At 72.7% G+C, this 57118-nt stretch carries 48 protein-coding genes, 1 tRNA gene and 1 pseudogene (1 of these 50 running past the window's edge); 36 read left to right on the forward strand and 14 right to left on the reverse strand.

The features are described from left to right. From ABZ716_RS20090 to ABZ716_RS20110, 5 genes are all read left to right on the forward strand, one after another. Positions 1–746, forward strand: partial view of a LysR family transcriptional regulator gene (locus ABZ716_RS20090; protein WP_358960533.1) — the 3' portion only. It extends 223 nt beyond the left edge of the window; the window shows 746 of its 969 coding nt (coding positions 224–969); its start codon lies off the left edge, out of view; its stop codon occupies positions 744–746. 97 nt (positions 747–843) lie between these two features. Further along, positions 844–2265: a nitrate/nitrite transporter gene (locus ABZ716_RS20095; protein ID WP_358960535.1), complete on the forward strand. Its 1422-nt coding sequence runs from the start codon at positions 844–846 to the stop codon at positions 2263–2265. Between the two features lie 226 nt (positions 2266–2491). Beyond that, positions 2492–3637 carry a uroporphyrinogen-III synthase gene (locus ABZ716_RS20100; protein WP_358960538.1) on the forward strand — a complete coding sequence of 382 codons (1146 nt, stop codon included), beginning with the start codon at positions 2492–2494 and terminating at the stop codon, positions 3635–3637. A 9-nt stretch (positions 3638–3646) separates the two neighbouring features. Beyond that, complete coding sequence (locus ABZ716_RS20105; protein WP_358960541.1) at positions 3647–4198, forward strand: GNAT family protein; 552 nt, start codon at positions 3647–3649, stop codon at positions 4196–4198. A gap of 82 nt (positions 4199–4280) precedes the next feature. Then, complete coding sequence (locus ABZ716_RS20110) at positions 4281–4844, forward strand: CGNR zinc finger domain-containing protein (protein WP_358960616.1); 564 nt, start codon at positions 4281–4283, stop codon at positions 4842–4844. A gap of 667 nt (positions 4845–5511) precedes the next feature. Here the strand turns inward: ABZ716_RS20110 and ABZ716_RS20115 are convergent. Together ABZ716_RS20115 and ABZ716_RS20120 are read right to left on the reverse strand one after the other, a co-directional pair. Next, positions 5512–6189: a class I SAM-dependent methyltransferase gene (locus tag ABZ716_RS20115; protein ID WP_358960544.1), complete on the reverse strand. Its 678-nt coding sequence runs from the start codon at positions 6187–6189 to the stop codon at positions 5512–5514. Between the two features lie 70 nt (positions 6190–6259). Continuing rightward, positions 6260–6724 (reverse strand): hypothetical protein, encoded by a 465-nt coding sequence (locus ABZ716_RS20120; protein ID WP_358960547.1) that lies wholly within the window; start codon positions 6722–6724, stop codon positions 6260–6262. Between the two features lie 102 nt (positions 6725–6826). On the opposite strand from ABZ716_RS20120, the gene ABZ716_RS20125 reads away from it, so the two are divergent. The 4 genes from ABZ716_RS20125 to ABZ716_RS20140 all read left to right on the forward strand — a co-directional run bounded on the left by ABZ716_RS20125 (position 6827) and on the right by ABZ716_RS20140 (position 12795). Next, the gene (locus ABZ716_RS20125) at positions 6827–7594 is read left to right on the forward strand and encodes a helix-turn-helix transcriptional regulator (protein ID WP_358960549.1); all 768 of its coding nucleotides are present in this window, start codon (positions 6827–6829) and stop codon (positions 7592–7594) included. A 409-nt stretch (positions 7595–8003) separates the two neighbouring features. Further along, on the forward strand, positions 8004–10310 hold the full coding sequence (locus ABZ716_RS20130; protein ID WP_358810165.1) for a UvrD-helicase domain-containing protein: 2307 nt from the start codon (positions 8004–8006) through the stop codon (positions 10308–10310). A gap of 458 nt (positions 10311–10768) precedes the next feature. Next, the gene (locus ABZ716_RS20135; RefSeq protein WP_358810164.1) at positions 10769–12205 is read left to right on the forward strand and encodes an NAD-dependent malic enzyme; all 1437 of its coding nucleotides are present in this window, start codon (positions 10769–10771) and stop codon (positions 12203–12205) included. 308 nt (positions 12206–12513) lie between these two features. Continuing rightward, on the forward strand, positions 12514–12795 hold the full coding sequence (locus tag ABZ716_RS20140) for an HU family DNA-binding protein (protein ID WP_007264399.1): 282 nt from the start codon (positions 12514–12516) through the stop codon (positions 12793–12795). A gap of 180 nt (positions 12796–12975) precedes the next feature. Here ABZ716_RS20140 and murA read toward each other — a convergent pair whose 3' ends face one another. Next, a complete protein-coding gene (murA, locus tag ABZ716_RS20145; RefSeq protein WP_351887120.1) occupies positions 12976–14313 on the reverse strand; it encodes a UDP-N-acetylglucosamine 1-carboxyvinyltransferase in 1338 nt (445 codons plus the stop codon). Between the two features lie 263 nt (positions 14314–14576). On the opposite strand from murA, the gene ABZ716_RS20150 reads away from it, so the two are divergent. The 12 genes from ABZ716_RS20150 (at position 14577) to ABZ716_RS20205 (ending at position 30337) form a co-directional block, all read left to right on the forward strand. Further along, positions 14577–15137 (forward strand): YqgE/AlgH family protein, encoded by a 561-nt coding sequence (locus ABZ716_RS20150; RefSeq protein WP_351887123.1) that lies wholly within the window; start codon positions 14577–14579, stop codon positions 15135–15137. A gap of 29 nt (positions 15138–15166) precedes the next feature. Further along, positions 15167–15451 carry a DUF3039 domain-containing protein gene (locus ABZ716_RS20155; RefSeq protein WP_150207851.1) on the forward strand — a complete coding sequence of 95 codons (285 nt, stop codon included), beginning with the start codon at positions 15167–15169 and terminating at the stop codon, positions 15449–15451. A 181-nt stretch (positions 15452–15632) separates the two neighbouring features. Then, entirely contained in the window at positions 15633–17273 is a 1641-nt protein-coding gene (locus tag ABZ716_RS20160) for a beta-N-acetylhexosaminidase (RefSeq protein ID WP_358960552.1), read from the forward strand. 482 nt (positions 17274–17755) lie between these two features. Next, a complete protein-coding gene (locus ABZ716_RS20165; protein WP_358960618.1) occupies positions 17756–18595 on the forward strand; it encodes an FAD binding domain-containing protein in 840 nt (279 codons plus the stop codon). Next, positions 18592–21267: a (2Fe-2S)-binding protein gene (locus ABZ716_RS20170; protein WP_358960555.1), complete on the forward strand. Its 2676-nt coding sequence runs from the start codon at positions 18592–18594 to the stop codon at positions 21265–21267. Before ABZ716_RS20165 ends, ABZ716_RS20170 begins: the two co-directional genes overlap by 4 nt. A gap of 56 nt (positions 21268–21323) precedes the next feature. Beyond that, positions 21324–23633 (forward strand): xanthine dehydrogenase family protein molybdopterin-binding subunit, encoded by a 2310-nt coding sequence (locus tag ABZ716_RS20175; protein ID WP_358810232.1) that lies wholly within the window; start codon positions 21324–21326, stop codon positions 23631–23633. Between the two features lie 85 nt (positions 23634–23718). Next, positions 23719–24258, forward strand: a complete 540-nt coding sequence (locus tag ABZ716_RS20180) for a DUF2563 family protein (RefSeq protein ID WP_358810161.1) — start codon at positions 23719–23721, stop codon at positions 24256–24258. Beyond that, complete coding sequence (locus ABZ716_RS20185) at positions 24258–25679, forward strand: hypothetical protein (protein ID WP_358960557.1); 1422 nt, start codon at positions 24258–24260, stop codon at positions 25677–25679. The genes ABZ716_RS20180 and ABZ716_RS20185 overlap by 1 nt, the downstream gene beginning before the upstream one ends. A 20-nt stretch (positions 25680–25699) precedes the next feature. Then, positions 25700–26860, forward strand: a complete 1161-nt coding sequence (gene mycP, locus ABZ716_RS20190; protein WP_358960560.1) for a type VII secretion-associated serine protease mycosin — start codon at positions 25700–25702, stop codon at positions 26858–26860. 30 nt (positions 26861–26890) lie between these two features. Beyond that, positions 26891–27304 carry a hypothetical protein gene (locus tag ABZ716_RS20195; RefSeq protein ID WP_358960563.1) on the forward strand — a complete coding sequence of 138 codons (414 nt, stop codon included), beginning with the start codon at positions 26891–26893 and terminating at the stop codon, positions 27302–27304. A 16-nt stretch (positions 27305–27320) separates the two neighbouring features. Next, on the forward strand, positions 27321–29672 hold the full coding sequence (locus ABZ716_RS20200; protein WP_358960566.1) for a hypothetical protein: 2352 nt from the start codon (positions 27321–27323) through the stop codon (positions 29670–29672). 95 nt (positions 29673–29767) lie between these two features. Beyond that, on the forward strand, positions 29768–30337 hold the full coding sequence (locus tag ABZ716_RS20205) for a hypothetical protein (protein ID WP_358960569.1): 570 nt from the start codon (positions 29768–29770) through the stop codon (positions 30335–30337). A gap of 48 nt (positions 30338–30385) precedes the next feature. Here the strand turns inward: ABZ716_RS20205 and ABZ716_RS20210 are convergent. Beyond that, positions 30386–30457 (reverse strand) — tRNA-Cys (locus ABZ716_RS20210). Between the two features lie 183 nt (positions 30458–30640). On the opposite strand from ABZ716_RS20210, the gene ABZ716_RS20215 reads away from it, so the two are divergent. The 4 genes and pseudogenes from ABZ716_RS20215 (at position 30641) to ABZ716_RS20230 (ending at position 35098) form a co-directional block, all read left to right on the forward strand. Beyond that, positions 30641–32107, forward strand: coding sequence for an MFS transporter (locus ABZ716_RS20215; RefSeq protein ID WP_358960571.1), 1467 nt, complete (start codon positions 30641–30643; stop codon positions 32105–32107). Positions 32108–32138: 31 nt separating this feature from the next. Continuing rightward, positions 32139–32321 carry a hypothetical protein gene (locus ABZ716_RS20220; RefSeq protein WP_358960573.1) on the forward strand — a complete coding sequence of 61 codons (183 nt, stop codon included), beginning with the start codon at positions 32139–32141 and terminating at the stop codon, positions 32319–32321. A gap of 475 nt (positions 32322–32796) precedes the next feature. Beyond that, a pseudogene (locus ABZ716_RS20225) lies at positions 32797–33186 on the forward strand (type II toxin-antitoxin system death-on-curing family toxin). A gap of 124 nt (positions 33187–33310) precedes the next feature. Beyond that, complete coding sequence (locus tag ABZ716_RS20230) at positions 33311–35098, forward strand: DEAD/DEAH box helicase (protein WP_351892433.1); 1788 nt, start codon at positions 33311–33313, stop codon at positions 35096–35098. 72 nt (positions 35099–35170) lie between these two features. On the opposite strand, the gene ABZ716_RS20235 is transcribed toward ABZ716_RS20230, so the two are convergent. Further along, positions 35171–36193, reverse strand: coding sequence for a hypothetical protein (locus ABZ716_RS20235; RefSeq protein ID WP_358810153.1), 1023 nt, complete (start codon positions 36191–36193; stop codon positions 35171–35173). A 378-nt stretch (positions 36194–36571) separates the two neighbouring features. Between ABZ716_RS20235 and ABZ716_RS20240 the strand changes: the two genes are divergently transcribed. Beyond that, on the forward strand, positions 36572–37213 hold the full coding sequence (locus tag ABZ716_RS20240) for a helix-turn-helix domain-containing protein (RefSeq protein ID WP_007264382.1): 642 nt from the start codon (positions 36572–36574) through the stop codon (positions 37211–37213). A 42-nt stretch (positions 37214–37255) separates the two neighbouring features. After that, a complete protein-coding gene (locus tag ABZ716_RS20245; protein ID WP_358960575.1) occupies positions 37256–38053 on the forward strand; it encodes a S16 family serine protease in 798 nt (265 codons plus the stop codon). On the opposite strand, the gene ABZ716_RS20250 is transcribed toward ABZ716_RS20245, so the two are convergent. The 4 genes from ABZ716_RS20250 to ABZ716_RS20265 form a co-directional block, all read right to left on the reverse strand. Beyond that, positions 37983–39284, reverse strand: coding sequence for an MFS transporter (locus ABZ716_RS20250; RefSeq protein WP_358960577.1), 1302 nt, complete (start codon positions 39282–39284; stop codon positions 37983–37985). The two genes, ABZ716_RS20245 and ABZ716_RS20250, sit on opposite strands and share 71 nt — an antisense overlap. Continuing rightward, a complete protein-coding gene (locus tag ABZ716_RS20255; protein WP_358960580.1) occupies positions 39281–39499 on the reverse strand; it encodes a hypothetical protein in 219 nt (72 codons plus the stop codon). The genes ABZ716_RS20250 and ABZ716_RS20255 overlap by 4 nt, the downstream gene beginning before the upstream one ends. Positions 39500–39562: 63 nt before the next feature. Beyond that, a complete protein-coding gene (locus tag ABZ716_RS20260; protein WP_351892422.1) occupies positions 39563–40180 on the reverse strand; it encodes a winged helix-turn-helix domain-containing protein in 618 nt (205 codons plus the stop codon). 96 nt (positions 40181–40276) lie between these two features. Next, the gene (locus ABZ716_RS20265) at positions 40277–40747 is read right to left on the reverse strand and encodes an Lrp/AsnC family transcriptional regulator (protein ID WP_358810150.1); all 471 of its coding nucleotides are present in this window, start codon (positions 40745–40747) and stop codon (positions 40277–40279) included. Positions 40748–40876: 129 nt separating this feature from the next. On the opposite strand from ABZ716_RS20265, the gene hppD reads away from it, so the two are divergent. Then, positions 40877–42022 (forward strand): 4-hydroxyphenylpyruvate dioxygenase, encoded by a 1146-nt coding sequence (hppD, locus tag ABZ716_RS20270; RefSeq protein WP_358810149.1) that lies wholly within the window; start codon positions 40877–40879, stop codon positions 42020–42022. Between the two features lie 91 nt (positions 42023–42113). On the opposite strand, the gene ABZ716_RS20275 is transcribed toward hppD, so the two are convergent. Then, entirely contained in the window at positions 42114–43658 is a 1545-nt protein-coding gene (locus ABZ716_RS20275; protein WP_358810148.1) for a tetratricopeptide repeat protein, read from the reverse strand. A 96-nt stretch (positions 43659–43754) separates the two neighbouring features. Here ABZ716_RS20275 and ABZ716_RS20280 point away from each other — a divergent pair, with 96 nt between their 5' ends. After that, positions 43755–45146, forward strand: coding sequence for an FAD-linked oxidase C-terminal domain-containing protein (locus tag ABZ716_RS20280; protein ID WP_358810147.1), 1392 nt, complete (start codon positions 43755–43757; stop codon positions 45144–45146). A 29-nt stretch (positions 45147–45175) separates the two neighbouring features. Here ABZ716_RS20280 and ABZ716_RS20285 read toward each other — a convergent pair whose 3' ends face one another. Further along, positions 45176–45658 (reverse strand): SsgA family sporulation/cell division regulator, encoded by a 483-nt coding sequence (locus ABZ716_RS20285; RefSeq protein ID WP_358810146.1) that lies wholly within the window; start codon positions 45656–45658, stop codon positions 45176–45178. 302 nt (positions 45659–45960) lie between these two features. Between ABZ716_RS20285 and ABZ716_RS20290 the strand changes: the two genes are divergently transcribed. Then, positions 45961–47712, forward strand: a complete 1752-nt coding sequence (locus ABZ716_RS20290; protein ID WP_358960582.1) for an RDD family protein — start codon at positions 45961–45963, stop codon at positions 47710–47712. Positions 47713–47791: 79 nt separating this feature from the next. Further along, positions 47792–48502 carry an RDD family protein gene (locus ABZ716_RS20295; RefSeq protein ID WP_358810144.1) on the forward strand — a complete coding sequence of 237 codons (711 nt, stop codon included), beginning with the start codon at positions 47792–47794 and terminating at the stop codon, positions 48500–48502. A 73-nt stretch (positions 48503–48575) separates the two neighbouring features. Here the strand turns inward: ABZ716_RS20295 and ABZ716_RS20300 are convergent, their stop codons facing one another. Then, the gene (locus tag ABZ716_RS20300; protein WP_358810143.1) at positions 48576–48875 is read right to left on the reverse strand and encodes a hypothetical protein; all 300 of its coding nucleotides are present in this window, start codon (positions 48873–48875) and stop codon (positions 48576–48578) included. 498 nt (positions 48876–49373) lie between these two features. Here ABZ716_RS20300 and ABZ716_RS20305 point away from each other — a divergent pair, with 498 nt between their 5' ends. Then, positions 49374–51728: an immune inhibitor A domain-containing protein gene (locus ABZ716_RS20305; RefSeq protein ID WP_358810231.1), complete on the forward strand. Its 2355-nt coding sequence runs from the start codon at positions 49374–49376 to the stop codon at positions 51726–51728. Between the two features lie 124 nt (positions 51729–51852). Next, positions 51853–52164: a hypothetical protein gene (locus ABZ716_RS20310; protein WP_358810142.1), complete on the forward strand. Its 312-nt coding sequence runs from the start codon at positions 51853–51855 to the stop codon at positions 52162–52164. Positions 52165–52168: 4 nt separating this feature from the next. Here the strand turns inward: ABZ716_RS20310 and ABZ716_RS20315 are convergent, their stop codons facing one another. Further along, positions 52169–52774: an isochorismatase family protein gene (locus tag ABZ716_RS20315; RefSeq protein WP_351885055.1), complete on the reverse strand. Its 606-nt coding sequence runs from the start codon at positions 52772–52774 to the stop codon at positions 52169–52171. A gap of 192 nt (positions 52775–52966) precedes the next feature. Next, a complete protein-coding gene (locus ABZ716_RS20320; protein ID WP_358960585.1) occupies positions 52967–54295 on the reverse strand; it encodes a nicotinate phosphoribosyltransferase in 1329 nt (442 codons plus the stop codon). Between the two features lie 119 nt (positions 54296–54414). Here ABZ716_RS20320 and clpS point away from each other — a divergent pair, with 119 nt between their 5' ends. The 3 genes from clpS to ABZ716_RS20335 all read left to right on the forward strand — a co-directional run bounded on the left by clpS (position 54415) and on the right by ABZ716_RS20335 (position 57106). Then, positions 54415–54720, forward strand: a complete 306-nt coding sequence (clpS, locus tag ABZ716_RS20325) for an ATP-dependent Clp protease adapter ClpS (protein ID WP_351885061.1) — start codon at positions 54415–54417, stop codon at positions 54718–54720. Then, positions 54720–55319: a DUF2017 domain-containing protein gene (locus ABZ716_RS20330; protein ID WP_358960587.1), complete on the forward strand. Its 600-nt coding sequence runs from the start codon at positions 54720–54722 to the stop codon at positions 55317–55319. Before clpS ends, ABZ716_RS20330 begins: the two co-directional genes overlap by 1 nt. 335 nt (positions 55320–55654) lie before the next feature. Continuing rightward, on the forward strand, positions 55655–57106 hold the full coding sequence (locus ABZ716_RS20335; protein WP_351885067.1) for an amino acid permease: 1452 nt from the start codon (positions 55655–55657) through the stop codon (positions 57104–57106). The last annotated feature ends 12 nt before the right edge of the window (positions 57107–57118 follow it).

Genomic DNA, 57118 nt, shown 5'->3' on the forward strand with positions numbered 1-57118 from the left:
AGGTGCTCCGCGCCCACGGGGAACTCGCCGCCGCCTTCGCCGGACCGCCCCCCGCCCTCCTCGTCGACCTCAACACCGACGGCCCCACCACCGGCCGCCGCGTCCTGGAACGGGCCCGCGAACTCGCCCCCCGCCACGAGATGATGGCCCGCTTCGAGAGCGGGCTCACCCACGCCGCCGCCGAGATCGCCGCCGGACGGCTCGACGTCTCCTTCGGCTACGCCGCCGGCCTCGACCCCGCCCTGCGGGCCCACCTCGCGCACCGGCCCGTCCGCTACGAACCCCTCGCCGTCCTCCTGCCCGCCGAACACCCCCTGGCCGCGCTGGAATCCGTCCCCCTCGCCGCGCTCGCCGGGGAGACCGTCTACGCGGGCGCCGGGAACCCGCGCACCCTGGAGTGGACCGGGCTGGCCCGTGAGCTGTTCGCCGGTCGGGGCATCGCGCTGGCGCCGCCCGCGCCGGTGGCGATCGGCAAGGAGGAGTTCGGGCGGGTGATGGCCAAGACCCGCAACCCGGTCCTGGTCACCTCCGTCTTCCTCGACATGCCCGGCTGCGTCAAACGGCCCCTCGTGGACCCCGTACCGCTCTCCCCGCTGTCCATGGTCTGGCGCGCGGGCCTGCGCCACCCCGGCCTCGACGCCCTCGACCGCGCCGTCACCGAACTCCAGGACGCCCACCGCTGGCTGGAGCTACCCCCGGACAGCTGGCTCCCGGCAGCGCTCACATCCGGCGCGCACGGCGGGTGAGAGCAAGGTTTCCCTCCGGTCATCCGGCGGGGACCGGGGCCGAAACGCGCCGTTCCTAGCGTCGTCACCACGGACGCGACAGCTGTGGAGGCGAGTGATGACCGGTACGAGGACGACGACCGCACCGAGGAGCGCACCGCAGGAAGACGGCGGCCGCGGCAGGCGCCGCGGGGGCCGCTGGATCGAGCACTGGGACCCCGAGGACGAGACCTTCTGGCGGCGGACCGGCGAGCGCACCGCCCGCCGCAACCTCCTCTACTCCGTCTTCTCCGAGCACATCGGCTTCTCCATCTGGTCCCTGTGGTCCGTGATGGTGCTCTTCATGGGCCCCGCCTACGGGATCGACCCGGCCGGCAAGTTCTTCCTGATCGCCGCCGCCACCGCCGTCGGCGCCCTCGTCCGCATCCCGTACACCTTCGCCGTCGCCCGCTTCGGCGGCCGCAACTGGACCGTCGTCAGCGCCCTCCTCCTGCTCGCACCGGCCACGGCCGCCCTGATCGTCATGGAACCCGGCACCCCGTACGGGACCTTCCTGGCCGTCGCCGCGCTGACCGGGGTGGGCGGCGGCAACTTCGCCTCCTCCATGACCAACATCAACGCCTTCTTCCCGCTGCGGAAGAAGGGCTGGGCCCTCGGCCTCAACGCCGGCGGCGGCAACATCGGCGTCCCCGTCGTCCAGCTCGCCGCGCTGCTCGTCATCGCCACCGCCGGCGCCGGGCACCCCCGGCTGCTGCTCGCCGCCTACCTCCCGCTGATCGTGGCCGCCGCCGCGCTGGCCCTCCTCCGCATGGACAACCTGGCCCCCGTGCGGGGCGACGCGGGCGCGGTACGGGAAGCCGTGCGCCAGCCGCACACCTGGATCATGGCCCTGCTGTACGTCGGCTGCTTCGGCTCCTTCATCGGCTACAGCTTCGCCTTCGGCCTCGTCCTGCAGACCCAGTTCGGCCGCACCCCGCTCCAGGCGGCCTCCCTCACCTTCGTCGGACCGCTGCTGGGCTCGCTCGTGCGGCCCGTCGGCGGGGCGCTCGCCGACCGGTACGGCGGGGCGCGCGTCACCCTGGGGGCCTTCGTGGCGATGGCCGGGGCGACCGGGCTGGTCGTGCTGGCCTCCGTACGGGAGTCCCTGCCGGTGTTCCTGGCCGGGTTCACCGCGCTGTTCGCGCTCAGCGGGCTCGGCAACGGCTCCACGTACAAGATGATCCCCGGCATCTTCCAGGCCCAGGCCCTCGCCCGGGGGCTGGAGGGCGAGGCGGCCGCGGCCCACGGGCGGCGCCTGTCGGGGGCTGCCATGGGCCTGATCGGCGCGGTGGGCGCCCTCGGCGGCCTCGGCATCAACCTGGCCTTCCGCGCGGCGTTCTCCGCCTCGGGGACGGGCACCGCCGCCTTCGTCGCCTTCCTCGGCTTCTACGCCGTGTGCTGCGCCGTCACCTGGGCCGTATACCTCCGCCGTCCCGTGGGCGCGGCTGCGGGACCGCAGGCGGCGGGGAGCGGGGCCAAGGCGCAGCTCACCTCGGTGTGAGGGAGGGGGCGGGGGCCGGCGGGGCCGGGCGGGGGCCGGTCAGCCGGTTAACGGCACGGAAATACGGCGGAACCGAGCCTGACACGCCGGGTTGACAGGCTCGGACACCCCCCTGCCGAAGCCGGCACCGGCAGGCTGCGGGTACCGGTACGGGTACGGGCGCCGGCAGGGGCGCCGGCAGCAGGAACAGACGCACTGGCAAGGCAGGTAGGTCATCACGATGCCGATGGACGACGCTACGCACGGCCCCCTCGCGGGATTCACCGTCGGAGTCACCGCCGCGCGGCGCGCGGACGAGCTGATCGCCCTCCTGCGCCGGCGCGGCGCGGCGGTCGTCCACGCCCCCGCGCTGCGCATCGTGCCGCTCGCCGACGACGGCGAGCTGCTGGCCGCCACCTGGGAACTCCTGGACAACCCGCCGGACGCCGTCGTCGCCACCACCGCCATCGGCTTCCGCGGCTGGATCGAGGCCGCCGACGGCTGGGGCATCGGCGAACGGCTCCTGGAGCGGCTGCGCGCCACCGAACTGCTGGCCCGCGGCCCCAAGGTCAAGGGCGCCGTACGGGCCGCCGGGCTGGTGGAGGCGTGGTCCCCACGGTCCGAGTCCCTCGCCGAGGTCCTGGACCGGCTGCTGGCCGGCCCCGTCGCCGGGCGGCGCATCGCGCTCCAGCTGCACGGGGAGCCGCTGCCCGGGTTCGTCGAGGCGCTGCGCGACGGCGGGGCCGAGGTGGTGCCCGTACCGGTGTACCGGTGGATGCCGCCGGAGGACCTCGCACCGCTGGACCGGCTGCTGGACGCGGTGGCCGTCGGCGCGGTGGACGCCGTCACCTTCACCTCCGCCCCCGCCGCCGCCTCCCTGCTGTCCCGGGCCGCCGAACGGGGGCTGCGGGAGGCGGTGCTGGAGGCGCTGCGCGGGCCGGTGCTCGCGGCGTGCGTGGGGCCGGTGACCGCGCTGCCGCTCCAGGGCGAGGCGGTGGCGACCGTACAGCCGGAGCGGTTCCGGCTGGGGCCGCTGGTGCAGTTGCTGTGCCAGGAACTCCCCGGCCGGGCGCGGGTGCTGCCCGTCGCTGGGCACCGGCTGGAGATCCGGGGGCACGCGGTGGTGGTCGACGACCGGCTGCGCCCGGTGCCGCCGGCCGGGATGGCCCTGCTGGAGGCGCTGGCCCGGCGGCCCGGCTGGGTGGTGTCGCGGGCCGACCTGCTGGGCGCGCTGCCGGGGGCCGGGCGCGACGAGCACGCCGTCGAGACCGCGATGGCCCGGCTGCGGGCCGCCCTGGGGGTGTCGAACCTGATCCAGACGGTGGTCAAGCGCGGCTACCGGCTCTCGCTGGATCCCGGTGACCGTGAGGGCTGGAGCGGGGCCGTCGATTAACGTTCCCGCATGGTGATCAACGGGGTGGAGATGAGGGGCCTGGCCGTCGAGGACGCCGCCGGGCTGGCCGACGTACTGACGCGTAACCGGGCGTTCATGGCGCCCTACGAGCCCAGCCGGCCCGAGGCGTTCTACACCGAGGCCGGGCAGCGGGCCCGCGTCGAGGACATGCTCGGCGAACGGGACGCGGGGCGGCTGGTCCCGTACGTGTTCGAGGAGACGGCGACGGGAGCGGTGATCGGCGGGATGAACCTCGGCAGTATCGCCCGCGGGCCGCTGTGCAGCGGCGGCGTGGGCTACTGGGTCGACCGGGCCTGGCACGGCCGGGGCCTGGCCACCGCCGGTCTGGAAGAGCTCTGCCGCACGGCCCGCGAGGAGCTCGGGCTGCACCGGATCGAGGCCCAGACCCTCGTCGACAACACCGCCTCCATGCGGGTCCTCGCCAAGGCGGGCTTCACCGAGATCGGCCTCGCCCCCCGCTACCTCCACATCGACGGCGCCTGGCGCGACCACCGCCTCTTCCAGCGCGTGCTGCACGACGACCCGCCGCCGCCCGCGTAGCGTGCGCGGGGGCTTCCGCTTCGTGGTCGGCGACGGCACTCTGGGGAGGCGTCCCACGGCGACGACCGAGGCGGTGACGGGCATGTGGTTCGACTCCGGGCGGGTCTGTCTGGACCTGCTGGCCACCCGCACCCCCCAGGGGGCGGAGGACATCCGCGACGGCGACGGGCTGCGCCTGTGGCTGGTCGGAGCCGGCCTGGTCCCCGACCGCACCCCGCTCGGCCGGCTCGGGCCCGACTGGGCGGAAGCCTTCCGCCGCCTGCGCCGCGACGTCGACAGCCTCGTCCGCGCCGAACTGTCCGGCACCGGCCCCCAGGAGGACGCCCTGTCCCGGGTCAACGCCGCCGCCGCCGGGCCGCCGCCGGGGGTGTGCGCGGTCCGCGACCGGGAGGGGCACCTGGTGCGGGAGCTGTGCGGCGGCGTCGAGTGCGCGGGCCTGCTGGCCACGGTGGCCCGGGACGCGGTGGAGCTCCTCACCGACCCCGGCGACCTGGCCCTCCTGCGCACCTGCGGCGGCGACGGCTGCGCCCGCCTCTACCTGGACACCTCCCGAGGCCACCGCCGCCGCTGGTGCAGCAGCGAAGCCTGCGGCAACCGAGCCCGCGTGGCCCGCCACCGCAGACGGGCGCGGGGGGCGGTGGGGTAGGGGGGCGCGCCTGTCGTCCGGGCCCGCCATCTCCCCCGCGAGGGGCCGGTGGCGGGCCGGTGGCTGCCCACCCGCCTCCCGGGGTGCGGGGCGGTGGGTGGGGGCGGTAGCTCGCGGGGCGGCAGTGAACAGCCGCCCGGGACCCGGTAGGTCGGGATGGTACTCGGCGGTCTCAGGGATGGTTTGGGGCTTTCCCGTCCGTCTCATCGTCCTTCCGCGTCGGGCCGCCCTGTCAAGGGCGCTCCTTCGTCGCGTCGCTGCGCGATGGCCTCCGGCCACCCTTGACAGACCGTCCCGCCACGGAAAAACGAAGACTCCCGGGAAACCCCCAAAAGAACGGGCCGGTTCTTCCTTGGACACGCGGCGGCCTCAGTGATGAGCCGAGGGACCGGGGCCGCCTCGCCGGGCATCGGGCCGACCCCAGCCGCTGACCGGGGCCGCCCTCCGCACCAGATCGCTACGCGCTCCTCCCGTCTCAGCGTCCGCCTCCCCCCGCCTTGGGCTGATACCTGCACCAAAAGCCAACCAGAGCAGCGTTCGGGGCCGGGAGGCGCGCCAGATCGCTACCCGCTCCTCATTTCTCAGCGTCCGGCGGCCGTCTGGGGCTGATACCTGCACGAAATGCCAATCAGGACACTCTCCAGTCCAGGATCGGCCTCGCGATCATTTAACTTCCTTGCACGCCTCGGACGAACAAGGTGCCTGTACGCCGGGATCCTGACGGTGGGGCAAGTACGGACGCCGAAACGTCCACGTAGCCGTGCTCCTTGAGGATCAGCGCCCATACATCCGGTTCGAAATCCCACCGTTTGACGACGGCAGGGTCCTCTTCGGCGCCGCGTGGGATGTATGACGCCTGGCAGCCGTAGCACCCTTCGACGGGGGGTCGCTGGGAGAAGGCGAACACTCCACCCGGCTTGAGGGCGGCTCGGACGATGGGCAGGAGTAGGCCGGGGTCGGTGAACCAGACGGCCCCGAACACGCTGTAGACCGAATCGAAGACGGTGAACGTGGCTCCGAGGTAGGTGAGGGCGTCGGCCTGGTGGAGTTCCATCCCCTCAACGGTCGGCCAGCGCTCCTGTGCCTTGGCGAGTTGCCCGGCGGAGAGATCGACTCCTACGGCCTTCATGCCGAGAGTCGCGAGGTGGGCGATGTTGCCGCCGGACCCGCACCCGAGGTCGAGCACAGTCTCTCCGGGATGGAGGCCCAGGACGTCGGCGCCAGGGCCGTGGTCGGGGTACTGGGTCCAGTTGAACCAGGTGCTCTCGCCCTTGGCGTTGCTCTGTCGCCGCTGTGGCTTGCTCTGCGAGTAGGTGTCCCATGCGGCGCTGCGAGAGTCAGTCATCTGGTGAGTCCGTTCTCGTTCATGGCGACAGCCGCCCAGCACGATACCGGGCGGCTGCTGCCGAGTAGAGCTACTTGACAGGGCTGTCGGAGCACCCGGCGTAGGACTGGGTGCAGTCGCCGGAGCAGTTGGCCGCGTGGTGGGTGGGCCAGAACTCGGGGTCGGGATCGAAGCCGGCTTCTCGGAGCATTTCGGCCGTGCGTCGCATCGCGTTCCGGCCCTCGGCCGGGTTGTGAGCGGTGTTGCGGTCCGGGACGTGGTGGATGAATCGGCCGCCGAGCGCGTCACAGAAGTCGGCGTAGGGCCTGGTGTGGAGCACGAACGCGTGCCAGAAGAGATCCACGCGAAGGCTCGGGGTTGTCTTCTCGCGGGTGCTGGCGGCGACGGCGAGGAAGGCTGCCATCTGGTTCACGCCTCGTTCGGCCTGGGCGTCGGTCATCTCCGGCCAGGAGTCCTCGCGGACCATGGTGATGATGTCGGCCTTCAGTTCCGGCGAGATGAGGTCGTACACCTTCGTCGTGTCGGTGATCGTCACACTTCAGGTGTCGCCTGGGCGTCACTCGCTGGGGTGTCAATGACGCCCGCAAAGGCGTCAAACCGGTGTCATTGCACGGTGGTTGCGTCTAGCTTTGACGTCATGACGACGACCGCTGTGGTGCCGAACGATGTGCTGCGGGCCGTGCGCATCGGGCTGCGCTTAAGCCAAGACGACTTCGCCAAAGCGCTCCGCCGGGCAGGCGTGGAACTGGGGGAGCCGAACGAGGCTTCCAAGCGGCTGGTGCAGCGCTGGGAGGCCGGCACGAGCAAGACTCCGCGAGGTGTGTACGCCAGGGCCCTGGAACGGGTGACCGGCCGTCCGGTCGAGGCACTGGGGTTCGCCCTGCCGGTGCCGATCGCAAGAGTTCACGCAGACGGGAAGGGAGGACATGACATGGAGACCGGTGCAACCGGTGTCGCCTCTGCCGCTGTAGGTGCGCAGCCGGGTGAGGAGACGTTCTCGGGGGTGTGGCTCAGCCGCTACGAGTTCTTCTCTTCGAGCCGGGGCGACTCGTACGAGGGCAAGCACTACGTGGTGATCGTCCAGCACGGGAACCGGCTGACCGTCCAGAGCTTGCCCGGTGCGAGCAGCAACCCGGACAGCCCGCTCACGCTGGACCTGACCGTGGCCCGCAACGTGGTCACCGGCACGTGGGTCGAGCAGACCGCCGCAGACGGCTACTACAACGGGGCCCGCTATCACGGCGCCATCCAGCTCCTGGTCGAACCGACCGGACGGCGCATGGCTGGGAAGTGGGTCGGCTTCGGCAAGGACTTCGACGTGAACACCGGTCCGTGGGAACTGCGGCTGGTGGACCGATCCACGAGCAAGGCGGCACTGGAGAGGTACAGCCAACCGCCGGAGTGAAGCCGAAGCTGATCTGTTCGTCGTTTGGTGCAGGTAGCAACTCGAGACGGGCTGCAGACGCCGAGAGAAGAGGAGCGCGTAGCGATCTGGCGCGCCTACCGGCCCCGGTCAGCGGATGGGGTCCGCCCGGATGCCCGGCGAGGCGGCCCCGGCCCCTCGGCTCATCCCTGAGACTGCTGAGCGAGGCCCCGGTCTCCCCCGTACCGGGCCGCTAGTGAGTGCCGCGCGGTGCCGGCGGCCTCCGCCCCGCCCCCGGCCCCTGCGCCCCCGCGGGGGTCGGGGCCCCGGTCGGCCGTGTCCTCGTACGAAACGACATGGGGCCCGTCAACCTGCCTGGACCGGGCGTGCGGAGTGGGGCTCGCGTCGCGTACGGTTGACGGTCGCCCATGCACGTCAGAAGGGGGCCTTGGTGGCCGCGCAGAATGCCGCTGTCGGCAGCACGGCGGATTCCGTCCGCGATCGGGAGATCGCGGTCGAGCAGACGCATCTCGATCGGGTGTACCGGCGCCTTGAGGAGAAGATCCACGAGGCCGAGTTCCTCATGAACGACGCCGCCCAGCGCGGCCAGGTCGGTACGCCCGGCGCGCTCGCCGAGCGCGACGCGCAGGTCTTCCGCGCCGGGATCCACCTCAACCGCCTCAACAACGAGTTCGAGGACTTCCTCTTCGGACGGATCGACCTCGTGCTGGGGAAGGACGGGGAGAAGGGCGCCGACGGGGCGTACACCTCCGTCGAGCCCGCCGACGACGCGATCCGGCCCGACCTCACCGCCGAGATCGCCGAGACGCTGCACATCGGCCGCATCGGCGTCCTCGACAGCGACTACGCGCCGCTCGTCATCGACTGGCGCGCCCCCGCGGCCGCGCCGTTCTACCGTTCGACCCCCAAGGACCCCGGCCGGGTCATCCGCCGCCGGGTGATCCGGTCCAAGGGGCGCAAGGTGCTCGGCGTCGAGGACGACCTGATGCGTCCCGAGATCACCGCCACCCTGGACGGCCGGGAGCTGCCCGCCATCGGTGACGGGGCGCTGATGGCCTCGCTCGGCAGGGCCCGTACGCACTCCATGCGGGACATCGTCTCCTCCATCCAGGCCGAGCAGGACATGGTCATCCGGGCCCCCGCCGCCTCCGTCGCGGAGGTCGCGGGCGGGCCGGGCACCGGCAAGACCGCCGTCGCCCTGCACCGGGCCGCGTACCTCCTCTACCAGGACCGCCGCCGCTACTCGGGCGGCATCCTGATCGTCTCCCCGACGCCGCTGCTGGTCGCCTACACCGAAGGGGTGCTGCCCTCGCTCGGCGAGGAGGGGCAGGTCGCCATCCGGGCGCTCGGCTCGCTCGTCGACGGGGCCGAGGCGACGACGTACGACGACCCGGCCGTGGCCCGGATCAAGGGCTCCTCCCGGATGCTCAAGGTGCTCCGCAAGGCGGTGCGCGGCGCGCTGGAGACGGGAGACGCCCCGGAGCGGCTGCGCGTGGTGGCCTTCGGCCGGCGCGTCGAGCTGGAGGCGCCCGAGCTGGAGCGGATCCGGCAGAACGTGCTCGGCGGCACCGCCCCCGTCAACCTGCTGCGCCCGCGCGCCCGCAAGCTGCTGCTGGACGCCCTGTACGCGAAGACCGGCGCGAACGGCCGGCACAGCGACCCGGAGCTGGCGGCCGAGCTGCGCAGCGCCTTCGACGAGGACGTCTCCACCGAGGACGACTTCCTCGGCTTCCTGAACGCCTGGTGGCCGGAGCTCACCCCCCGCCGGGTGCTGGCCGCCATGGCCGACGAGCGGCGTCTGGGCCGCTGGGCGCGCCGGGAGCTGAACCCGCGCGAGACCCGTCAGCTGGCGCGTTCGCTGCGCCGGGTCGGCGCGGACGGCTCCGGGCCGCTCTCGGTGCACGACGTGGCGCTGCTGGACGAGCTCCAGCAGCTGCTCGGCGCGCCGGCGCGGCCGAAGCGCAAGCGGGAGTGGGACCCGCTGGACCAGCTCAGCGGTCTGGAGGAGCTGATGCCGACCAGGGAGGAGACCAGCTGGGAGCGGGCCGAGCGGATCGCGGCGGAGCGGACCGAGTACGCGCACGTGATCGTGGACGAGGCCCAGGACCTGACGCCGATGCAGTGGCGGATGGTGGGCCGGCGGGGCCGTACGGGGACCTGGACGGTGGTCGGCGACCCGGCGCAGTCCTCCTGGACGGTGCCGGAGGAGGCGGCCGCCGCGCGGGACGAGGCGCTGGGCTCCCGGCCGCGCAGGCGGTTCACCCTGACGGTGAACTACCGCAACCCGGCCGAGGTGGCCGAGGTGGCCTCCCGGGTGCTGGAGCGGGCGATGCCCGGGATGGAGCCGCCGCGGGCGGTGCGCTCGACGGGCCTGCGGCCCCGCTTCACCACCGCCGGGGACGACCTCGGGGCGGCGGTGCGGGAGGAGACCCGGCGGCTGCTGGGCCAGGTGGACGGCACGGTCGGCGTGGTCGTGGCGATGGACCGGCGCGCGGAGGCGGCGGGCTGGCTCGCGGACCTGGGCGAGCGGGCGGTGGCGCTGGGCAGCCTGGAGGCGAAGGGGCTGGAGTACGACGCCACGGTGGTGGTCTCCCCGGCGGAGATCGCGGAGGAGTCCCCGGCGGGCCTGCGGGTGCTGTACGTGGCGCTGACGCGCGCGACGCAGCAGCTGACGGTGGTCTCGGCGGCGGCCGACCGCCCGGATGCCGACGGGGTGCCGGAGCTGCTGAGCCCCTGACCCCGGCCCGCTCGCGGTCCCCCACCGCCGATCGGCCCGCCGCCAGGAGCGTGACGGCGGTGTCCGGATCGTGGGAGGGGGACCGCTTTCGGCGATCCTTTGTTAGCCTGGTTGCGACACCGGCTCGATCCAAGCCCCCGGGCCCAACCTTCGTCGCTCAGAGCGACCACTTGCCGCGAGGCGAGCATGGCGGGTCGGTGTCTTCAGCCGGAACACCAGGTCCGCGCCCTCCGCTCAGCGGGGGGCGCGGACCTGTTTTGTGTGTATCCACCATTCCAACACCCCGAGTTCTCTCGTATGGTGGAAGAGTTCTTCCGAAATTTGTAGCTGGTTACCTTGTACCGGCTGGTAGGTGGGACGATCGGACAACAGGTCCTTGCCGCAACCCGCCACCATGGGGGGAACCGCGCGGGGCCCTGTGCTCATAGAAGAACCAGGGACAGAAGAGGAACACGGCCATGGCAACGGCGCCCAGCGTCTCGTATTCGATGACGGTCCGCCTGGAAGTGCCCGCGAGCGGAACCGCGGTCTCCCAGCTCACCACCGCCGTGGAGTCTTCCGGAGGCTCGGTCACCGGCCTCGACGTGACCGCGTCCGGCCACGAGAAGCTCCGTATCGACGTCACCATCGCCGCGACCTCCACCGCCCACGCCGACGAGATCGTCGAGAAGCTGCGCGGCATCGAGGGCGTCAGCCTGGGCAAGGTCTCCGACCGCACCTTCCTGATGCACCTCGGCGGCAAGATCGAGATGTCGTCCAAGCACCCCATCCGCAACCGCGACGACCTCTCGATGATCTACACCCCCGGCGTCGCCCGCGTGTGCACGGCCATCGCCGAGAACCCCGAGGACGCGCGCCGCCTGACCATCAAGCGCAACTCCGTCGCAGTCGTGACCGACGGCTCCGCCGTCCTGGGCCTCGGCAACATCGGCCCGATGGCCGCGCTGCCCGTCATGGAGGGCAAGGCGGCCCTCTTCAAGCGCTTCGCCGGGATCGACGCGTGGCCGATCTGCCTCGACACGCAGGACACCGACAAGATCGTCGAGATCGTCCGCGCCATCGCCCCCGGCTTCGCCGGCATCAACCTGGAGGACATCTCGGCGCCCCGCTGCTTCGAGATCGAGGCCCGGCTGCGCGAGGCCCTCGACATCCCCGTCTTCCACGACGACCAGCACGGCACCGCCATCGTCGTCCTCGCCGCCCTCACCAACGCACTGCGCGTCGTGGGCAAGGCAGTTGAGGACGTCAAGGTGGTCATGTCGGGCGCCGGCGCCGCCGGTACGGCCATCCTCAAGCTGCTCCTCGCCGCCGGCGTCAAGAACGCCGTCAGCGCCGACATCCACGGCGTCGTCCACGCCGGCCGCCCCGACCTGGTCGACGCCGCCCCGGACTCCCCGCTGCGCTGGATCGCCGACAACACCAACCCCGAGGGCTACACCGGCACCCTGAAGGAGGCCGTGGTCGGCGCGGACGTCTTCATCGGCGTCTCCGCCCCGAACGTGCTCTCCGGCGAGGATGTTGCCGCCATGGCCGAGGGTGCGATCGTGTTCGCGCTCGCGAACCCGGACCCGGAGGTGGACCCGGCCGTCGCGCGCCAGACCGCCGCCGTCGTGGCCACCGGCCGCTCGGACTTCCCGAACCAGATCAACAACGTGCTGGTCTTCCCGGGTGTCTTCCGCGGCCTGCTGGACGCCCAGTCCCGGACGGTGAACACCGACATGATGCTGGCCGCCGCCACCGCCCTCGCCGACGTGGTCGGCGAGGACGAGCTGAACGCGAACTACATCATCCCCTCCGTCTTCAACGACAAGGTCGCGGGCGCCGTCGCCGGCGCCGTCCGCAAGGCCGCGCAGGCCGGTGCCGAGAAGGGCGCTGTGACGGGTCACACGGCCTGATCCCGGCGCGTCGCGGGATGCGGGCCCGGCGGGCCGCCTCTAGGGTTGCGGGGATGCCCGCGCCGTGCGCGGCCCGCATCGGTGTCGGAGCCTCGGGTGCGACGGAGCGTCACGGCGGCGTGACTGTGGCGCTTTTCGTGTGACCCTGGCGGGTGCCGGATTGGCTTTCCCGCCGCTGGTGGGGGCAGGATGCGTAACCGGGCGAGAGGGTCTGACGTTCAGACCCGGGTCCGGGGACTGTCCGAGGGCCCTGGCAGCATCGGCTTCGATCTCACGCCTCTAAGGCAAGTTGAACACGGGAGTACAACATGAACCGCAGTGAGCTGGTGGCCGCTCTGTCCGAGCGCGCCGAGGTGACCCGCAAGGACGCCGACGCCGTTCTGGCCGCGCTCGCCGAGACCGTCGGGGAGATTGTCGCCAAGGGCGACGAGAAGGTCACCATCCCCGGCTTCCTGACCTTCGAGCGCACCCACCGTGCCGCTCGCACCGCGCGCAACCCGCAGACCGGCGACCCCATCCAGATCCCGGCCGGCTACAGCGTGAAGGTCTCCGCGGGCTCCAAGCTCAAGGAAGCCGCCAAGGGCAAGTAGTACCGCCCTTGTGCCGAGGGCCGCACAGGCCCTCGGGACGGCAGTAGTACGTAGAACGGCCGAGGGCGGCCACCCCACGCGGGGTGGCCGCCCTCAGGCCGTTACGGGCGCCGTCGCGCCTCCCAGGCCCTCCCCGAGCCCCTGGGGGCCCGGGAGGGGGCCGGAAGGCCCGACGGTGTCTCAGACCAGGTCGCCGTTGGGGAGTTCCACCTTGGCGCCGAGCTCGACGAGCTTGTCCATGAAGTTCTCGTAGCCGCGGTTGATCAGGTCGATGCCGTGGACGCGCGAGGTGCCCTCGGCCGCCAGCGCCGCGATCAGGTACGAGAACCCGCCGCGCAGGTCGGGGATGACCAGGTCGGCGCCCTGCAGCTTGGTCGGGCCCGAGACGACCGCCGAGTGCAGGAAGTTGCGCTGGCCGAAGCGGCAGGCGCTGCCGCCCAGGCACTCGCGGTACAGCTGGATGTGGGCGCCCATCTGGTTCAGCGCCGAGGTGAAGCCCAGCCGCGACTCGTAGACCGTCTCGTGGACGATCGACAGGCCCGACGCCTGCGTCAGCGCCACGACCAGCGGCTGCTGCCAGTCGGTCTGGAAACCGGGGTGGACGTCCGTCTCCAGCGCGATGGCCTTGAGCGGGCCGCCCGGGTGCCAGAAGCGGATGCCCTCGTCGTCGATCTCGAAGGCGCCGCCGACCTTCCGGAAGGTGTTCAGGAAGGTCATCATCGAGCGCTGCTGCGCCCCGCGGACGTAGATGTTGCCGCCGGTCGCCAGGGCCGCGGACGCCCAGGAGGCCGCCTCCAGGCGGTCCGGGAGCGCCTTGTGGTTGTAGCCGCTCAGACGGTCGACACCGGTGATCCGGATGGTCCGGTCGGTGTCCATGGAGATGATCGCGCCCATCTTCTGCAGGACGCAGATGAGGTCTTCGATCTCCGGCTCGACGGCGGCGTTGCTGAGCTCGGTCACGCCCTCGGCCAGGACGGCCGTCAGCAGGACCTGCTCGGTCGAGCCGACCGACGGGTAGGGCAGGCGGATCTTGCATCCGCGAAGGCGCTGCGGGGCCTCCAGGTACTGGCCGCCCTCGCGCTTCTCGATGGTCGCGCCGAACTGGCGGAGCACGTCGAAGTGGAAGTCGATCGGCCGGCCGCCGATGTCGCAGCCGCCCAGGCCCGGGATGAAGGCGTGGCCGAGGCGGTGCAGCAGCGGGCCGCAGAACAGGATCGGGATGCGGGAGGAGCCCGCGTGCGCGTCGATGTCGGCGACGTTCGCGCTCTCGACGTACGTGGGGTCGAGGAGCAGCTCGCCCGGCTCCTCGCCGGGGCGCACGGTCACGCCGTGAAGCTGGAGCAGACCGCGCACGACCCGCACGTCACGGATGTCGGGAACATTGCGCAGCCGGCTCGGCTCGCTGCCGAGCAGGGCGGCCACCATGGCCTTCGGCACGAGGTTCTTCGCACCGCGGACACGGATCTCGCCCTCGAGCGGGGTTCCGCCGTGGACAAGCAGGACATCGTTGCCGGTCATGGATCTCGCGTTCCGGAGTGGATGGGCAGGGGACCAGTGGTAAGGGTAAGGGCCACCACCCCCTTGTTTGTATGGGTGACAGGGCCGTAGGACTGTCATCCAGTAGGTACACCACATAGGGTGCCCGCCAGGTAGCGGAGTGTTGCCCTCCGCCATCCGGGGGCGGCGCGCGCTCCCGTCTGCAGCCGTGCGCCCTGAGCTGCGCGTGATCCGGTCGGACCGTCCGCTCCCCCCGGAAGGCGATTGTGCGAGATCATGTGGCCATGACCGAGGTGTCCTCCCTCACAGGGCGGCTGCTCGTGGCCACCCCCGCCCTCGCGGATCCGAACTTCGACCGCGCGGTGGTGCTGCTGCTCGACCACGACGAGCAGGGCTCCCTCGGCGTGGTCCTGAACCGGCCCACCCCCGTGGACGTCCGCGACATCCTGCTGCCCTGGGCCCCGCTGGCGGGCGACCCGGGCGTGGTGTTCCAGGGCGGCCCCGTCGCGCTGGACTCGGCGCTGGGGGTCGCGGTGATACCGGGCGAGGAGGGGCCCCTGGGCTGGCGCCGGGTGCACGGGGCCATCGGCCTCGTCGATCTGGAGGCACCGCCCGAACTGCTCGCCGCCGCCCTCGGGGGCCTGCGCATCTTCGCCGGGTACTCCGGCTGGGGGCCCGGGCAGCTGGAGGACGAGCTGGGCGAGGGCGCCTGGTACGTCGTGGACTCCGAGCCCGGTGACGTCTCCTTCCCGGACCCCGAACGGCTGTGGCGGGCGGTGCTGCGGCGCCAGCGCAGCGAGCTCGCGATGGTTGCCACCTATCTGGACGACCCGTCGCTGAACTGACCCGGGCGCGGTTCAGTACCCTGGTTTTTATGAGCACTCTTGAGCCCGAGCGCGGGACTGGTACGGGGACCCTCGTAGAGCCGACGCCGCAGGTGTCCCACGGCGACGGCGACCACGAGCGCTTCGCCCACTACGTCCAGAAGGACAAGATCATGGCGAGCGCCCTCGACGGGACCCCCGTCGTCGCGCTCTGCGGCAAGGTCTGGGTGCCGGGCCGCGACCCGAAGAAGTACCCGGTCTGTCCCATGTGCAAGGAGATCTACGACTCCATGGGCGCCGGAGGCGACAAGGACAAGGGCGGCAAGGACAAGTAGCGGGAACGCGTCCGGCTGCTGCCGCACCGGGAAGGCCCCCGGGGGTGCGCGTGCGCGCGCTCCCCGGGGGCCTTCTCTGCCTTCTTCCGCCTCCTTCGCCGTCTTCTTCGCCTTCTTTGCCCCGCCCGGTCGCGGCGTTAGGGTCGGGCGCGACGAGCGCTCTGCTGTGAGGGGCTGACGCATGGACCTGATCCCCGTACCCCAGGTCGCCGTTCCCGACGGGGCCGGCCGCCGCTACGCCTTCGGCCCGCAGCCGGTGCTCGACGCCGGGCCGGGCGCCGGCGGCGTGGCGCGCTGGCTGCGCCGGGAGCTGGGCGCCGCCACCGGGTGGGCGCTGCCGCCCGCCGCGCCGGGCGGGCGGGGCGACGTACGGCTGCGCGTGGAGCCCGCCGCGCTGGAGGACCCGGTGCCCGAGGCGTACCGGCTGGACGTCGGCGCGGACGGGGCCGAGCTGACCGGCGCGGACGAGGCCGGACTGTTCTGGGCAGCCCAGACGCTGCGTCAGCTCCTCGGCCCCGACGCCTTCCGGCGCGCCCCGCTGCGCCCCGGGCGCACCTGGGACCTGTCGTACGTCCGTATCGCCGACCGCCCGCGCTTCGACTGGCGCGGGATGATGCTCGACGTGGCCCGGCACTTCATGCCCAAGGACGGGGTGCTGCGCTACCTCGACCTGCTGGCGGCGCACAAGCTCAACGTGCTGCACCTGCACCTGACGGACGACCAGGGCTGGCGCGTCGAGATCCGGCGCCACCCGCGCCTGACGCGGACCGGCTCCTGGCGGCCCCGCAGCCGGTGGGGGCACCGCGCCTCCCCGCTGTGGAACGAGACCCCGCACGGCGGCTTCTACACCCACGACGACCTCCGCGAGATCGTCGCCTACGCGGCCGAGCGGCACATCCGGATCGTCCCCGAGATCGACATCCCCGGGCACTCCCAGGCCGCGATCGCCGCCTACCCCTGGCTGGGCAACGCGGACGTCGTCGACACCGCCGCGCTGGAGGTGTGGGACGACTGGGGCATCAGCGAGAACGTGCTCGCGCCGACCGAGGACGTACTGCGCTTCTACGAAGGGGTCTTCGAGGAGCTGCTGGAGCTGTTCCCGCCCGAGGTCTCGCCGTTCGTGCACATCGGCGGCGACGAGTGCCCCAAGGCCCAGTGGCGGGCCTCGCCGACGGCGCAGGCGCGGATCCGTGAGCTGGGTGTGGACGGGGAGGACGGCCTCCAGTCCTGGTTCGTCCGGCACTTCGACCGCTGGCTCGCCGGCCGGGGCCGCCGGCTCATCGGCTGGGACGAGATCCTGGAGGGCGGCCTCGCGGAGGGCGCGGCCGTCTCCTCCTGGCGCGGCTACGCGGGCGGGATCGCCGCCGCCGAGGCCGGGCACGACGTGGTGATGTGCCCCGAGCAGCAGGTGTACCTGGACCACCGTCAGGCGGACGGCCCCGACGAGCCGGTGCCCATCGGGTACGTGCGCTCGCTGGAGGACGTCTACCGGTTCGAGCCGGTGCCGCCGAAGCTGTCGGAGGAGGCCGCCGCGCACGTGCTGGGCGCGCAGGCCAACGTGTGGACCGAGGTGATGGAGCACCAGGGACGGGTCGACTACCAGGTGTTCCCCCGGCTCGCCGCGTTCGCGGAGGTGGTGTGGTCGCGGCTGCCGGAACCGGAATCCCGCGACTGGGACGGTTTCGCGGCGCGGGCCGAGGCGCACCGGGCACGGCTGGACGCCCTCGGGGTCGCATACCGGCCACCGGGCGGGCCGCTGCCGTGGCAGCGTCGTCCGGGGGTCCGGGGGCGCCCGGTCGAGGGCGCGCCCCCGATCGTGTGACCCGGCGCGGGGCGGGGGCGCCGGCCGGCTCGACCGCCGGAAGCGGAACTCTTCGGTAACCAGGGGAACTGTCGCTCGAACATGGCTGATTCGGGGGAAAACGGACGTTCGGGTGGGTGTCGTACGAGAGCGGTGCGGAGGGGGCCGGAGGCCCTCCGGAGGGATTCCGGGCGCGCCCCCGGACGGCTTTCGGGTGAGGGCAAAGGGGCTGGGTGGCGGGGTTCCGGCGGCGGCCGCGCGGGAGGCCGGGCGGGCGGGGCGGTGGTGCCCGGGAGACCCTCGCGCCGGGCGGTGCCGAAGATGTGCCAGAGTTGCCACGTCCCGGCGGTGAGCACGTACCGTACGGCGGACAGGCGTGAGCGCCAGGACCGGGACATCGGGAAGGGGCAGCTGGGTTGACCACGCACGCACCGCACACACCGCATTCGGCTCAGGGGCCGCACACCCCGCAGGGGACGCCGGGGCAGGCGGCGCAGTCCGTGATGCTGCCGGCCTCGCTCGACGAGGCCGTCGCGGCGCTCGCCGCCATGCCCGCGGCCGTTCCGGTGGCCGGCGGCACCGACCTCATGGCCGCCGTCAACTCCGGACTGCTGCGGCCCGCCGCGCTGGTGGGCCTCGGGCGCATCAGCGAGATCCGCAGCTGGCAGTACCAGGACGGGCACGCGCTGCTCGGCGCCGGCCTGACGCACGCCCGGATGGGACGGCCGGATTTCGCCGCTCTGATCCCGGCGCTGGCCGCCGCCGCGCGGGCGGCCGGCCCGCCGCAGATCCGCAACGCCGGCACCCTCGGCGGCAACATCGCGACGGCCGCGCCGACCGGTGACGCGCTGCCCGTGCTGGCGGCCCTGGAGGCGGTGCTGGTCGTCGTCGGCCCCGGCGGCTCACAGCGCGAGATCCCCGTCTCCCATCTGCTCGCCGGGCGGGACATGCTGCGCCCGGGCGAGCTCATCGGCTTCGTACGGGTGCCGCTGCTGCACGCCCCGCAGGTCTTCCTGAAGGCCACGGGGCGTACGGGGCCGGGGCGTGCGGTGGCGTCCGTGGGGCTCGTGCTGGATCCCGCGCGCCGGGGTGTGCGGTGCGCGATCGGCGCGGTGGCCCCGATGCCGCTGCGCCCGCTGGAGGCCGAGCAGTGGGTGGCCTCGCTGATCGACTGGGACGGGGACCGCAGCCTGGCCCCCGAGGCCCTGGAGGCATTCGGCGAGTACGTCGCGGCGGCGTGCGTACCCGACCAGGGGCAGCAGGTCTCCGCCGGAGTACTGCATCTGCGGCGGACCGTCGCCGTACTGGCGCGCAGGGCCCTGGGGAGGGCGCTGACCTCATGAGTGAGAACGAGAACGTGAGCGGAACGACCGGGGACACGGGCAACACCACGGGCAACCCGACGGGGAACGCGGGGCATTCGGGGGACGCCGGGCATTCGGGATATACCGAGCAGACCGGATATCCGGGGAACGGTGCCGCGGCCGGCTGGGGCTGGGAGCCGGTGCCGCAGGGCGGCGACTACGACTCCGACGCCACCGCCTTCGTCCAGCTGCCGCAGGACATGCTGGACGCGCTGGACACCGGGGAGCCCCTGGCGGCGCCCGGGCACGGGTTCGTGCCGCCTCCGATGATCATGCCGCTGGGTTCGTCCGGCAGTACGGACCCCAGCGCCACCGGGACCTGGACGATGCCGGTCCAGTGGCCCGAGGCGGGCGGGGCGCCCGGACAGGCCCCCGCCGACGCGGCTCCGGCCGCCCCGGCCCGCGGGCCGATCCCGGCGTCCATCCCGCTCCCGGCGTCGGTGGCGGCGGCCTTCGCGGCCGCCGAGCCGGAGGCGCACGCGGAGTTCCACGGCGGAGCGCAGCCGGACACCGCCCACGCGGGGCCGCAGCCGGCCCCCGGGCTGTCCTCGCACGCGGGCGCCCACGGGGCCGCGCAGCACGGGCAGGAGGAGGCTCAGCAGTACGGCCAGGAGCACGCGCAGCAGTACGGCCAGGAGCACGCGCGGCACGGGCAGGAAAGCGCGCAGCAGTACGCGCCGCACGGCCAGGAAGACACGCAGGAGCACGCGCAGCAGTACGCCGGCCCGCACGGCGACACGGAGGCGGGGGCGACGGCCGAGTGGCGGTTCCCCGACGCCCTGCACCGCGAGGAGGAGCCGGCGGCGACCGGGCACTGGGCCCTGCCGGCCGACCTGACGGACGGCGGCGCGGGGGCCGGTGGCGTGAGCGGGGCCGGGGCCGGCGGTGGCGTCGGCGGGGCCGGTGGTGCGGACGGTGGCTGGGGCCAGGCGCCGGTGACGCTGCCGGGCGGGGCCCAGGCGCCCTGGGCGGCGGCCGAGGTGCCGGGCGGCAACGGGGCGCAGGCCCTCGGCCCGGCGGAGGGGTCGCTGAGCTCCGGTGTGCTGCCGGGCAGCGGTGGCCCCGGGGCGCACGGGGCCGGGGCGCCGGGGCGCGGGCCGAGGGTGCTGGGCGGTCCCGGTGTCGGGACCCCGCTGCCCGAGGGCTACCCCCAGGCCGCGCCGGAGCCCGAGTCGGCCCTGGAGGCCGCCCCGGACATCGAGGCGTCGCACGGCCACGGCCCGGCGCAGCCTCCGGCCGGGGACGAGCGGCCGCGACCGGCGGAGGCCGAGGGCGCCGACCCCGCGCCGGAGGAGGGGCCCGCCCCCGCCCCCGCCCCGGTACCGGGCGCGGAGCACGGGCACGGCTTCGCGGAGGCACCCGCCGCCCCGGCCGAAGCGGGGGCCGCGCCCGCGCCGGGTGAGGACACCGCCGACAGCGCTGTGACAGCACCGGCCGGGCACGACACCGGGGAGTTCCCGCCCGGGGAGGCGGCGTACGAGGAAGAACGGCACCCCGCCGTCGCCCATCACGAGCACCCTTCCGCTTCGTACGTGCTGCGCGTCAACGGCGCCGACCGGCCCGTCACCGGCGCCTGGATCGGCGAGTCCCTGCTCTACGTGCTGCGCGAGCGCCTCGGCCTGGCCGGCGCCAAGGACGGCTGCTCGCAGGGCGAATGCGGGGCCTGCGCGGTGCAGGTCGACGGACGGCTCGTCGCCTCCTGCCTGGTCCCGGCGGCGACGGCGGCCGGGTCCGAGGTGCGCACGGTGGAGGGACTCGCCGCGGGCGGGGAACTCTCGGACGTGCAGCAGGCGTTGTGCAGGTCGGGCGGGGTGCAGTGCGGGTTCTGCGTGCCCGGCATGGCGATGACCATCCATGACCTGCTGGAGGGCAACCACGCCCCCAGCGACCTGGAGACCCGGCAGGCGCTGTGCGGCAACCTCTGCCGCTGCTCCGGCTACAAGGGCGTGATCGAGGCGGTCCGCGAGGTCATCGCGGAACGCGAGGCCACGTCCGCCGCCGCGCAGCCGGCGGAGTCCCCGGCGGCGGAACCGCGCATCCCGCACCAGGCCCAGCCGGGCGAGGGCGGCGTCCACGGCTACGACACCCCGCAGCCCGGCCCGGGCGACACCCTGGGCGGCGGCAACGGCTTCGAACCCTCGGCCCCGGCCCAGGACGGGACGTTCGGCGGCAACGGCTTCGACCCGTCGGCGGCCTTCGCCCCGGCCGGATCCGGCCCGGGCGGGACGCTGGGCGGGAACGGCTTCGACGCGTCGGCCGGCTTCGATCCGGCGGCGTCCGGCCCGGGCGGGACGCTGGGCGGGAACGGCTTCGACGCGTCGGCCGCCTTCGATCCGGCGGCGTCCGGCCCGGGCGGGACCCTCGGCGGCAACGGCTTCGACGCCTTCGCCGGGTTCAACTCCCCGCCCCCCACCCCGGACGGGACCTTCGGCGGCAACGGGTTCGACGCCTCGACCGGCTTCGACCCGGCGGCGTCCGGCCCGGGCGGCACCCTGGGCGGCAACGGCTTCGACGCGTCCGGCGCGGTCGGCGGGCACACAGCCCACGACCCCCACGCAGCGCACGCAAGCCACGACCCCCACGCACCCCACACCCCCCACGACGGCAGCAGCGGATTCGACGGGATCCACCACAACGGAGGCATGGCGTGAGCGGGCAGGACGCGGCCACGGCGACGACCACCACGAGCACTACCACCACCATGACCATGACGGCGCTCAACACCGGCGCCGAAGGCGACGGCGACGGCGGCGACCAGCAGCGCCCCGCGCGCGGGATCGGAGCCTCCGTCCCCTCGGCGGACACCCGCGCCAAGGCCGAGGGGACCTTCCCCTACGCCGCCGACCTGTGGGCGGAGGGCCTGCTGTGGGCCGCCGTGCTGCGCTCCCCGCACGCCCACGCCCGTATCCGTTCCATCGACACCACGGCCGCCGCCGAGATGCCCGGCGTCCGCGCCGTCATCACCCACGCCGACGTCCCCGGCGCCACCACCCACGGCCGCCGCATCGCCGACCGGCCGGTCTTCGCCCACGACGTCGTACGCCACCACGGCGAGCCCATCGCCGCCGTCGCCGCCGACCACCCCGACACGGCCCGCCTCGCCGCCGCCGCCATCGCCGTCGAGTACGAGCTCCTCGACGCCGTCACGGACCCCGAGCAGTCCTTCGGCGCCGCCCCGCTCCACCCCGACGGCAACCTCATCCGGCACATCCCGCTGCGCTACGGCGACCCCGAGGCGACCGGAGAGGTCGTCGTCGAGGGCCTCTACCGCATCGGCCGCCAGGACCCCGCCCCCATCGGCGCCGAGGCCGGCCTCGCCGTGCCCCGCCCCGACGGCGGCGTCGAGCTCTACACCGCCTCCACCGACCCGCACACCGACCGCGACCTCGCCGCCGCCTGCTTCGGCCTCGACCCGGACCGCGTCCGCGTCGTCGTCACCGGCGTCCCCGGCGCCACGGCCGACCGCGAGGACCCCGCCTTCCAGCTCCCGCTGGGCCTGCTCGCCCTGCGCACCGGCTGCCCGGTCAAGCTGGCCGCCACCCGCGAGGAGTCCTTCCTCGGGCACGCCCACCGCCACCCGACCCTGCTGCGCTACCGCCACCACGCGGACGCCGAGGGCCGGCTGGTCAAGGTGGAGGCGCAGATCCTGATGGACGCCGGCGCCTACGCCGACGCCTCCGCCGAGTCCCTCGCGGCGGCGGTGGCCTTCGCGTGCGGCCCGTACGTCGTCCCGCACGCCTTCGTGGAGGGCTGGGCGGTCCGTACGAACAACCCGCCGTCAGGCCACGTCCGCGGCGAGGGCGCCATGCAGGTCTGCGCGGCCTACGAGGGCCAGATGGACAAACTCGCGGCCGCCCTCGGCATCGACGGCGCGGAACTGCGCCTGCGTAACGTCCTCGCCACCGGCGACCTCCTCCCCACCGGCCAGACGGTCACCTGCCCGGCCCCGGTCGCCGAACTCCTGCGCGCGGTCCGCGACTTCCCCCTGCCCTCCCTCCCCAAGGACACCCCGGAGGAGGACTGGCTGCTGCCCGGCGGCCCCGAGGGCGCGGGCGAGCCCGGCGCGGTGCGGCGCGGGGTCGGCTACGGCGTCGGCATGGTCCACATGCTCGGAGCGGAGGGCGCCGACGAGGTCTCCACCGCCACCGTGAAGGTGGTCGGCGGCACCGCCACCGTCATCTGCGCGGCCGTCGACACCGGTCAGGGCTTCGCCACCCTCGCGCGGCAGATCGTCCAGGAGGTGCTGGGCATCGACGAGGTGGCCACCGCCCCCGTGGACACCGACCAGCCGCCCGCGGGCCCCTCCGCCCACGGCCGCCACACCTGGGTCTCGGGCGGGGCCGTCGAGCGGGCCGCGAAGATGGTCCGTACGCAGCTCCTCCAGCCGATGGCCCACAAGCTCGGCATGTCCACCGAACTGCTCCAGATCACGGATGGCCGGATCACGTCGTACGACGGGGCGTTCTCCCTGCCGGTGGCGGAGGCCATAGAGGGCAAGGAGCTCTGGGCGACGGCCCAGTGCCGCCCGCACCCGACGGAGCCGCTGGACGACCACGGCCAGGGCGACGCCTTCGTGGGGCTGGCGTTCTGCGCGATCCGCGCGGTGGTCGACGTGGACATCGAGCTGGGGACGGTGCGGGTGGTGGAGCTGGCCGTCGCACAGGACGTCGGCCGCGTCCTCAACCCCCGCCAGCTGGAAGCCCGTATCGAAGCGGGCGTCACCCAGGGCGTGGGCGCGGCCCTGACGGAGAACCTCCGCTCGGTCGCCGGCCTGGTCCGCCACCCCGACCTGACGGGCTACGCCCTGCCGACGTCCCTGGACGCCCCGGCGGTGCGGATCGTCCGGCTGGTGGAGGAACGGGACGTGGTGGCTCCCTTCGGGGCGAAGGCGGCCAGCGCCGTCCCGGTGGTGACCACCCCGGCGGCGGTGGCGTCGGCGGTGCGGGCGGCGACGGGCAGGCCGGTGAACAGGATCCCGATCCGGCCATCGGCGGCGGTCGCGGCACCCAACGGGTAGCGGCACGGCGCGTCCTGCTGTCGCCACTGGTCGTTAAAGTGGCGGGAGGCACGGCGTCCGTACGCACACGCGGGGGGAGTTCGGCATGGCAGGGGACAACGCTCCGGGGCCGCTGAGCGGCGCCGGAGCCGGCGTCGCGGCGGGCGTGGCGGATGCGGTGATGCGCCAGGCGGAGGCGCTCGCGGTCGAGTACGAGTCGATGACCGCCTACAAGAACCGGGTCGACGCCCTGCTGAAGACCCTGGACGGCTCGGAGGCGAACGCCCGCAAGCTCGCCCACGGCACCCTCCCCGCCGGCACCCTCGGCACGGGCTTCGCGGAGGCGGACGCCCTGTCCACGGCGTACCACACGGTCCACAGCGAGCTCCAGAAGCTGTCGCAGGGCCTGGCCGGGCAGATCGAGGCGCTCGGCATCGCCGTCCTGACGGCGGGCAGGGGCTACGCCGGAGTCGACGAGGACACGCAGGCGAGGATGCGGGCCCTCATCAGGCGCTCGAAGGAGGAGTACGTGGAGGACCGCGACCCCCTCGGCCGGCAGCAGAAGGAAGCCCAGCAGCAGCACCAGGGCTCCTCCGCCCCGACCCCCGCGGCGCCCGCTCCGAGCACGTCGAAGGGCACGATCTGATGGCGACGACGAACTTCGAGGGCTACTCGCACGAACAGCTCCTCGCGATGATCGCCTCCCTCGACCCGGAGACGGTCAAGGCGCGCGCGACGCAGCTGGCGGAGGCGGCGAAGGCCATCAAGGAGATCGGCAAGAGCCTCAAGGACCACAAGCCGTCGGGCTGGGAGGGCGAGGCCGCCCACGCCCTCGAAGTGTGGCTGCGCAGCACGGGCAACGCCACCCTGTCGCTGGGCGACTACAGCGAGGCGGGCAGCACCTGGCTGACGCACGCGGCCCAGACGATGGTCGAGGTCAAGGCCAATACCCCAAAGTACGACAGGGCAGCAGCCGACGACCTGGCGGCGGCCCGCACCGCCCACAACGACCCGGACGCCCAACAACTAGCCCAGACGTCCCACACCAAACTCACGACGGACCATCAGCAGGCGATCCAACAACTCACAAAACTGGCCCAGTCTTACGAAGCCTCGGCGACCCAACTGAGCCGCACGGAGCCCCCGACGTTTCCGCCGCCGCCGAGGGACTTCGATCCGCCAGCGGCGCTTTGGCAGAGTTCTGACGTCGTACGAGGCGGTGATGGTTCCGCAAGTGCTGCTGCTGTCGGCTCTTCCTACCAGGCCGCGGAGCCCTTGTACAGTGCCCCACCGAACGGACCCAGCCATGTGTCCGGCCACTCCCCCCTGCCGGACAGCGCTCCAACTCCCGCGCCAGAGCCGATCCTGACGCCTGTGCTCCCCGACCGTGGCGGAGACGTGGATCTCGATCACGTCTCCGCGCCTCCCGACAAGACTGTGCCCCCGATTCCTGGTCCGCCCGTCGGCCCCGGACCGGGTGGGACTGGTGGGAACCCTCCCAGCTTCCCTGTTGCACCTCTGACTTCGCCGATAATCGGTGGACCGCCGTTGCCGGGCGGCGGCCCGCTGCCCGCAACGCGGGGTCCTGTCGGCAGTGGTGGCAAGGAGGGCGGCATCCCGGTTCCGTCGCCGCGCGATGCCGGCATCGTGGGTGGTCGACAGATCGCTACCAGCGGACCCGGAGCGGGTATCCCGCGAGGCACCGTGATCGGAGCTGAAGGGCCACCCACGGGCGGCGGCCGTGGGATGCCCGGCATGATGGGAGGCGGCTTTGGTGGTGCACACGGCACTACGGCCGGTCCGGCGACTGGTCGGAGACTAGCCGTGGAACCGGGAGGCGTGGTCGGGGGGCGTCAGGCCGCAGCTGGTGGCCAGCCGTTTACCCAAGGCGGGTCGGGCCTTGTCCGCAATGGGGCTGGCGTTGGCGCGGTCGGCCATGGCAGCACCGTTTCCCAGACTCTGAGTAGACGGGGTGGAGACCAGAGGGGCTCCAGGCCCGATTACCTGGACGAGGACGAAGAGACCTGGCAGGACAACCGACGCGTTGTTCCACCAGTGATCGACTGAGCAGAACGGACGTTGACGGGATGCGCACGCGGAAGGTGGCCTCGGCCCTTGCCGGTCTGCTGCTGGTTTGGGTCGCGACGCTGCCAGCGCACGCGGGAACAGTCCGACCCAAGCAGTGGCATCTCGATGTCATGAAGGCCACCGACATCTGGAAGCTCAGTACAGGCAAGGGCGTCACCGTTGCAGTGATTGACACCGGTGTCGCTCGCATCCCTGAGCTCGAAGGGCAAGTACTGCCCGGCAAAGACTTTGCGCCGGACCCGATTGACGGTGATGAACGCACGGACTACAAGAATCACGGTACGGGCATGGCTGCGCTCATCGTCGGCACCGGGAAGGGGCCGGGTGGAGTGGAAAGTGCATTCGGCTTGGCGCCCGATGCCAAGATTCGATCGCTGCGGGTGGACATGAACGGAAATGGTGTCTCTGCAAATAACACTTTGGCTGACGCCATTCGGTTTGCGGCAGATTCCGACGCGAAGATCCTCAATATTTCTCTGGGTTGGAGTGACGGTGAGCAGCTGAGGGGGGCTGTTAAATACGCGCTGAACAAGGGCAAATTGATCTTCGCTGCCTCTGGTAACGATGGGGGAACACAACTCAATTATCCAGCCGGTGTTCCCGGTGTGGTCGGCGTTGGCGCCGTCGATGCCGACGGCGCCGCCACCCAGGAGTCGACGCACAACGCTGCGGTGGACATGGCTGCCCCCGGGGTCGACATCCTTGGCGCATGCGACGGCAGTACGGGGCTTTGTAACAGCCACGGCACCAGCGACGCCACAGCCCTGGCCTCCGCCTCCGCCGCCCTCCTCTGGTCCGCCCACCCCACCTGGACCAACAACCAGATCCTCCGCGTCCTTCTCAACACCGCCGGCAAGCCCGTCGACGGTGCCCAGCGGAACGACTACATCGGCTACGGCGTCGTCCGACCCCGCGTCGCGCTGCCCACCCCCGGCGACCCCGGTCCGCCGGACGTCTACCCCCTCCCCGATCTCGCCGCCGCCGGGGCCGGCACCCCCCCTCCCGGGGGAAAGATCACGCCATCGCCTGCGCCGCAGCCCCAAGCTGCGGTAAAAAAGTCCGACGGTGGCGGTCCGCCCTGGATCGCCCTCGGACTCGGAGCCTGCGTTGTCATCGGTGGAGCCGTCACCGCGGTCGTCGTACGCCGGGCCAAGCGCTGACCTGACCCGACCCCGAGGGGAGTGCACGGTATGTCCTTCGAAGAGGAGTGGTCCGCCGCCCGCGCCACCGCCGCGGCCAACATCTCCATGCGCCTCAACCAGGCAGCCTCCCCCGCCTCCGGCGCCGACCTGGAGCTGAACCAGGACCACATCGGCGCCGTCGGCAGCGAGGCGTACAAGCTCCACTCCCGTCTCCAGACCGACGGCAAGCACGCCGCCACCGCCTCCGGCGAGGCGGCCGGTGCGCTCTCGCGGGAGGGCTTCGCCAGCGGGGCCGCCCTCGCCAAGGCGAACAGCCGCTGGGAGAGCCAGGTCAAGACACTCGTCTCCGCCTGCGCGCAGATCTCCAACGGCCTCAACTACTCCCTCTCCTCCCACGCCAAGGACGAGCAGCACCTCTACGCCGAGTTCACCGCCTCCAAGATCGACGAGTACCTCAAGTAGGGAAAGGCACGCGGCCGTGCTGACGTACGAGAACGTCCTGAACGCCCCCATCGACAAGCTCGCCACCGCCGTCCGCGACTGGCAGGCGATGGCCGCCAAGCTGGAGGAACTGGCCGAGGCCGCCCGCAGCGGGATGAAGGCCAAGTCCGACCAGGCCCAATGGAGCGGGGTCACCGCCGGTGTGGCACGGCCCTTCGTCGACAAGACGGCCAAGGAGTTCCAGGACGCGGCCAAAGAAGCCAAGGGCATCCATCAAGCGCTCACCCAGGGCCACGACACCTTCAAAACCTCCCGCGACCAGCTGAGGAAGATCGCCGAGGAGGAGGCCCCCGCCGCGGGCTTTCAGGTCGACGCGAAGGGGAAGGTCGCACCGGTACCCCTTACCTCCGCCGCGGACCGCAACGCGGCCCGGCACGATTTCGACTACCAGCAGTCCCTCCGCGTCAACCAGGGGCTGTGGCAGGCGAAGATCGATGCCCTCATCGACGCCTGTGACGACGTGGACCAGTCGCTGACCCGCCTGCTCAACGCCAACGTCGCCGAGGACCACAACTTCAGTGCTCCGAGGTACTCCGGCCTCGCCGCCGAACAGGCCGGCCGCGCGACCGACCTCGCGAGGAAGGGCCGCGACCTCTCACACGCCGAGCTCGCGGAACTCAACGAACTCCTGGCCGACAACGCCAAGGTCCCGGAGTTCTCCACCGCCTTCTACGGGAACCTCGGCCCCAAGGGCGCACTCCAGTTCTTCGGCACCATGGCGACCGACACCTACGAGTACGGAAAGCTCGACGAGCAGCGGCTGAAGGACGTCCAGGAGCTCCAGCAGAACCTGGGCCTCAACCTCGCCACGGCCACCCGCTCCACCACCGAACCGCACCTCCCCGACAGCTACGCGGCGGAGCTGCGCCGACTGGGCACCCAGCCGATCCCCCTGGCCCGCTACGACCAGAACCCGCCGTACGGGTACCAGCTGCTCGGCGGGATCATGCGCTACGGGAACTACGACCCGAAGTTCCTGGTCCCGATCGCCGAGCACGCGACGCAGATCCACGCCAAGAACCCGGACTTCTTCACCGGAACCCGCCAGCTCAACGGCTACGGCAAGAACATGCTGAACCCCTCCGGGATCAACGGTGCCGGCTACGACCCGGTGGTGAGCTTCCTGGAGGCCCTCGGCCACAGCCCGGAGGCGTCGGCCCAGTTCTTCGACCCGGAGCGCACGCACCTTCCCTCGTACAACGAGGACGGGACGCCACGCGCGGGCGACGCCGACCTAGGCAAGGACGCCAAGGGAAAGCCGATCGCCAGCTACCTCGACTTCTTCGCCAACGAGAAGTACCACTCCGCCATCGACACGGAGGGCATGAACCCCGACGACCTGAACAAGGTCAACAACTACATGCCCGACGCCCTGGGGCATGCCTTGGAAGCGGCCACTCTCGGCCACGCCTGGGACGACCCCAAGCCGGAACTGCACCGGACTGTGGTGGGGGCGCACGTCATGGAGGCAGTAGCGCTGAAATACGGCGGAGACGCCGGACTGCTCAAGCATCAGGAGATCCTCGCGGACAGCCTGGGGAACATCACCGCCGGATACATCGACGACGTGAACAAGGGGCTCAGCAACGAAGGGGAAGACAGCGTCTTCGCCCCTTCGGCTGGAGATCGGCAAGCCCATGCGCAGCTCGCACGCAGCGAAGCCCGTGACCTCTTGGCCGCCCTGGGGCAGCACCCTGATGCCTATGCAACGGTGTCAACCGCTGAACGTGTCTACTCAGCGAGTGTGCTGGAGAGCCAAGGAGTGCATGATGGCGTGATCGACGAGGGCCGCGCCCGGGCAACGATCCGGACCAGCGCCGAGGTGCAGGGCATTCTCGACGAATCCCGGGCGGAACAGGTCAAGGGCGTCGGGGAGAAGAAGCACGAGGCGTACGAGAAGGCACACGAGCAGAGCTCCTCTTGGGTCGAGTTCGGCACCACGGCCGCCATTGCGGCCGGCGTCGCCTTCCTGCCCGCTACGGCGGCTGCGGCAGGCGTGGCGGCGGTCGCCGTCCCCCTGGCAGTGGATACGGGTACGGGACTTGTGGAACAGGCTGCCGGGCAGGTCATCGGCGAGTGGTCGGACGAGGCCAAGGAGAAGCACAAGGACAAGATCGACGGCGAGACGCATGACACCAACAAAGCGATGTTCCAGGCGGGAGAGCACAGTGCCGAGGCGCCCATGAGGGCGTTCATGGCCCGACATGACGTCGCACCCCACAGTGACTTCGGAAACGATTTCATCGAGTCGATGCGCCTCGGCTACGAACAGGGCAACTCCATTAGCCGTCAGCAGGGCCACGAGTCACAGACCAAGGGTGTCAAGTGAACCGCCGAAGGGCGAGGCGCCCCCTGGGAGGCGCGATCCTCTTCGCCGCTGCGACGGTGGCTTGTTCAGGTGGAACGGCGGAGCGGCCGGCCCCCGTGCCGACCGTGACGAGGGTTGCTGCCGATCAGGTCTGTGCCGGGCTGTTTCCCGGTGACGGAGGCAGGGCGCTGGAGCGGGTCCTCGAATCCAAGGAGTTCCTGCTCCGGAACGAGAAGCGGGACCCAGACGTCAGGGACGTGGCGCAGGCGATGGAGAACGCGTACAGGTCTGGCGACAAGATTCGCCAGATGCCTCAGTCGACTTGCGAGGTTGCGGGGTCGGGAGGGCGCCAGTACATCCCGTCGGCGATGGTCCGTTTCACGGCCTCAAGTAAGCGGGACCGTTTCGACCTCGGCGGCCAGGGTGTTCAGGTGTCCACTCGGGAACGGAAGCTCGTCTACCTCGAGTACGACTGTGTCAGCCCCCGCGTAGGGTCCACTCCGGACATTCCCCTGCGGGTCAGGGTGCTGTTCCAGGAGCGATGGCAGGAGAGTAAAGGCGAGGAAGTCCTCCGCCCCGACTATCTAGCCATCACCCACTCCGCCGCCCTCGCCGTGGCGAAGGAGTTGCGGTGTGTGGACGACGGCGGGCTCCCCGCCCGGGCCGCCGAACTGCCGGCGGGCTGAGGGCCGCTCGGGGGATGGTTCCCCGGGCGGCCCCTCGACGCCTCGCGGAGGCCGTGACCGGAATCGAACCGGCGTAACTCGCTTTGCAGGCGAGTCCCTCAACCACTCGGGCACACGGCCGTGCTGTGGTGCACTGGGGGCGACGCTACGGGCGTCCCCGGCCGTCCGGAAGAGGGGCGCGAGGCGTGCAATGTGACTGCCATGTCGCGTTCACACGGGACCTTCGGCCTAGGTCGGGCGGACCCCTCGGGATGGGACCAATTGACAGGGGCGTGTCCTGGTCGCGCACCTTACTCTGGGGCGATGAGCGCTCTTGAACCCCGGATAGCAGAGTCCTCCGCCGCCCCGCCCCGGCCGCCGGGCGGCGGCATTCTGGGGCCGGCCTATCGGACGCTGAGCGTCGGGATCATCTCCGTGATCTTCCTCGTCGCCTTCGAGGCCACCGCCGTCGGGACCGCGATGCCCGTCGCCGCGCGGGAGCTGGACGGGATCGGGCTCTACGCCTTCGGGTTCTCCGCCTACTTCACCACCAGCCTCCTCGGCATGGTCCTCTCCGGCCAGTGGGCCGACCGGCAGGGGCCGTTGCGGCCGCTGGCCGTGGGGATCGGGGGGTTCGCCGCCGGGCTGGTGTGTTCCGGGACCGCCACCGTCATGGGGGTGTTCGTGCTGGGGCGGGCCGTGCAGGGGTTCGGGGGCGGGCTGGTCATCGTCGCGCTGTACGTCGTCGTCAGCCGGGCCTACGAGGAGCGGCTGCGGCCCGCGATCATGGCGGCCTTCGCCGCGAGCTGGGTGGTGCCGTCCATCGTCGGGCCGCTGGCCGCCGGGACGGTCACCGAGCGGCTCGGCTGGCGGTGGGTGTTCCTGGGGATCCCCGTGCTGGTCGTCGTACCGCTGATCGTGGCGCTGCCGGCGATCCGGCGGACCGCCTCCGGGCCGGTGGACACCGGCGGGGCGGCGCCCGCCGGGTTCGACCGGCGGCGGATCCGGCTGGCCCTCGGGATCTCGGTGGGCGCCGGGCTGCTCCAGTACGCCGCCCAGGACCTGCGGTGGCTGTCGCTGCTGCCCGGCGCCGTCGGCGTGGCCCTGCTGGTGCCGGCGGTGCGGGGGCTGCTGCCGCGCGGGACGTACCGGGCGTGGCGCGGGCTGCCGTCCGTGGTGCTGCTGCGCGGGGTGGCGGCCGGGGCCTTCATCGGGGCGGAGAGCTTCGTGCCGCTGATGCTGGTCACCCAGCGCGGGCTCAGCCCGACCCTGGCCGGGTTCTCGCTGGCGCTCGGCGGGGTCACGTGGGCGACGGGTTCGTGGGTGCAGTCACAGGCGCGGACGGAGCCGTACCGGGAGCGGCTGATGGTGGCGGGGATGCTGATGGTGGCGCTGGGGATCCTCGCGGCTCCGGCGGTGCTGGTGGAGTCGGTGCCGGTGTGGACGCCGGCCGTGGCGTGGGCCGTGGGCTCCCTGGGAATGGGGCTGGTGATCGGCTCGACGAGCGTGCTGCTGCTGAAGCTGTCGGCGCCGGAGGAGGCGGGCGCGAACTCCGCCGCGCTCCAGATCTCCGACGCGCTGGCCAACGTGGTGCTGCTGGCGGCCGTCGGGGCGGCGTTCGCCGCGCTGGGCGGGGGAGCGGTGGGGGCCGGGCACCTGACCGGCACGCCGGGTGGCGTCTCGCGTCCGGCGGCGTTCCTGGTGGTCTTCCTCCCGATGGCCTGCGTCGCGCTGGTCGGCGCCTGGGTGGCGACCCGGCTGCAGGAGCGCCCGGCGGCGAAAACCGGCTGAGCGGCGGGCGGGTCCGCCGTGGGCTGCGCGGATGAACGAACTGGTCATCCGGCTCTCCGAGACCGAGCACGCGGAACTGGCCGATCTCGCCGACGCCACCGGCTCCACGCCCGAGGAGCACGCCGTGGCGGCCGTACGGGACCACCTGCGCCGGGAGCGCGCCCGCGTCGCCGCCACCGCGGAGCGCCTGGCCCTCCTGCACGCCCCCTGCTGAAGCGGCTCGGCGCATGACGGGGCAGGCGCAAGCCGTGAGCCGCGGGGGCGGCGACGCAGCTCCCCACCGCCCGGCCGTCCCGGGCGCCGCCGCCACTGTGCCGCCGCCGGGGCGCGGGCTCGTGGCCGGTGCCGGGGACGCGGCTGTCCCGAGTCCGTGGGTCGGCGGCGCCCTGGCCGTCTCGGGTGCGGCCGGTGCCGGTGACGCGGCTGCCCCGGGCCCGTCGGTCGGCGGGGTCCCGGCTGTCCCGGGCGCCGCCGCTGTGCCGCCGCCCGAGCCCGGTCCCGTGGCCGTAAGCGCGGCCGGTGCCGGCGACGTGGTTGCCCCGAGCCCGTCGGCCGGCGAGCTCCCGGCCGTCCCGGCCGCGCCCGGTGCCGTGCCCCCGCCCCGTGCCGGAGGCCGGAGCTCCGGTGTCACGGCAGCCGGCGCCCCCGAGCCGGGCGGGCCCGGGGTCCGGTACCTCACGCTCGCCGAGGTGCTCGGGCTCGCCCGGTACGCCTGCCTCGTGCAGGACCAGCCGGTCGAGGTGCGGGCCCCCGGGCTGCTGGAGTCCGCCGTGCACCGGCCTCGGGCCGCTGGGGGCCCCTCGCAGCGGTAGCTGGGGGAGTTTGGCGTACCCGCCTACACCGGGCTCCACGAGCAGGCCGCCGCCCTGCTGCACGGCATCGCCACGAACCACCCCCTCGTCGACGGGAACAAGCGCACCGCCTGGCTCGCCGCCGCGACCTTCCTCGCCCTGAACGGGGCCGATCCGGCCGCCGTCGACCAGGACGCGGCGTACGACCTGGTGGTCGCCGTGGCCTCCGGGGTCCTCGCCGAGGTGCCCGTGATCGCCGACGGGCTGCGGGAGTTGCTCGCGGTGTGACGCTCGCCGCACTGCCCGAGGTCACGGGCCTGTCCCCCCGCGGGCGGTGCCGCGGCGCGGGTAAGGTGGCCCGGTTGTCCTGAGTACGACGTACGACCGCCGCCGAGAGCCCGAGCCGGAGACCGTGACTACTACCGCCTCCCACCACCTCTCACCCGCCTTCCCCGGCCGTGCGCCGTGGGGCACCGCCAGCAAGCTGCGTGCCTGGCAGCAGGGGGCGCTGGAGAAGTACATCCAGACCCAGCCCCGGGATTTCCTCGCCGTCGCCACCCCCGGCGCCGGCAAGACCACCTTCGCGCTGACCCTGGCCTCCTGGCTGCTGCACCACCACGTGGTGCAGCAGGTGACCGTGGTCGCGCCGACCGAGCACCTGAAGAAGCAGTGGGCGGAAGCCGCCGCCCGCATAGGCATCCGGCTCGACCCGGACTACTCCGCCGGGCCCCTGAGCAAGGACTACCACGGCGTCGCCGTCACCTACGCCGGTGTCGGCGTACGCCCCATGCTGCACCGCAACCGCTGCGAGCAGCGCAAGACCCTGGTGATCCTGGACGAGATCCACCACGCGGGCGACTCCAAGTCCTGGGGCGAGGCGTGCCTGGAGGCGTTCGACCCGGCGACCCGCCGCCTGGCCCTGACCGGCACCCCGTTCCGCTCCGACACCAACCCGATCCCGTTCGTGACGTACGAGGAGGGCAACGACGGCATCCGCCGCTCCTCCGCCGACTACACGTACGGCTACGGCAACGCCCTCGGCGACGGGGTCGTCCGGCCCGTGATCTTCCTGTCCTACAGCGGCAACATGCGCTGGCGCACCAAGGCGGGCGACGAGATCGAGGCCCGCCTCGGCGAGCCGATGACCAAGGACGCCATCTCGCAGGCGTGGCGCACGGCGCTGGACCCGCGCGGCGACTGGATGCCGAATGTGCTGCGCGCCGCCGACCAGCGGCTGACGGAGGTCCGCAAGGGCATCCCGGACGCGGGCGGCCTCGTCATCGCCTCCGACCAGGACTCGGCCCGCGCCTACGCCAAGCTCATCCGGGAGATCACCGGGACGAAGGCCACCCTCGTGCTGTCCGACGACGCGGGCGCCTCGAAGCACATCGACACCTTCAGCGCGAACGACGACCGCTGGATGGTCGCGGTGCGGATGGTGTCCGAGGGCGTCGACGTGCCCCGCCTCGCGGTGGGCGTGTACGCGACGACGATCTCGACCCCGCTGTTCTTCGCGCAGGCCGTCGGCCGCTTCGTGCGATCGCGCAGGCGCGGCGAGACGGCGTCCGTGTTCCTTCCGACGATCCCCTACCTGCTCGGCTTCGCCAACGAGATGGAGGTCGAGCGCGACCACGTCCTCGACCGGCCGAAGAAGGCGGGCGAGGACGACGACCCGTACGCCGAGTCCGAGAAGGAGATGGAGGAGGCGAACCGGCAGGAGGACGAGGACACCGGGGAGGACGAGCAGATGTCCTTCGAGGCCCTCGAATCCGACGCCGTCTTCGACCGGGTCCTCTACGACGGCGCCGAGTTCGGTATGCAGGCCCACCCGGGCAGCGAGGAGGAGCAGGACTACCTCGGCATCCCGGGCCTGCTGGAGCCGGACCAGGTCCAGCTGCTGCTCCAGAAGCGGCAGTCGCGGCAGATCGCGCACAGCCGGCGCAGGCCGGACGCGGAGGCGGATCTGCTGGAGCTGCCGGCCGAGCGGCGGCCGGTGGTTTCGCACAAGGAGCTGCTGGAGCTGCGCAAGTCGCTGAACACGATGGTGGGCGCGTACGTCCACCAGAGCGGCAAGCCGCACGGGGTGATCCACACCGAGCTGCGCCGGGTGTGCGGCGGGCCGCCGAGCGCGGAGGCGACGGCGGGGCAGCTGAAGGAGCGGATCAAGAAGGTGCAGGAGTGGGCCACCCGGATGCGGTGAGCGGCCGCCCCTGAAACGGGAAGCGGGGTCCGTGCGCGGCTGCGCACGGACCCCGCTCCTATGTCCTGTGGGTCAGGAGGTGACGCGGCGACGCCGGCCGGTGCCGGCGACCAGGGCCGCACCCATGGCGAGGGCCACACCGCCGGCGCCGAGCGCCCAGGTGGTGGCGGCGTCCGCGCCGGTCTCGGCGAGCTGGCCACCGGCGGTGGTGCCGGTGCCCGTGGTGCCGCCGGTGGTGTGGTCGACGATCGGCGTGGTGGTGCCGCCGCCGTTCGGCTTGGTGTCGTTGCCGCCACCGGTGTGGGTGCCGCCGGTGTCGCCACCGGTGTTACCGCCCGTGTGGCCACCGGTGTTGCCGCCCGTGTTGCCGCCGCCGTTGGTGCTGCCGGAGACGATCTTCGACTCGGCCCAGGCGGTGCCCGAGTAGACGTTCTCGTCCACGTTGCTGCCGCCGGCCACCGCGATGGCGATGTTGCCCTGCGGCGCGCCCGCGTTGAACTTGACGCGGACCTGGAGGCTCAGCTGCTTGGCCGGGATCTCCACGTCGTCGGTCAGCAGGGCGACGGGGGTGCCCTCGTCGCTGATGACCTGGACGTCGTGCCAGCCGCCCTGGTAGTAGAGCTGGACGTGGACGTCCTTGGCGCTGAGCTTCTGCGCCTCGTCGGCGACGGCCAGGACGAGCACGTAGCTCTCCTGCGCCTTGCCCTTGGAGTTGTCGACCTTGACGGTGATGTTCGTCCAGTCGCCGCCGGCCTTGAAGGAGGACGGGACGCCGCCCAGGCCGAGGACCGGGCCGGTGGGCGCGAGGTCGTCCTCGTCCACCGGGGCGGGGGCCGGCTTGGCCGGAGCCGGGGCCGGCTTCTCGGCGGCGGGCTTGGCGTCCTTCGCCGGGGCCGGGGTCTCGACGGCCGGCTTCGCCGTGTCCGCGGCCGGGGCGGCCGGGGTCTCGGCGGCGGCGGAGTCGCCCTTGGGAGCCGCGTCCGGAGTGGTGACGGCGGTGTTCTTGGCCTCGTCGGCCATCGCGGGCGTGGCCATGAGGACCGTCGGGCCCACGACTGCGGCGGCCGCGACGACCGCCATGCGCTTCAGGTTCACGATTGCTTCTCCCCCTGTGTGGCTGCGGGAGCCTCGTGTCCCCGCCCGCCCCCCAGATCTTTTTGAACGTGATCAGCGCTCACAGTAGTAGAGGGGTCAGTTGATTTTCGAAGGGAATACATCACGAATCGGTAGAGGCACGCGACGAAATCCGCGTAAAACGCCAGGAGGCGACCGGATTCTGGACGAGGTCTTCCGCTGAGCGGACCCGCTCGCTACTGTCCCCGCATCGAACGCCCCGTGGCAGCGCCGCCGCGGGAGCGCAGCCGGTGCCATGGCCGCTACCGGCGGCCTCTCCGTGCGTCGCCGAGGGACCGGCAGCGCTGCGTTTCATGAGAGTCACCGCCGTCCACCGACGACACAGTAGGGAGAGGCGTCGTGACCGCGGAAACCTCCCAGACTCTCGACCGAGGGCTGAGAGTCCTCAAGCTGCTCGCCGACACCGACCACGGGCTGACCGTGACCGAGCTCTCCAACCGGCTCGGCGTCAACCGCACGGTGGTCTACCGGCTGCTCGCCACGCTGGAGCAGCACGCCCTGGTCCGCCGCGACCTCGGCGGCCGTGCCCGCGTGGGGCTCGGCGTGCTGCGGCTGGGCCGGCAGGTCCACCCGCTGGTGCGGGAGGCCGCCCTGCCCGCCCTGCGCTCCCTCGCCGAGGACATCGGGGCCACCGCGCACCTGACCCTCGTGGACGGGACGGAGGCGCTCGCCGTGGCCGTCGTCGAGCCCACCTGGACGGACTACCACGTCGCCTACCGGGCCGGCTTCCGCCACCCGCTGGACCGCGGCGCGGCCGGCCGGGCCATCCTGGCCGCCCGTCAGGGCTCCCTCATCGAGCCGGGCTACACCCTCACCCACGGCGAACTCGAAGCGGGCGCGAGCGGCGCCGCGGCGCCGCTGGTCGGCATCACCGGCCTGGAGGGCAGCGTGGGCGTCGTGATGCTCGCCGACGCCGTACCGGAGCGGGTCGGCCCGCGCGTGGTCGACGCGGCCCGCGAGGTCGCCGACGCCCTGCGCTGACGGCGGCGCGGTCCGGAGGGTCCGGGTCGGTAGATTGACCGGGTGCTCTCTCGCCTCACACGTCTGCCGCGCCCCACCGCCCTCGCCGTCTGCGCCGCGCCCGTCCTGGCGCTGTTCGCCGTCGCGGCCCTCGCCCCGCTGCCGTTCGTGGTGGCCGTCCCGGGGCCCACGGCCGACGTACTGGGCTCCGACCAGGGCAAGCCGGTCATCACCGTCACCGGCGCCCCGGTCCGGGAGACCAGGGGCCAGCTGCGCATGACCACCATCCGGGCCACCGGCCCCTCCTCGACGATGCGGCTGCACCAGCTCGTCGACCACTGGTTCCGCGGTGACGAGGCGGTCATGCCCCGCGAGGCGGTCTATCCCTCCGGCGGAAGCGACCAGCAGATCGAGCAGCACAACCTGGAGGAAATGACCGCCTCGCAGTCGTCCGCCAAGGACGCCGCGCTCGGCTACCTCCACAAGGACCCCAACTCGGTCAAGGTCGACCTCAACCTCGCCGACGTCGGCGGCCCCAGCGCCGGCCTGCTCTTCACCCTCGGCATCGTGAACAAGATCGACGGTGACGGAAGCGGCGGCGACCTCACCGGCGGCCGCACCATCGCCGGTACGGGAACCATCAGCGCGGACGGGACGGTCGGCGCGGTCGGCGGGGTCGGCCTGAAGACCCAGGCCGCCCGCCGCGACGGGGCGAGCGTCTTCCTCGTCCCGAAGGCCGAGTGCGCGGACGCGAAGTCCGAGCTGCCCGCCGGGCTTCAGCTGGTGCCCGTCACCTCGCTGTCGGATGCGGTGAACGCTCTGCGGGCGCTGAACCGGGGGCAGGGCGTTCCGTCCTGCTGACGGGGGCCGGCTGCCTGGTGTCCATCTCCCGCCAGGCGGGGAACAGGAGCGGGCTCAGCGTGGTCAGGAAGTAGACGCCGCCGAAGGCGAGGAGGGCCCGGGTGATGCCGAAGCCGTCCACCAGGAGGCCCGCCGCGAGACCGCCCACCGGCATGGCCAGCTCGCAGCCCGCCGTGGTCACCCCGGAGACCCGGCTGCGCAGTTCCTCGGGCACCCGCTCGTAGATGACGGTCGTCAGGATGGGGTTCAGCATCCCCGCGCCCAGGCCCGCCAGGGCCATGGTCACCGCGAGGGGGAGCGGGGTGCCGGTGAGGGCGGCGACCACGTAGCGGGTGGCGCCGGAGACGAGGAAGGCGGCCGCGAACACCGCCCGGCGCGGGAAGCGTTCGCCCCACACCCCGTAGAGGAGCGCGCCGAGCACGGCGAAGCCGCCGAAGAGGGAGATCATCAGGCCGAGGGTGGTGGCGCCGCCGAGGTCCTCGCGGCCGTGGACCGGCAGGAGGACGGAGGACCAGCCCTGGTCCAGGCCGTTGGTCGTCATCACCATGAAGGTGACGCCCAGCAGGAGGCGGGAGCCGGTCAGGAAGCGCCAGCCCTCGGCGAGTTCGGCCCGGTAGACGGCGAACGAGGGCCGGCCGAGGCCGCGCTGGGGTTCGGCGGCCGGGACCCCGCGCAGGAAGGCGGAGACCAGCAGGGCGGAGACCGCGAAGGTGGCGGCGTCCACCAGCAGGACGGTCTCCGCGCCGAGGACGGCGATGAGCAGGCCGGCCACCGCCGCCCCGGTCATCCGGGCTCCGCGCGAGACGCCGTCGTAGAGGCTGGCCGCCCGGGCGACGGTGGTTCCCGCGTGCTCGGCGAGGCTGGGCAGCAGCACCGAGCGGGCGGTCATGCCGGGGGTGTGCACGAGGCCGCCGAGGGCCATGCACGCGCACAGCATCCAGAACTCCAGCAGCCCCGCGTAGTGCAGCAGCGGGATCGCGCCGACCGAGGCGGCGCAGACCACGTCGGAGACGGCGGAGACCCGGCGGCGGCCGAGCCGGTCGATGACCGGGCCGCCGACCAGGGCCGCGACGATGACGGGCAGGGTGGCGCAGAAGGCGACGGCGCCGGCCCGTCCGGCGCTGCCCGTGGTCTGGAGCACGAACCACGGGACGCCGATCAGGGTGAGCGAACTCCCGGCGATGGAGACGGTGTTGGCGGCGAGGACGGCTGCGAAGGGGCGCCGGCTCATGCGGCGTGCCGGTGGACGCGGGCGTGGAGGTGCTCGGGGCGCATCAGGCGGGTCCCGGCGGAGACCAGGGCCTCACCGAGCCGGTCGCGCAGGGCGCCGGGCGTGGCGGGGCGGGCCGCCGGGGCGGCTTCGTGGGCGAGGCGCCACGCGGCGGCCTCGGCGGCGAGTTCGGCGGTGCGGGCGGCGTGTATCCGGGCGTGCGGGAAGGCGTGCATGGCAGGACTCCTTCGTCGGCGGGCGCGAAAGGGGAGAGGGGCTGGCCGGGGGGCGGGGGGGGGCTACGCGCGGTCGCGGCGCGGGAAGGCGTGCGTGTGGACGCGGACCGTCGCGGTGTCCTCGGCGGCCGGCAGGTCGCGGTAGCTGTTCACCAGGTCGTGCATCTTGTGGATCAGTTCGGTGGCCTGATCGGGCGTCAGGCGGAGCGTGAAGTCGCTCATGTCCGTCGCGGAGCGCCAGGGGCGCGGCCAGGAGTGGGAGTCGCCGAGCCAGGTGCTGAGCTCCTGGGTGTGGATGGTGGCGATCTCGTGGAGGAAGGCGTCGGCGGCGCCGCGCGTCTGCGGGTCGGCCTCGTCGTACATCAGCGACTCGTCGAAGGCCGTGCCCTGGTGGACCGCCCGCCACCAGCGTTCGCGGCCCTTGCCGTGGCCGGGGGCGTCCTCGACGAAGCCGTGGGCGGCGAGCTGGCGCAGGTGGTAGCTGGTGGAGCCGCTGGACTCGCCGAGCCGCTCGGCCAGCTGGGAGGCGGTGGCCGGTCCCTCGTGGCGCAGGGTGGCCAGCATCCGCATGCGCAGCGGGTGGGCGAGGCCGCGCAGGGAGCGGGCGTCGAGCGTGCGGACGTGGGGCTGCTGGGACGCGGCGGGCTGCCGGGGCTCCCCGGCGGCGTTCGTTTCGGGCATGGCACCACCGTAGGGCTTGCAAAGAGTTCTATGCAAGGGTTTCTTTGCAAGTCTTTCTTTGGAAGCCGGCTTCGGGGGCCGGGAGGCGTACGCCGCTCAGCGGTCCCCGGCCGCCTGCTCCACCAGCGGGATGATCCGCAGCGGCACCGGGTTCTCCATGACGATCGCCGTCGACGCGCGGACGATCCCCCCGAAGCCGACCACCCGGTCGATGACCCGCTGGAGGTCGGCGTTGGACCGCGCCACCAGCCGGCACAGCATGTCCCCGTGCCCGGTCGTCGTGTGCAGCTCCAGCACCTCCGGGACCCCGGCCAGGTGGGCCCGTACGTCCGCGCCCTGGCCCTGCTTGATCTCCAGCGTGGCGAAGGCGGTGACCGGATAGCCCAGGGCCGTCGGGTCCACCTGGGGCCCGAATCCGCGGATCACCCCGTTCGCCTGGAGCCGGTCCAGCCGTGCCTGCACCGTGCCCCGCGCCACCCCGAGCCGGCGCGACGCCTCCAGGACCCCGATCCGGGGCTCCCGGGCCAGCAGCACGATCAAGCGTCCGTCGAGCTCGTCGATAGCCATGGAAACCTTCCCTCGATCGGCTGGTCATCCTGTACAGATCCTTCAGTCATCCTCGGGCTCCGCTGGGCAGTATGTACAGCAGAAATCGAAACTATTGCGCAGCTTGTGGAACGGCGGGACGCTGCGCACATGACTGAGACCCTGGACACCACCCCGCAGACCGCGCGCGAGGCAGACCCCTTCCCGGTGAAGGGCATGGACGCGGTCGTCTTCGCCGTCGGCAACGCCAAGCAGGCCGCGCACTACTACTCGACCGCCTTCGGGATGAAGCTCGTCGCCTACCGCGGACCGGAGAACGGCAGCCGCGAGACCGCCAGTTACGTCCTGACCAACGGCTCCGCCCGCTTCGTCCTGACCTCGGTCATCAAGGCGACGACCGACCACGGCCGCTTCCTCGCCGAGCACGTCGCCGAGCACGGCGACGGGGTCATCGACCTCGCCATCGAGGTCCCGGACGCGCGCGCCGCCTACGCGTACGCCGTCGAGCAGGGCGCCCGCGGGCTGGACGAGCCGCACGAGGTCAAGGACGAGCACGGCACGGTGGTCCTGGCCGCGATCGCCACGTACGGCCAGACCCGCCACACCCTCGTCGAGCGCGTCGACTACACCGGCCCCTACCTGCCGGGCTACATGGCCGTCGCCCCGCTGGTCGAGCCGCCGGCCAAGCGGACGTTCCAGGCGATCGACCACTGCGTCGGCAACGTCGAACTCGGCCGGATGAACGAGTGGGTCTCGTTCTACAACAAGGTCATGGGCTTCACGAACATGAAGGAGTTCGTGGGCGACGACATCGCGACCGAGTACTCGGCGCTGATGTCGAAGGTCGTCGCGGACGGCACCAAGAAGGTGAAGTTCCCGATCAACGAGCCGGCGATCGCGAAGAAGAAGTCGCAGATCGACGAGTACCTGGAGTTCTACAACGGGCCGGGCGTGCAGCACATCGCGCTGGCGTCGAACGACATCGTCGCGACCGTGCGGAACATGCGGGCGGCCGGGGTGGAGTTCCTGTCCGTGCCGGACGCGTACTACGACACCCTCGGCGAGTGGGTCGGCGACACGCGCGTGCCGATCGACGAGCTGCGCGAGCTGAAGATCCTCGCGGACCGGGACGAGGACGGCTACCTGCTGCAGATCTTCACCAAGCCGGTGCAGGACCGGCCGACGGTGTTCTTCGAGATCATCGAGCGGCACGGGTCGATGGGCTTCGGCAAGGGCAACTTCAAGGCGCTGTTCGAGGCCATCGAGCGGGAGCAGGACCGGCGCGGCAACCTGTAGCGGCCAGCGGCCTCCCGGGGGCCCGCCCCCGGGAGGCCCCCCGCGCCTCGACCGCCGGCGGAGCCGCGCACAGCCCCGCCGGCGTACGGGGTCACGGCGTGGACGGGCTCGGTTTCGGGTGGGCCGGAGCCGGCTTCGGCGCCGGCTTCGGCGCCGCCGCCTCCGGCTTCGGCTTGGCCGCGGGGCGCGGCTTCGGGAGGTCCGGGGGGACCCACGGGGTGCGCGGCTGCATGTTCTCCGGGCCCCCCGGCGCCGGCTGGCCGATCGTCGCCAGGGCCTCCTTCGCCAGCGGCCCCCGCAGCGGCGAGAAGTCCGGATTGGTCCGCGCGACCTCCTGAAGGTGGCGCCGCGCCGCCGCCTCGTCCCCGAGCCCCTGCTCGATCACCGCCCGGTGATAGGCGAACTCCGCGCTCCGCAGCCCCGTGTCCGTCGCCTTCTTCGCGTACTCCAGCGCCGCCGTGTCCTCCCCGCCCCGGTGCAGCGCCCACCCCAGGGCGTCGGCCACCTGCACGTTCTTGTGCCGCTCCCACTCCGCCGACAGACGGCGTACCGCCACCGCCGGGTCCCCGTGGTCCGCCTCGAACAGGCCCAGCACCACCTCCTGGTCCACCCCGTCCGCCGCGCTCCGCGCCGCCAGCGCCGACACCGCCTCGTACTGCGCCCGCGCCTCCTGCGGCCGGCCCAGCGCGTCCAGCAGCTCGCCCAGCTCCAGCGCCAGCCGCGGCAGCGGCGTACGCCCCAGCGCCAGCCGGTAGTCCCGCACCGCCTCCCCGCCCCGCCCCAGCGCGGCCAGCGCCCGCGCCCGGCCGCCCAGGGCCTCCGCCTGCGCCGGGTCCGTGCGCCGCGCGGCCTCGTACTGGCGCAGCGCCTCCGCCGGGTCGCCCCGCTCCCAGGCCAGCTCCCCGAGCCGGAACAGCACGTACGCCTTCTCCGCCGGGGACTTCGCCGCCCCGCCGGCCGCCTCCAGCGCCACCACCGCGTCCTCGCGCCAGCCCCGGTCCCGGTAGACCTGGGCCGCCCTCAGGTGCGCGGCCAGGCCCGGCCGCAGCTCCAGCAGCTGGTCCATCGCCTTCTGGGCGCCCTTGTAGTCGCCCAGCCCCGTGTACGCGTCCACCAGGACCGGGTACGCCGTCCAGCGCCGCGGTGCCTGCGCCCGTACCAGCTCGCCCCACTTGCGGGCCGTCGCGAAGTCACCCCGGGCGCCCGCGAGCGCGCCCATGCCCGTCATCGCGTCGAAGTTGCCCTTCTCCGCGGGGCGCACCTCCAGCGACCGCTTCAGGGCCTGCTCCGCCTTGGGGAACCAGCCGGAATCGGCCGTCCGGCGGGCCTGCTCCAGGTACGCCGAGCCGAGCACCGCCCACGAAGCGTCGTCGTCCGGATGGCCGGCGAGCCACTTCTCCCGGTCCGCCACCAGCGCCGTCAGGTCCACCGCCGCCACCGGGGCGCCCATGCCCACCGCCGAGGCGGCCCGCTCGCTCGGCCCGGGCGGCCGGGCGTCGTCGCCCGTCCGGGCGGGGCGGATCAGCAGGGTCGCGGCGATCAGGACCACCGTCACCGCGGCCGCCACCACCGTCTTGCGGCCGGTGAAGGTCACGGGCGGCGCGGGCTGTGCGCAATGCTCGTCGAAACCGTCCATGGGCTCACTGTGCGTCAATATGAAGAGGTCGCCCGGGTGTCCGAAGCCCGTCGCAGCCGTGTTCACACCGATGGCCGCGACTGCCACTCTGGCCCCATGGACGACGATCTCGCCTCCCCGCCCCCCGGTCTCCTCGCACGGCTGCGCGAGGGGCTGCCGCCCGAGGCGGTCCACACCGACCCGCAGGTGACCGCCTCCTACGCCAGCGACATGGCCGGCTTCTGCCCCGCCGGCGCGCCCGCCGCCGTCGTCCTGCCGCGGACCGTGGAGCAGGTGCAGCACGTCATGCGCACCGCCACCGCCCTACGGGTCCCCGTGGTGCCCCAGGGGGCCCGTACGGGCCTGTCGGGGGCCGCCAACGCCTCCGACGGCTGCATCGTGCTCTCCCTGGTGAAGATGGACCGGATCCTGGAGGTCTCCGCCGTCGACCGGATCGCCGTCGTCGAGCCGGGCGTGGTCAACGCGGTCCTCTCCCGGGCCGTCGCCGCCCAGGGCCTGTACTACCCGCCCGACCCCTCCAGCTGGGAGCAGTGCACGATCGGCGGCAACATCGGCACCGCCTCGGGCGGGCTGTGCTGCGTCAAGTACGGGGTCACCGCCGAGTACGTGCTCGGCCTCGACGTGGTCCTCGCCGACGGGCGGCTGCTGCGCACCGGGCGGCGCACCGCCAAGGGGGTCGCCGGCTATGACCTGACCCGGCTCTTCGTGGGCTCCGAGGGCAGCCTGGGCGTGGTCGTGGGCGCCGTCCTGGCGCTGCGGCCGGCGCCGCCGCGGCAGCTGGTGCTCGCCGCCGAGTTCCCCTCCGTCGCCGCCGCCTGCGAGGCCGTCTGTGCCGTGATGGAGGCGGGGCTGGCCCCCTCCCTGCTGGAGCTGATGGACCGCACGACCGTCCGCGCCGTCAACGCCCTCGGCAGGATGGGCCTGCCCGAGAGCACGGAGGCGCTGCTGCTGGCCGCCTTCGACACCCCGGACGCCCCCGCCGCCCTCGCGGCCGTCGGCGAGCTGTGCACGGCCGCCGGGGCGTCCTCCGTCGTCCCCGCCGAGGACGAGGCGGAGTCGGAACTGCTGCTCCAGGCCCGCCGGATGTCGCTGACCGCCCTGGAGACCCTGCGGCCCGCGACGATGATCGACGACGTGTGCGTCCCCCGGTCGCGGCTCGCCGAGATGCTCGACGGCACGGCCGCCATCGCGCGGAAGTTCGACCTGCTCATCGGCGTCTGCGCGCACGCCGGCGACGGCAACACCCACCCGGTGGTCTGCTTCGACCCCGCGGACGAGGACGAGACGCGGCGCGCACGGGAGTCCTTCGACGAGATCATGGCCCTCGGGCTGGCCCTGGGCGGGACCATCACCGGGGAACACGGGGTGGGCGTGCTGAAGAAGGAATGGCTGGCCCGCGAACTGGGACCGGTCGGGCTGGAGATGCAGCGCGCCGTCAAGCACGCCTTCGACCCGCTCGGACTGCTCAACCCCGGCAAGCTGTTCTGACACGTCGCCCCCTTCCCCGCCGCCGCTGCTCACAGCTCACCGTCCGCGGACTCGTCCGAGGGCCACGGATCGCGCAGCCACAGCTCGTCGGCCGGGGTCGGGGTGAGCAGCTCGGCCAGCGCCTCGTCCAGGCCCAGCCGCTCCGCCTCGGTTCCCGGCGGGACCACGCGCAGGGTGCGCTCCAGCCAGGCCGACACGGCCCCGGCGGGGGCGTCCAGGAGGGCGTCGCCGTCGGGGGAGCTGAGCGCCATGCACAGCACGGACTCGTCGTCGATCTTCGTGGGCCAGATCCGGACGTCCCCCTGCCCGCACGGGCGGAACACCCCCTCGACGAGCAGCTCGCGGGCGAAGGTCCAGTTGACCGGGGCGCTCGTGCCGGTGTGGAAGGTGATGTGGACGGCGTAGGGGTCGTCGGGGAGGTAGAGCAGCTTCGCGGGGACGCGGATGCTGCGCTCGGGCGACAGGATCAGCCTGAGCTCCAGTGCGCGCTCGATGACGGAGGGGTGGTGCACGGCGGCCTCACTTCGGTGTGTCGGTGTACGGGCGCGGGACGCGGATCGCCCCACGGGGGAAGGGAGCGCCGATGTGCCCGGGTATGACGCGACTTCCGGGACCGGATTCGAGGTTGGCCGGAATCTGTCGGATGACCGAAATTGAGGGGTTGGGGGGACGGACGGGACCGAGTCGGGGTGAGGTTCGCTCAAAGGCTTGGAATCTGCCGTTACCGGACCTGTCGGGAAGGGGTTCTTGGCTATGGTCCTCCCTTTGGGTCCTCCCCTGCACAAGCCTTGAGCCACGATCGGAGTTGGGGACATTGACGGCCTCCCCTGGTGACGGCGAGCACGCGGCCCGCGAGGGCTACTACCCCGATCCGTCCATCCCCGGCTACGTCCGGTACTGGAACGGCGCCGCCTGGGTCCCGGGTACGAGCCGTCCCGCGCCCGCGCCCGCGCCGGCGGAGGAGACGGGGCCGGTGTTCCTCGACGAGACCTCCGCGACCGAGGCCCTGCCGGAGCCGGCGCCCCGTACGCCGGTACGGGACCACGCGGACGCGGCGCCGTGGCGGCCGGAGGCGGAGCCGGGCGGGGGCTGGCAGGCGGACCCCGTGCACCAGGCGGGCTTCGGCGGGCCCCGCGACGTCCGGGTCTCCTGGGGCGGCCCGGACGTCGGGGCGCCCGGGGACGCCCGCCCCGGCGGCATCTCCCTGGCCCGGCCGGCGGCCGCGGCGGCCCCCGCGGCGGCGGCCGCGCCCGCTGCTGCCGCTGCCGCGCCTGCCGCTTCCGCCGCGGCTGTCGCTCCCGCCGTCCCCGGTGCGCGGCGGTTGCCCGCGCCGGCCGGGGGCGAGGGGGCGGGGATCCTCTCCGCCCGGACGCCGGCCTGGCCCGAGGCCCCGGGCACGGGCGTCTCGGGGCTCACCTCCAGCTGGCCCGAGGCGACACCCCGGGCGGCCACGGCTGCGGCGGCGGCTCCGGCCCGCCCGGCCGGCCCCGGCGAGGGTGCGGAGGCGGGCGCGCGGAGTCCGGCCCCGTCCCGCCCGGCCGCTCCCGCCCGTGCGGCGGGCCCCGCTCCGGAGTCCGCCGGGCCGGCCCCCGACCGTGCGTGGCCCGGCAGCCCTGACCCCGGCCCGGGTGCCGCCCGGGGGCGGGCCGTCACCCCGCAGGCGCCTCCGGCCAGGGGCGCGGCCCGGCCGTGGTCCGAGGCCCCGGCCGCCGAGCCGGGTTCCGGCCGCGCGGGCGCCGCCGCCGGGGCTGAGGGAGCCCCGGGGCGGGAGCGGTCCGACGCCGGGCACGGCCCGGCCCCGGAGGCGGGGCGGGGGGTGCGGCCCGGACCGGCGGGGGGCTCGGCCGCGGAGTGGGCGGCCGCGCGGCCGCTGCCCGACATCACGGAGGCCGACCACGCCCGCGCGTCCGGCGCGGCCCCCGGTGCGCGGGCCGAGGCGCGACGGGCCGACGGGCCACGGTCCGACAGGCAGCCGGAAGTGGCCGTTCCGGTGGGGACCGCCGCGCACGCCCCGTCGTCCGCCGCCCTCGCCGCCGCAGCGGCGGAACGGCTCGTACGGGAGGACGCGCGGGCCGTCTTCGAGCGGATGGCGGAGCGCGCCTCCCGGCCCGCCGGGCTGGTGCGCCGGGGTCTGGCCCGGCTGCTGGACTCCCTGGTCCTCGCCGGGGTGGCCGTTGCCGCCGCGCTGCCCCTCGTACCGGGGGTGACGGCCCACGTCCAGGCCAAGGTCGACGCCGCCCGGGCCAGCGGGCGGACCACCACCGTGTGGCTGCTCGACGCCACCACCGCCGGCCGGCTGGGTCTCGTCCTGGCCGTCGTCCTGCTGTTCGGGGTGGTCTACGAGGCGCTGCCCACCGCCCGCTGGGGCCGCACGCCGGGCAAGAAGCTGTGCGGGGTGCGCGTGCTGGCCACGGCCACCCAGCGCCCGCCCGGCTTCGGCGCGGCCCTGCTGCGCTGGTTCTCGTACGCCCTGCTGGGGCTGCCGGGCAGCCTGTGGTGCCTGGTCGACCGCCCGCGCCGGCAGGCGTGGCACGACAAGGCCGCCCGTACGTACGTGACCCGCTGACCCCCCCCGGCACGGGGCCCGTCGCCCGGACGGACCCCGTGGCGTTGCGGGGTGGGCGGGGCCGGGTTCGACTCGGGCCATGAGTACCGACCAGCCGCCGCCGGGTCAGCCGCCTGATGACGACCCGTTCCTCAAGAAGCCCCAGGAACCGACTCCTCCGGCGAACGGCTCGCCGTACGGTCAGCCGCCCCCGGGCAGCGGCGGCGGCTACCCCCCGCCCCCGCCTCCGCCCCCGTACGGCGGCGGCCCCGGCGACCCGTACGGCCACGGCGGCCCCGGCGGCTACGGCCACGGCATGCCCGACCCGCTCGCCGGGATGCCCCCGCTGGCGGACACGGGCAAGCGGCTGCTGGCGCGCGTCATCGACTTCCTGGTGGTCGGCATTCCGCTCTGGGTGATCTACATCGTCTTCGCCTTCGCCTTCCCCAGGACCGGCACCGTCGAGAACGGGGAGCTCACCGACACCGGTACGAACTGGATCAACGGCCTGGCCCTGCTGGTCTGGCTGCTGTCCATCGTGGCCTTCATCGGCTACGACTGGCTCCTCACCCAGAAGGGCGGCCAGACCCTCGGCAAGAAGGCGATGCGCCTGCGGGTGGCCGTGCTCAACGACGGCAGGGTGCCCTCCTCCGGTGCCTGCGCCGGGCGGGCGGTCACCCTGTGGCTGCCGGCCTTCCTGTGCTGCGGCGTGTGGTGGATCATCGTGGGCATCTCGATCCTGATCGACAAGCCCTACCAGCAGGGCCTGCACGACAAGGCCGCCGGAACGGTCGTGGTCACCGTCCCCTAGGCACCGCGCACGCGCGTCCACCCGGCCGGCCGGTCCCTCCAGGGGCCGGCCGGCCGGGTACGCGCGCGGCGGCTCAGTGGTGAACGGGGTGCTCCGCGGGGGCCGTTCGCGGCTCCGCCGCCCGGACCTCGGCGCGCGGCGCGGCCGGAGCGGCGGCGGGCGCCGGGCGGGTGCCGCGTGCGGCGGCGTGCCGGCCGCGGCGGCGGGGGAGCGGCACGGTCAGGGCGACCAGCAGCCCGAGGGCGAGCGCGGCTGCGGAGATCACCGCGACCCCGATCCCCGTGCTGGTCTGCGAGAGCAGCAGCATGGCGATCGTCGACACGACGACGGTGGCGGAGCCGTAGGCGAGCTGAGCGGCAGTCGGACGCGGCATGACGTGTTCCGTCCTCGGAGGGGGAGGTGCACAGGTACGCGGCTCGGAGTCCGCTCAACGGTCGCGCGCGTCAAGCGACTCGTACGACCGATGCCCGAGGAAGGCCACAAGTAAGCGTGACCTTACCCACGATGCCGGAGCACGGGGGGCGCACGGATTCACGCACCGGCCCCCGGACCGGACCCAAACCCGCCCACAACCGGACGACATCCCCATTTCTAGGGGCCGTTCGCCCCGGAAGGCCCCGATGACTCCAAACGTCCGAATAGCGGAACTCGCTGACCGCATAGTGCAGTTGTAAGGAAGAAGTCAAGGTCTGTCTTTTCTTTGGACTGTCCGGTCAAATGTTCGTCACTTGAGACGCGCGCCGCGCGGAACCCCCCACTCCTTTGGAGACGTTCCGACCAAACGCCCGCGGCCGCGGGAGGGGAACGACATCAAGTGACCGGCAACTCCGCAAGGCGTCGCGCTCTGCGCGCCGCCGTCGTCGGCGTGACCATGACGGCAACTGCCGCCTCGGGCGCCTTCTTCGCCACGGCTCAGGCCGACAGCAGCTGGGGCGGCGCACCCGCCTCGGGCAAGCAGGACCCGACCGCTCCTGCCCAGGAGAAGATCGAGCACGACCTCCCGACCCCGTTCAGCAAGCAGCAGGCGGAGCAGCGCGAGGCTGCCCTCGACCAGGTGCTGACGGGCAAGAAGCAGGTCGAGCAGCGCGGTGCCTCGAAGGTCGTCAAGCTCGACGACAAGAAGTACGTCGAGCTCGGCCGCGAGAAGACCGACAAGATCTTCACGATCCTGGTGGACTTCGGCGACCAGGTGGACAACACCACCATGGTGGACCCGGACGGCCCGACCGGCCCCAAGCCGCCGCAGCCCAAGTACGGCGGCACGCCCGGCCCGCTGCACAACCAGATCGCGCAGCCCGACCGTGCGAGCAACAACAGCACCGCCTGGCGCAAGGACTTCAGCCGTGACTACTTCCAGGACCTGTACTTCGGTACCGGCCCCGGCAAGAACTCGCTGAAGACCTACTACGAGAAGACCTCCTCGGGCCGCTACTCGGTCGACGGCCAGGTCGCCGACTGGGTCAAGATCCCGTGGAACGAGGCCCGTTACGGCTCGAACTACTGTGGCCAGACCAACTGCTCCAACGTGTGGGACGCCGTCCGCGACGGTGTCAACGCGTGGGTGGAGGGCCAGAAGAAGGCCGGCAAGTCGGACGCCGAGATCAAGGCCACGCTGGCGCAGTACGACCAGTGGGACCGCAACGACTACGACGGCGACGGCAACTTCAACGAGCCCGACGGCTACATCGACCACTTCCAGATCGTCCACGCGGGCGAGGACGAGTCGGCCGGCGGCGGCGTGCAGGGCACCAACGCCCTGTGGGCGCACCGCTGGTACGCGTACGGCACGGACGTCGGCAAGACGGGCCCGGCGGGCAACAAGGCCGGCGGCACCCAGATCGGCGACACCGGCATGTGGGTCGGCGACTACACGATGCAGCCGGAGAACGGCGGCCTCGGCGTCTTCGCGCACGAGTACGGTCACGACCTCGGTCTGCCGGACCTCTACGACACCTCCGGTGGCGGCGAGAACTCGGTCGGCTTCTGGTCCCTGATGTCGGCGGGCTCCTGGCTCGGCCAGGGCAAGGACTCCATAGGCGACCTCCCGGGCGACATGACCGCCTGGGACAAGCTCCAGCTGGGCTGGCTGAACTACGACACGGCCAAGGCCGCGACGAAGTCCACCCACAAGCTGGGTGTGTCGGAGTACAACACCAAGGACAAGCAGGCGCTGGTCGTCGAGCTGCCGAAGAAGCAGGTCAAGACCGACATCGTCGCTCCCGCCGAGGGTTCCTCGCAGTGGTGGAGCCAGATGGGTGACGACCTCAAGAACACCCTCACCCGCTCCGTCGACCTGACGGGCAAGAAGGCCGCGGCCCTCTCCCTCAAGGGCTGGTGGGACATCGAGCAGGACTACGACTTCCTGTACACCGAGGTCTCCACGGACGGCGGCGCCACCTGGACCGCCCTGCCCGGCACCGCCGACGGTGCGGCCCTCCCGGCCGACGCCTCCGGCGCCCCCTCGCTGACCGGTGTCTCCGGCGCCTGGAAGTCCCTGAACTTCCCGCTCGACGCCTACGCGGGCAAGAAGATCGACCTCCGCTTCCGCTACCAGACGGACGGCGGCGCGGGCGGCAAGGGCTTCACGGCCGACGCCATCACCCTGACCGCCGACGGCGCGGCGCTGTTCACCGACGGTGCCGAGAACGGCGACAACGGCTGGACCGGCAAGGGCTTCCAGCGGGTCGGCTCGGGCTTCACCAAGGAGTACCCGCAGTACTACATCGCGGAGAACCGCCGCTACGTCTCGTACGACTCCACCCTCAAGGTGGGCCCGTACAACTTCGGGTGGGCCAACTCCAAGCCGAACTGGGTCGAGCACTACCCGTACCAGGACGGTCTGCTGATCTGGCTGTGGGACAAGTCGCAGAAGGACAACAACACGAGCCAGCACCCCGGCTCGGGTCTGATCCTGCCGATCGACGCCAACGCCAAGCCGATGAAGTGGGCGGACGGCACGCTGCTGCGCAACAAGATCCAGCCGTACGACGCCCCGTTCAGCGCCTACTCGACGGACGCGTTCACCCTGCACAAGAACGGCGAGTCGCTCTTCGTCAAGCCGAAGCCGGCCAACCTGGTCTTCGACGACCACAAGGGCAAGTACTACTACGACGAGAACCCGACCGGTTCGGTGAAGGTCGCTGACACCAACACCAAGATCAAGATCGCGAAGGAGACCTACGACGGCCTCCAGATGACGATCGAGGTCGGCCCCGCGAGCAAGTAGTCCAGTAAATCCGCAGGTCAAAGCATGATCGGCCGTCGCCCTCTAGCGGGCGGCGGCCGATCGCGTTTAGATGCACGGACGACTGTTCTTATTGACGTTCGCGTTGACGGGGGAGCTGAGGGTCATGCCAGGTGGAGGTTTCGTCAGAATGCCGGGCGGCAGCGTCGTGGTCGCGCTGATGCTGCCGAGGCCGTCCGGCGAGGGCGGGAACGTCCGCGTGCTGGTCCACGCCGCGAACCGGGCCCGCGCCCTGACCAGGCTGCGGAACCTCGGCATGCGGGCGGTGTACCTGCGCGGCAACGCCCACCCCCCGACCCCGGACGAGATCACGGCGGTCCTCCACCACCCGGACGGCCTCCTGTGGCGCGGCACCCCGGACGGCCCGGCGGAACTGTGGCACCCGATCCGGGCCCTCCTGGGGCGCCAGGCGATCTAGGGGCTCAGGCGCCGGGGTGGCCGCCCACGGTGCCGACCAGTTCCACCCCGGCCGCGCGGAGGTCCTCCAGGGCCTGCTCGGTGGTGTGGGGGGCCACGGCGGCGGTCAGGTCCAGCAGGACGCGGGTGGTGAAGCCCTCGCGGGCGGCGTCCAGGGCGGTGGCGCGGACGCAGTGGTCGGTGGCGATGCCGACGACGTCCACCTCGTCCACGTGCCGCTCGCGCAGCCACTGGGCGAGGCCGGAGCCGTTCTCGTCGGCGCCCTCGAAACCGCTGTACGCCGCCTCGTACGCCCCCTTGTCGAAGACGGCGGCGACCGCCCCCGAGGCGACGGCGGGCGCGAAGTTCGGGTGGAACCCGACGCCCTCCGTCCCGGCGACGCAGTGCGCGGGCCAGGAGCTCTCGTAGTCCGGCTCCGCCGGGGGGCGGGCGAAGTGCGGGCCGGGGTCGATGTGGTGGTCGCGCGTGGCGACGACGTGCCGGTAGCCGGCGGTGGCGTTGCCGATCAGCTCGGTGATCGCGGCGGCGACGTCGGCGCCGCCGGTGACCGCGAGGCTGCCGCCCTCGCAGAAGTCGTTCTGTACGTCGACGACGATCAGTGCGCGGTGCATGTCACGTGCCCTTCGGCTCGGTATGAACAGTCCTACGATGCGGCACGCCGGCCCCCCGCGATCCTCTTCCCCCACCCCGCCCCTTCCCGAAACGGGGGACGGAGCCCCAGGGAACCCCGGACCGGGGCCCGGGCGGGGCCGGGGCCGCGCCCGGACGGGGCCGCAGCCATGCCGCCCCCCCCCCCCGGAGGGTCAGGCGTACTCCGTCGGGATCACCGGCTCGCCCCGGGACAGCTGCGTCGCGGAGAGCGGAAGGGCGCCGCGGGCCCGGCGGTGACGGGTGCGGACCGTGTCCAGCGGCTCGCGGGCCACCACCTCGCCCCCCTTGACCAGCTGCACCAGCAGCTGCCGGTCCGCCAGGGTCGCCGGCACCGGCCCGGTGCCGATCACCTCGGCCTCCGCCACCCCGTCGCCGTCCAGCCGCCGCGCCGCCCACTTGCGTCCGCCCACCGACGTCTTCCCGCCGGAGGACTTCTTCGCCACCGGCACCAGCGGAGCCTTCGGGTCCGCCGACTCCGCCCGGGCGACCAGCTTGTAGACCATCGAGCACGTCGGGTGCCCGCTGCCCGTCACCAGCTGCGTGCCCACCCCGTACGCGTCCACCGGCGCCGCCGCCAGCGAGGCGATGGCGTACTCGTCCAGGTCGGAGGTGACCACGATCCGCGTGTTCGTCGCCCCCAGCTCGTCCAGCTGCTGCCGCACCCGGTGCGCGACCAGCAGCAGGTCGCCGGAGTCGATCCGGACCGCACCCAGGTCCGTCCCGGCGACCTCCACCGCCGTGCGGACGGCCTCCGCGACGTCGTACGTGTCCACCAGCAGGGTGGTTCCGGAGCCCAGCGAGGCCACCTGCGCGGTGAACGCGTCCCGCTCGGTGTCGTGGACCAGCGTGAAGGCGTGCGCGCTGGTGCCGACCGTCGGGATCCCGTACCGGAACCCGGCCGCCAGGTCGGAGGTCGAGCTGAAGCCGCCCACGTAGGCGGCGCGCGAGGCGGCGACCGCCGCCAGCTCGTGGGTGCGGCGCGCGCCCATCTCGATCAGCGGCCGGTCCCCGGCCGCCGAGGCCATCCGGGAGGCGGCGGCCGCGATCGCGGAGTCGTGGTTGAGGATCGAGAGGATGACCGTCTCCAGCAGCACGCATTCGGCGAAGCTGCCCTCGACCCGCAGGACCGGCGACCCGGGGAAGTACACCTCGCCCTCCGGGTAGCCCCAGATGTCACCCGAGAAGCGGTACGAGGCCAGCCAGTCCAGGGTCCGCATGTCGATGACGGCCCGCTCGCGCAGGAACTCCAGCACGGCGCCGTCGAAGCGGAAGTTCTCCACCGCGTCCAGGACGCGTCCGGTGCCGGCCAGGACGCCGTAGCGCCGTCCCTCGGGCAGCCGCCGGGTGAAGACCTCGAAGACGGAGCGCCGGTCGGCCGTGCCGTTGGCCAGCGCGGCCTGCAGCATCGTGAGCTCGTAATGGTCCGTGAAGAGCGCTGTCGACGGCACGTCCACCGGCAGGCCCAGGTCCGCAGGGTTCATGTCACGGATGCTAGCGCACATCTCGTCAAACTGACGAGATGTGGTCCGGGGGCGCGCTCGAAGGCGCCTGGAGCGGGCCCGTTTGTGCGACGGGCCTGCGGCAGTGGCAGCATGGGACGGTGAGTGTTGCTCCGATTGAGATCGAACGGACCGAATCGGCGGAGGAGACCTTCGCGGTCCCGGAACCCGACGTCCCCTGGGTGACCCTGGTCCACAACGACCCGGTCAACCTCATGAGCTACGTGACGTACGTGTTCCAGGCGTACTTCGGCTACCCCAAGGACAAGGCGACCAGGCTGATGCTCGACGTCCACCACAAGGGACGGGCGGTCGTCTCCAGCGGCACCCGCGAGGAGATGGAGCGCGACGTGCAGGCCCTGCACGGATACGGGCTCTGGGCGACCCTCTCGCAGGACCGCACCTGATGGGCGGCGTGTTCGAGCCCCTCAAGGGCGGCGGGGCCGCCGTCGCGCTGGACGAGATCGAGATCTCCATCCTGCGCTCCCTCGCGGTGCAGCTGCTGGAGCTGATCGGCCCCGGCGAGCCGGAGCCCGCCGGGGACGCCGACCCGCTGGCCGCGCTGTTCGCCGCCGAGGGCCCCAGCGAGCCCCCGTCCGACCCGGCACTGGCCCGGCTGTTCCCCGACGCCTACGGGGGCCCCGGCCCGGCTCCGGACGAGGACCCGCAGGAGCTGCGCGCCCGCTCGGCGGAGTTCCGCCGCTTCACCGAGACGGACCTGCGCACCCGCAAGCGGGAGGACGCCCTGGCTGTCGTCCGCAGCCTCGACGCGCTGACCCCGGCCGGAGACGGGGTGGCGGTCCTGGAGCTGGCCGGGGAGCTGCCCCTGCGCTGGCTCGGCGCCCTCAACGACCTGCGGCTGACCATCGCGGCCCGGCTGGAGATCACCGAGGACGAGCAGAGCTCCGAGCTGTACCGGCTGCCGGACGAGGACCCGCGCAAGCCCATGGTGATGGCCTACCTCTGGCTCGGCGGCCTCCAGGAGACCCTCATCGAGACCCTCTAAACCCCTTCTGAGCCCTTCTGAATCTTCAGAGGAGCGCGCCGTTCGCTCAGCGGACGCTCAAATCCGGATAACGATCAGATCACCGCGATGCGGTGATCTGATGATTTTTGCACCTTGTGTCCCGATTTAATCGGGCGCTGCGCCACATAACCGCCCTTCCCCCACCCGTAAGCGCGTGATAAATCTTCACGACCGCCGCCGGGACGCCACCCATGTCCCCCGGCCCGCTTGAACCGGCTGACCGCCGGGTGCACTCCATCCGTATCCGGGGGGATCGAGGACCCGATCCGCAGCCGTCTCAGGCGCGGGTCGGCGTGGAGAAAGGCGCACCAGACATGACCTCTGTGCAGGTCGAGCAGCACGACAGGACGCCCGGCGAGGGCGCACAGGGCGAGGGCGACGGCGAGGGTTACCACCGCGCGCTCGGAGCCCGCCAGATCCAGATGATCGCGATCGGCGGCGCCATCGGCACCGGCCTCTTCCTGGGGGCGGGCAAGGCGATCTCCAAGGCGGGCCCCAGCCTGATCCTGGCCTACGCCATCGTCGGCCTGGTCATCTTCTTCATCATGCGGGCGCTGGGCGAACTGCTCATGTACCGCCCCGTCTCGGGGTCCTTCTCCGACTACGCCCGCGAGTTCCTCGGCCCGTTCTGGGGTTACGCCACCGGCTGGACGTACTGGCTCTTCTGGGTGGTCACCGGCATCACCGAGGTCACCGCCGCCGCGAAGTACATGTCGTACTGGACGCACGACAGCTTCCCGCAGTGGGCCTACGCGCTGATCTTCACGGTCATCCTCTACGCCGCGAACCTGATCTCCGTGAAGCTCTTCGGCGAGCTGGAGTTCTGGTTCTCCATGGTCAAGGTCACCGCCATCGTCGGCATGATCCTGATCTGCGCCGGCATCCTCACCATCGGCTTCTCCGACGCCGCCGCCGGTGCCTCCGTCTCCAACCTGTGGAACGACCGCGGCTTCTTCCCCAACGGCATCGGCGAGACGCTGATGACCCTGCAGATCGTGGTGTTCGCCTTCCTCGCGGTCGAGCTGGTCGGCGTCACCGCCGGCGAGTCCAAGGACCCGGCGAAGACCCTGCCCAAGGCCATCAACACCGTGCCGTGGCGCATCGCCGTCTTCTACGTCGGCGCGCTCATCATGATCATGTCGGTCATCCCGTGGTCGAACTTCAAGGCGGGCGAGAGCCCCTTCGTCCTCGCCTTCGAGAAGATGGGCCTGGGTGTCGGCGCCGCGATCGTCAACTTCGTCGTGCTGACCGCCGCCCTGTCCTCCTGCAACTCGGGCATGTACTCCACCGGCCGCATGCTGCGCGACCTCGCGCTCAACGGCCAGGGCCCGAAGTTCTTCACCAAGCTGACCCGCAGCGGCACCCCGCTCGTCGGCACCACCTTCTCCGCCGCCCTGATGCTCGTCGGCGTCTGGATCAACTACGTCGCCCCGGGCAAGGCGTTCGACTACGTCGTCTCCTTCGCGACCATCTCCGGCATGTGGGCCTGGATCGTCATCCTGCTCTGCCAGATCCGCTACCGCGCCAAGGCCGACCGCGGCGAGCTGCCCCAGTCGGCCTTCCGCACCCCCGGCGCGCCGTACACCAGCTACTTCTCCCTGGCCTTCATCGGCATGGTCATTGTGATGATGGCCGTCGACCCGGACTCCCGCGTGTCGCTGTACTGCGCCCCGCTGTGGGGTCTGATCCTCGGCGTGTCCTACCTCGTCCTCAAGGCCCGCAACCCCAGCGGCGCCGCGTTCGAGAAGGCCGGCAGCCCCTCGTAGCCGACCGCGCTC

Origin of the sequence: Streptomyces sp. NPDC006687 (assembly GCF_040636215.1) — a bacterium.
In the GTDB taxonomy this organism is placed as follows: domain Bacteria; phylum Actinomycetota; class Actinomycetes; order Streptomycetales; family Streptomycetaceae; genus Streptomyces.

Bases quoted from the DNA above. Each gene is read 5' to 3' on its own strand.
- ABZ716_RS20295 (WP_358810144.1), top strand. From the start codon at position 47,792: ATGAGTACCGACCAGCCGCCGCCGGGTCAGCCGCCTGATGACGACCCG.
- ABZ716_RS20115 (WP_358960544.1), bottom strand. From the start codon at position 6,189: ATGACTGACTCTCGCAGCGCCGCATGGGACACCTACTCGCAGAGCAAG.
- murA (WP_351887120.1), bottom strand. From the start codon at position 14,313: ATGACCGGCAACGATGTCCTGCTTGTCCACGGCGGAACCCCGCTCGAG.
- ABZ716_RS20160 (WP_358960552.1), top strand. From the start codon at position 15,633: ATGGACCTGATCCCCGTACCCCAGGTCGCCGTTCCCGACGGGGCCGGC.
- ABZ716_RS20165 (WP_358960618.1), top strand. From the start codon at position 17,756: ATGCTGCCGGCCTCGCTCGACGAGGCCGTCGCGGCGCTCGCCGCCATG.
- ABZ716_RS20100 (WP_358960538.1), top strand. From the start codon at position 2,492: ATGGACGACGCTACGCACGGCCCCCTCGCGGGATTCACCGTCGGAGTC.
- ABZ716_RS20155 (WP_150207851.1), top strand. From the start codon at position 15,167: ATGAGCACTCTTGAGCCCGAGCGCGGGACTGGTACGGGGACCCTCGTA.
- ABZ716_RS20330 (WP_358960587.1), top strand. From the start codon at position 54,720: ATGGGCGGCGTGTTCGAGCCCCTCAAGGGCGGCGGGGCCGCCGTCGCG.
- ABZ716_RS20300 (WP_358810143.1), bottom strand. From the start codon at position 48,875: ATGCCGCGTCCGACTGCCGCTCAGCTCGCCTACGGCTCCGCCACCGTC.
- ABZ716_RS20255 (WP_358960580.1), bottom strand. From the start codon at position 39,499: ATGCACGCCTTCCCGCACGCCCGGATACACGCCGCCCGCACCGCCGAA.
- ABZ716_RS20150 (WP_351887123.1), top strand. From the start codon at position 14,577: ATGACCGAGGTGTCCTCCCTCACAGGGCGGCTGCTCGTGGCCACCCCC.
- ABZ716_RS20195 (WP_358960563.1), top strand. From the start codon at position 26,891: ATGTCCTTCGAAGAGGAGTGGTCCGCCGCCCGCGCCACCGCCGCGGCC.
- ABZ716_RS20335 (WP_351885067.1), top strand. From the start codon at position 55,655: ATGACCTCTGTGCAGGTCGAGCAGCACGACAGGACGCCCGGCGAGGGC.
- hppD (WP_358810149.1), top strand. From the start codon at position 40,877: ATGACTGAGACCCTGGACACCACCCCGCAGACCGCGCGCGAGGCAGAC.
- ABZ716_RS20125 (WP_358960549.1), top strand. From the start codon at position 6,827: ATGACGACGACCGCTGTGGTGCCGAACGATGTGCTGCGGGCCGTGCGC.
- ABZ716_RS20260 (WP_351892422.1), bottom strand. From the start codon at position 40,180: ATGCCCGAAACGAACGCCGCCGGGGAGCCCCGGCAGCCCGCCGCGTCC.
- ABZ716_RS20275 (WP_358810148.1), bottom strand. From the start codon at position 43,658: ATGGACGGTTTCGACGAGCATTGCGCACAGCCCGCGCCGCCCGTGACC.
- ABZ716_RS20105 (WP_358960541.1), top strand. From the start codon at position 3,647: ATGGTGATCAACGGGGTGGAGATGAGGGGCCTGGCCGTCGAGGACGCC.
- ABZ716_RS20180 (WP_358810161.1), top strand. From the start codon at position 23,719: ATGGCAGGGGACAACGCTCCGGGGCCGCTGAGCGGCGCCGGAGCCGGC.
- mycP (WP_358960560.1), top strand. From the start codon at position 25,700: ATGCGCACGCGGAAGGTGGCCTCGGCCCTTGCCGGTCTGCTGCTGGTT.
- ABZ716_RS20265 (WP_358810150.1), bottom strand. From the start codon at position 40,747: ATGGCTATCGACGAGCTCGACGGACGCTTGATCGTGCTGCTGGCCCGG.
- ABZ716_RS20135 (WP_358810164.1), top strand. From the start codon at position 10,769: ATGGCAACGGCGCCCAGCGTCTCGTATTCGATGACGGTCCGCCTGGAA.
- ABZ716_RS20215 (WP_358960571.1), top strand. From the start codon at position 30,641: ATGAGCGCTCTTGAACCCCGGATAGCAGAGTCCTCCGCCGCCCCGCCC.
- ABZ716_RS20175 (WP_358810232.1), top strand. From the start codon at position 21,324: ATGACGGCGCTCAACACCGGCGCCGAAGGCGACGGCGACGGCGGCGAC.
- ABZ716_RS20305 (WP_358810231.1), top strand. From the start codon at position 49,374: ATGACGGCAACTGCCGCCTCGGGCGCCTTCTTCGCCACGGCTCAGGCC.
- ABZ716_RS20280 (WP_358810147.1), top strand. From the start codon at position 43,755: ATGGACGACGATCTCGCCTCCCCGCCCCCCGGTCTCCTCGCACGGCTG.
- ABZ716_RS20320 (WP_358960585.1), bottom strand. From the start codon at position 54,295: ATGAACCCTGCGGACCTGGGCCTGCCGGTGGACGTGCCGTCGACAGCG.
- ABZ716_RS20315 (WP_351885055.1), bottom strand. From the start codon at position 52,774: ATGCACCGCGCACTGATCGTCGTCGACGTACAGAACGACTTCTGCGAG.
- ABZ716_RS20170 (WP_358960555.1), top strand. From the start codon at position 18,592: ATGAGTGAGAACGAGAACGTGAGCGGAACGACCGGGGACACGGGCAAC.
- ABZ716_RS20140 (WP_007264399.1), top strand. From the start codon at position 12,514: ATGAACCGCAGTGAGCTGGTGGCCGCTCTGTCCGAGCGCGCCGAGGTG.
- ABZ716_RS20220 (WP_358960573.1), top strand. From the start codon at position 32,139: ATGAACGAACTGGTCATCCGGCTCTCCGAGACCGAGCACGCGGAACTG.
- ABZ716_RS20185 (WP_358960557.1), top strand. From the start codon at position 24,258: ATGGCGACGACGAACTTCGAGGGCTACTCGCACGAACAGCTCCTCGCG.
- ABZ716_RS20310 (WP_358810142.1), top strand. From the start codon at position 51,853: ATGCCAGGTGGAGGTTTCGTCAGAATGCCGGGCGGCAGCGTCGTGGTC.
- ABZ716_RS20110 (WP_358960616.1), top strand. From the start codon at position 4,281: ATGTGGTTCGACTCCGGGCGGGTCTGTCTGGACCTGCTGGCCACCCGC.
- ABZ716_RS20250 (WP_358960577.1), bottom strand. From the start codon at position 39,284: ATGAGCCGGCGCCCCTTCGCAGCCGTCCTCGCCGCCAACACCGTCTCC.
- ABZ716_RS20095 (WP_358960535.1), top strand. From the start codon at position 844: ATGACCGGTACGAGGACGACGACCGCACCGAGGAGCGCACCGCAGGAA.